The organism is Curtobacterium sp. MCBA15_009, assembly GCF_001864895.1.
In the GTDB taxonomy this organism is placed as follows: domain Bacteria; phylum Actinomycetota; class Actinomycetes; order Actinomycetales; family Microbacteriaceae; genus Curtobacterium.
In genome coordinates, this window is the sequence record NZ_MJGO01000038.1 from 91,840 (window position 1) to 147,526 (window position 55,687).

The following is a 55,687-nucleotide window of genomic DNA, read 5'->3' on the forward strand; positions in this document are numbered from 1 at the left end:
CCGGGGTCGGCTGTGCTCGATCCCGATGCCCGACCGCGGGTCCGGACGGCGGGGCCGGACCGTGGGGCCGGACCGCGGATCAGCCGTCGTCGTGCCCGGCGACGCGGCTCCAGGCGACGGCGGCTCCGGCCAGCGGGGCCCTCGTGCCGAGCGAGGCCGCCACCACCGGGCCGCCGTCGTCCGTGCGGACATCCGGCGCGATCGTGTCGCGGAGCGGGCCGCCGACGACGTCCCACGACCGGACGATCGACCCACCGACGACCACACGGTCCGCGGCGAACCGCTCGACCCACGGCCGCAGCGCGGTGCCGAGGGCACGTGCCGCGCGGTCGACGACCTCGGCGGCGAGCCGGTCGCCCTGTCGCGCGAGGGCGCAGATCTCCTCGACGGTGCGGTCACGGCCCGCTGCCGCGCGGTAGGCGTGACGGAGAGCGGGGGAGGAGAAGGTCGCCTCGAGCGGGCGTCCGTCGATCGTCAGCCGGTGCACCTCGCCCGCCTCCGGCACCCGGTCGCCGGTGCTGACCTCGACGCCGTCGTGCAGGAAGGCCGAGCCGACCCCGGTGCCGAGGGTGATGCAGACCATGCGCGGTGCCCGTGCGCCGGACCCGGCGGCCCACTCGCCGATGCCGTACGCGACGGCGTCGTTGCAGAAGCGGACGTCGTCCGGTGCCACGTCGAGCCGCTCGGCGAAGGCCCGGCGCAGGTCGACGCCCGCCAGTGAGCGGAACTTGTCGACCCCGGCGAACGTGCCGGTGCCCGCGGCGTAGTCGAACGGTCCGGGCACGGCGACGACCCAGCCCCTCGGCGGACCCGCCGAGAGCAGGGACCGGGCAGGGCCGACGAGTTGGTCGAGCAGGACGCCGAGCGGCGCGTGCGGGTCGATCGCCGCGCCGGCCTCGCGGTCGACCGCGCCCACCGCCGCCGGGTCGACGAGCGCGGCCGTGACGTGGCTCCCGCCGACGTCCATGACGCCGACGGGAGCCCCGGTCGGGAGTGCGGTGGTCAACTGACCTCGCCGAGTCGGTCGGGCGACCACGCGAGGACGGCGAAGACCTGGATCATCGCTGCCTGGTCGAGCGTCGCGGCGGGGCGCGACCAGTCCGGGTCGCCACCGCCGCTCGGCTGGAAGTGGAACAGCCCGGTCGCCGGGTCGCGGTTGTCACGCCAGGTCGCCGTCGCCCACTGCTCGGCGGCGGCGCGGTACGCGGGGTCGTGCTGCACGGAGTCGAGCAGCAGCAGGTCCTTGACGTAGAACGCGTTGAACACCGCGGGCTGCTGCTGCAGGCGGTCCTCCGCCGTCCAGTAGCGCAGCGACGCCTTGGCGGCCGCGGCTGCCTGGCGCAGGTACTTCGGGTCGTCGGTGACGCGGTACAGGATCGTGGCCGTCCCGATCATCGCGCCGGAGTTGTACGTCCACAGCGTCGGGTCGATGGTGCCGTCGGGGCCGATGCTGTTCCGGTACAGGCCGGCGGACTCCCGCAGGCAGCGGTTGTTCCACTGGTACAGCTTCGTGCTCGTGCGCAGGTACGACGCCTCGCCGGTCTCCTCGTACAGGTGCGCGGCGAGCTGTGCCGTGAGTCCGGTGACGTTGGCGGCGCGGACCGTGTTGTCCGGTCGGTCGATCCAGTCGGAGCCGCCGGGACACGGCAGCGTCGCGTCGGTGTTCCAGCTGCGCGCGGCGACGTCGAAGGCGGCTTCGGCGCGGTCGAGGTACGCCGGGTCGTCGGTGGCCTGGTACTGGCTGACGAAGGAGAGGCCGACGACCGCGTTGTCGTCGTAGTAGACGTCGCCGCCGGTGCCGAGCGGTGCGGGCAGGTACGACTCGTAGCCGGGGCGTCCTCCCGGAGCGACCGCGTGGTACCGCTCGAAGCCGTCCACCCGTGCAGCGGCGGAGTGCGCGTAGGCGGCGCCGGCACCGTCGATGCCCTGCAGGTCGAGCGCCGCCTGCGTGGCCTCGCGGTACTCCCAGAGGAACGAGTACGGGTTGCCGGTGCTCGTGTCGGTGTTCTCCCGGTACAGCCCGTGACCTGCGGAGCCGGTGTACAGGGCGTCCTGCATGGCGTCGTAGGTGGCGCTCGCGCGCTGCTGCCAGACGGCGTCCGGTGGTGCGGCAGCGGCGTCCGCAGCCTGGGGGACGCCGACGGCGGCGACGCCGAGGACGATCGCGGCGGCCGTGACCCGCACCCCACGGACGGCGGTGCTTCGTGTCGAGCTGAGCATCGTTGCTCTCCTTCCCGTTGGTATCGTTACCATACGCGGCGGGCACGAAGACGACAAGGCTGGGTCGGCGCCCGCCCGGAGGCCCGGGCGGACATCATCGACGTCGGACGACATCGATCCTGTCGTTCCGCGTCGACCTCCCGTGCCCGTGCCCGTGCCCGCCCCCGTACCCGTCACCCCGCCGTCGTGGCTGACCGCAGCGCACGCTCGGCGTCGTCGAGGTAGTGCTCGAGCAGCGCGGACGCGCCCGGGCGGTCGCCGGCGCGCAGCGCGTCGACGATCGCCTCGTTCCGCTCGACGAAGCCCGCGTGGAAGGACGCCGGGTCGTCCGTCGTCAGGAACGCCAGCCGCATCTCGGCGAGCAGTCCGTCCATCAGACCCCACAGGCGCTCGCTCGGCACGGCCCGCACGAGCGCGGCGTGGAACCGGATGTCCGCCGTGCCGACCGCACGCCAGTCCCCGGCGGCAGCGGCGGCGCGCGCCTCGGCCACCGCTGCGGCGGCGTCGGCCAGCGCCGGAGCCGACGGGTCGCACGCGTGGACGGCCGCCTGCTCGAGCACGCGCCGCGCGGCGTACAGGTCGACGACGTCGGCGGTGGACAGTCGGCGGACGAACACCCCGCGGTTGAACACGTGCTCGACGAGCCGGTCCCGCGCGAGCAGGCGGAAGGCCTCGCGCAGGGTGTTGCGCGAGACGCCGAGCTGGTCGCTCAGCCGTTCCTCGGACAGCTGGGCCCCGGGGGCGAACTCCCCGTCCGCGATCATCGTGCGCAGTCGCGCCGCGGAGGACTCGGCGCCGCCGACGGTTCGGGTCATGCCCTCGATCCTGACACGATCCGGGGCGGGCACGCGGGGGCATGCTGTGTGACCGTCGTGTTACAGAGCAGAACGCCCTCTTGCGATTGTTGAACAATGCAGTCCAGGCTGGCCCGCATGTTCGTCCTCATCGGCGTCGCCGTCGTCATCGTCGGGTTCGCGTTGCGCGTCAACGCGCTCCTCGTCGTGACCGTCGCGGGCATCGTCACCGCGGCCATCGGCGGGATCGGTCCCGTCGGCATCCTCACCGCCTTCGGCGACGGCTTCGCGTCCAGTCGCTCGGTCACGACCTTCGCGCTCGTCCTGCCGGTCATCGGCCTGATCGAGCGCTACGGCCTGCAGGACCAGGCGAAGCGCCTCATCGCGAAGCTCGACAAGCTGACCACGGGGCGCCTGCTCGCCGGGTACCTCGCCATCCGGCAGGTCACGGCAGCGGTCGGCCTGACCAGCATCGGCGGCCCGGCGCAGACCGTGCGCCCGCTCGTGCACCCGATGGCCGAGGGCGCGGCGCTCAAGAAGTACGGCCGGATCGACGAGCGCATGCGCGAGAAGATCAAGGGCTACTCGGCGTCGTCCGACACCGTCGGGGTCTTCTTCGGCGAGGACGTCTTCGTCGCGGTCGGATCGATCCTGCTCATCACGACCTTCGTCGACTCGACGTACGGGCTCGCGCTCGAACCCATCGACCTCGCACTCTGGGCCATCCCGACCGGCATCGCCGCCCTGCTCGTGCACGGCACCCGGCTGCTGCTGCTCGACCGACGGCTCGACAAGATGGCGGCCGACGTGTCGATCGCCCCCGGCACGGAGGTCCCGGCGTGATCACCAGCGAATGGCTCTACTGGCTCATCGGCGCGTTCTTCATCGCCGTCGCGGTCCTCATCGTCACGGACACCGCGCACGCGAAGCGCCTCGGCAACGCGGCGTTCTGGGGCATCCTCGGCCTGTCCTTCTTCTACGGCACCTTCGTCGCCGCGAAGACCGCGCCATCGTGGGTGCTCGGCATCGCCGTCCTCGTGATGGTCGCCCTCGCCGGTCTCGGGTTCACCGGGACCACCAGCCGCACCCGGGTCGCGAGCATCCCCGGAGCCGGCACGGGCGCCGAGACGGGGCCGGCCGAACCGACGGGCGTCGCGACGAAGCCGTCCTCCAGCACGAGCGTCCTCGCCACCACCAGCCCCGACGAGCGTGCGGCGTTCGCGACCCGCTTCGGCAACAGGCTCTTCATCCCGGCGCTGGTCGTGCCCGTGGTCGCCGTCCTCGTGGCGACGCTCGGCCCGCTGGTCCGCATCGGCGGCGATCCCCTGCTCGCCGAGGGCAGCGCGACCCTGACCGGCCTGGGCATCGGCTCGGTCCTGGCCGTGGTCGTCGCGGTGTTCGTCCTGCGCCCGCCGCGCATCGCCACCCCGATCCGCGAAGGCGGGCGCCTGCTGCAGGCGATCGGCTGGGCGGCGCTGCTGCCGCAGATGCTGTCGACGCTCGGCATCGTCTTCACCCAGGCCGGGGTCGGCGACGCCGTCGGTACGATCATCAAGTCCGTCCTGCCGGAGGGCTCGCTGCTCGCCGCCGTGGTGGTCTACTGCCTCGGCATGGCGCTCTTCACGATCATCATGGGCAACGCGTTCGCCGCCTTCCCGATCATGACCGCGGCGATCGGCTGGCCCGTCCTGGTGCAGGGCTTCGACGGCAACCCCGCCGCGATCTTCGCCATCGGCATGCTCGCCGGGTTCTGCGGCACCCTGGTCACGCCGATGGCCGCCAACTTCAACCTGGTGCCGGCCGCACTGCTCGAGATGCGGGACAAGTACGGCCCGATCAAGGCGCAGATCCCGACCGCCGCCGTCCTGCTCGTCGTCAACATGGGAGTCATGTACCTTGTCGCGTTCTGATGCCACCCCGATCGACCTGACCCGGGCCGCGTGGGCCGACCGCTTCGCGGCCGTCGCCGCCGAGAACACCACCCGCGAGTACCCGTACGCGGCGCACCACACCACGTCCGGTCCGGACGACCGTGCCCTGCCCGTCGAGCTCCACCCGGCCTTCGCGACGTCCTACGACTGGCACTCGTCCGTGCACATGCACTGGCTCGCCACGCGCCTGGTGGCGCACGGCCTGTCGGACGGTCTGGAGGCCCGGCTCACTTCGATCCTGCAGGCGCACCTCACGACGGATCACCTCGCGACCGAGGCGGCCTACCTGCGGGGGACACCGCACTACGAGCGCCCCTACGGCTGGGCCTGGCTCGCCCGGCTCGCCGCAGAGGTCTCGGCGTCCGAGGTGCCCGCGATCCGGCAGCTCGCGCCCGGCTTCGCACCCGTCGTCGACGTGCTCGAGGACCTCGTCACCCGGTGGGTCGACGGTGCCGCCCACCCGGTCCGGCACGGGGTGCACTCGAACTCGGCGTTCGGGCTGCTGCTCGTGCTCGAGGCCGCCCGGTCGCTCGGCCGGGACACCCTCGCCGCGACGGTCGAGCGTGCCACGCGCGAGTGGTTCGGCGACGATGCCGGATGGCCCTTCGCGTGGGAGCGCAGCGGTCACGACTTCCTGTCGGCCGGGCTCGCCGAGGCCGACCTGGTGCGCGCGGTCCTGCCGGCCGACGAGTTCGCGACCTGGGCGCAGTCGTTCTTCGCCGAGGTGCAGCCGGGCGACGCGATCCTGCGGTCGACGGTGGTCCGCGACGAGAACGACCCGCAGCAGGTCCACCTGTTCGGCCTCGACCTGTCCCGTGCCGGTGCGGCACGCCGGATCGCGGACGCCCTGCGCGCCGACGGATCGCCCGGGGCGGGCGCGGGGATCGCGGGGCTGCTCGACGACGCGGCCGACCGGCTGCTGGCCTCCGGGCTCGCGGCGAGCGTCGGCGAGGAGTACTACTCGACGCACTGGCTCGCCAGCTTCGCCTGGGACGCGATGGAGGCCCGCGAGGACGCTGCGCGCTGATCCCGCGCGGGCGCATGGTCGCCTCCTGACCGGTGCCCTGTCAACCCCCTGCATGTGTTGTCGAAGACACCTAGCCTCGACGCCGAGCCGAGATCCGGCGGACGCCCGGGCCAGCGGGCGTCATCGGCCACACATCAGGGAGTGACGCACACATGCACCACCACAGGATCAGGAGAACCGCTCTCGTCGCCGCGGTCGTCGGCGCCACCGTCGTGGCGTCGATGGGGACGGGGAGCGTCGCCTACGCGGGGGTCACCGCCCCGGTCGGCGACGTCGGGAAGTTCCGGCAGACCTTCGTCGAGGACTTCAGCACCGCCGCAGCCGCGAACGGCCCCTTCGCGGCGAGGTACGCGAAGGCGTGGCAGCCCTACCCGGACGGCACCGGCGGCATGTACTGGGCCGGGTCGCAGGTCAGCGCCCACGACGGCTTCATGGACGTCGCGCTCGACGGGCGCCACGGAGCGGCCGGCACGTTCGGCACACCGTCCGGGGCCTGGTCGCACGTCGGCGGGAAGTTCTCCGTCCGTGCCAAGGCCACCGGCGGCACGGGGAACGGCGCCGCGTTCATGCTGTGGCCGTCGTCCGACGTCTGGTCGGACGGTGAGATCGACTACCCGGAGAGCAACTTCGAGGGGTCGCCGATGCTGCACCAGCACTCGATGACCCCCGGGCAGGAAGCGAACGCGACGAGCATGAGCACCGGGGTGACCTGGCGCAGCTGGCACGTCTACTCGGTCGAGTGGATCCCCGGCAGGTCGGTGCGGTACCTCCTCGACGGCAAGGTCATCGAGACGGTCACGTCGAACGTGCCCACGACGGCGCACCGGTACATGTTCCAGGTCGGGAACTGGGGTGCGGCGGGGCACCTCGACATCGACTGGGTGAGCACGTACCGGTACACCGGCTGAACCTGCTCGGGGCGTCGGTCCCGCTCGGCGGCCGTCCGGTCAGTCGAGCGGGACCGTGCGGCCGAAGGTGCGGGTGACGGGTGCCTCGGCGAGCAGCGGTCCGATGGCAGCTGATCCCTCGGGGGTGGCGCGCCAGGCGACGTAGGCGTCGTGGTCAGCCGCGGTGGTCCAGGACTCGACGACGACCATGCGGGTCGGGTCGTCGTCGTCCACCAGGACCTCGAGCGACTCGTTGCCCGGGAACGACGCCGTCTGGGCGAGGGTCTGCCGGACGGCGGACTCGACGGCATCCGCGGCGGCCTCGGCCTGGAACCGGACCTCGAGCAGGACGGTGATCGACATGTGGTGCCTTTCGTCGGGGATGTCCGAGACAACTCCCGACACCGCGTGGTTGTTCCGGCCCGGCCTACTCGACGACCCGGAACCGCAGCCGGTCGCCCGGGCGCAGCTGTGCGGCGCGGTCGACGGCGGTCGGCGTCAGCACCGCCACCACCGGGTAGCCACCGGTGACCGGGTGGTCGGCGAGGAAGAGGACGGGGTGGCCCTCCGGCGGCACCTGGAGCGACCCGGTCTCGACGCCCTCGCTCGGGAGCTCCCCGGTGACCGCGCGCTCGAGCGGCCGGTCGGCGGTGGTCCGCACCCCCACGCGGTCGCTGGCCGGGGTCACGTGGTGGTCCTGCCCGGTCAGCGTCGTCCGCCACCCGGCGGTGAACCAGTCGGCACGCGGGCCCGGCACCACGTCGAGCAGGACGTGTCCGCCCGGGAGGTCCTCCGGGGGCTGCGGTACGGCGTCGACGTTCGGCCACGACACCCGCGCGTCACCGACCGGCAGCACGTCCCCGACGGCCAGGGGTGGTGGGCCGAGCCGGGCGAGGGAGTCCCACGACCGGCTGCCGAGCACCGGGTCGACCGCGACGCCGCCGAGCACCGCGACGTAGGCGCGCAGCCCGACCGTCGCGGTGCCGATGCGCAGGGTGTCACCGGGCGCCAGGAGCAGGACCTCGTGCGACGCCGCGCCCCGGACGCTCCCGTCCGCGCGCTCGACCTCGACGGGGCAGGCCGCGCCGGTGGTGGCGGCGACCACGTACGCGTCCGCACGGAGCGCGACCGAGCCGAGCAGGGCCTCCAGGACGGCCGCGTCGGGACGGTTGCCGACCAGCCGGTTCGCGAGCGCTGCGGACCCGCGGTCGGCGGCGCCCGCCGCGCCGAGCCCCATGTCGCTGAAGCCGGGCCGGCCGAGGTCCTGGGTGGTCACGCCGTAGCCGACGTGCGTGACGGTGAGGGCGCTCATGCCCGACCCGCGTCGACGAAGCGGACCCGTGTGCCGGCCGGCGCGAGGGCCGGCGGATCGCGATCGAGGGACCACATCGGCACCGTGGTGCGTCCGATCAGCTGCCAGCCACCGGGTGAGACCCGCGGGTAGACGGCGCTGAACTCACCGGCCAGCGCCACCGACCCGCTCGGCACGGCGGTGCGGGAGGAGGGACGGCGGGGGAGGTCGAGCGGGGGCTCCGAGCCGGTCAGGTAGCTGAACCCGGGGGCGAAACCGCAGAACGCGCTCGTCCAGACCTGGCTGGTGTGCCAGGCGACGAGCTCGTCGGGGGACATGCCGGTCAGGTCGGTGACGGCGTCGAGGTCCTCGCCGTCGTAGACCACCGGGACGACGAGCGGGGCGCCGTCGACCGCGGTCGCGGCGGCGACCGGGGCGACCCGCTGCAGGTCGGCCCGCAGGCGGACGGCGTCGGTCGTGGCGGGGTCGAACCGGAGCAGCAGCGTCCGGGCGCCGGACACGACCTCGGTCAGACCGGGGACCGGGACCGCTGCCAGCCCCGTGCGGAACGCGACGACGTCGGGCAGGGAGTCGAACGTCGCGAGGAGCGCGGTCCGTCCCGCGGTCCGGAGGTCGGGGGCGGTCATCGCGCGAACGGGGTGATCCGGATGCCGTGCTCGGTGAGGAGCGTGCGGACGGCCCGGGCCATCGCGACCGCGCCGGGGGAGTCGCCGTGCACGCACACCGAGTCGGCGCGGACCGGGACGTCGGAGCCGTCGACGGCGGTCGCGACCCCGGCGGTGGCCATGCGGAGCACACGCGCCGCGACCTCGTCCGGGTCGTGCAGCACCGCGCCGGGTCGACTCCGTGACACGAGCGAACCGTCGGGTTCGTAGGCGCGGTCGGCGAAGACCTCGCTCACCGCGCGGAGCCCGTGGCGCTCGGCGGCGAGCAGCAGCTCGGACCCCGGCAGCGCGAGCACCGCGAGGGACCCGTCGACGTCGGCGACCGCCCGGACCACGGCCTCGGCCTGCACCGGGTCGGCGCACGCGGTGTTGTACAGCGCGCCGTGCGGCTTGACGTAGGTGACGGCCGTGCCGGCGACCCGTGCCGCGGCGGCGAGTGCGCCGATCTGGTGCACGACGTCGGCGTGGAGTTCGTCGGGCGTGACGTGGACCGGACGGCGGCCGAAGCCCGCGAGGTCGCGGTAGGCGACGTGTGCGCCGACGGCGACCCCGCGCTCGGCGGCGGCGCGCGCCGTGGCGAGCATGATCACCGGATCACCCGCGTGGGCACCGCAGGCGACGTTCGCGCTCGACACCACGTCGAGCATCGCGGTGTCGTCGGCCGTGGTCCAGGCGCCGTAGCCCTCACCGAGGTCGCTGTTCAGGTCGATCGTCGTCACGAGGTCCCCTGTCGTCGCCGGAGTTGTTGAACAATCTACCGAACGGCGCGGTCGGTGTCACCCGGCAGCGCAGCCCCGCGGCGCCGTCGTCGGCGGATTCCGAGGCACGGGCCGTACTGTCCGAGACCTCAGCACCGCCGGTGGCAGCGCCTCCGGACCGACCCTGCACTGGAGCAGCCCATGAGCGACAACGCCAGCACCCACGACGCCCCGAAGAACGACCCGGAGGGCACCGAGAAGCCGGGCGGCCTCGGCGACGACAACACCATCCCGAACGAGCCCGACGGCCTGGCCGCCGGCCACACGGGCGACGACTCGCACTTCAACCAGGAAGAGGACGGCGACCAGTAGGCGGCGACGCCCCCTCGTCGCGCGCAGCCGCCACGGCCTGCTCGTACACGTCGACCAGGGCCGCGGTGGGCTGCGCGACGCGACCGCGGTCGGCGAGCACCGCCTCGCTCGCGCGGGTCACCGCATCCGGATCGGCGCGGAGCCGACCGACCACGGCGGCGAGGCCGGCTGCGTCCGGGGTCGGGGCGAGGAAGCCGCCGCCCTCCGGCACGACCTCGGCCAGGTCCGGGTCGCAGTAGAGCACCGGCAGCCCGGTCGCGATCGCCTCGAGCATCACCATCGGCTGGTTGTCGAAGTCGAACGAGCTCGACACCAGCAGGTGCGCCGACCGCATGGCGTCGAGCACCCCGTCGTGCGGTGTCGAGCCGTGCAGGGTCACCGGAGCGCCCGCGGCGGCGCGGGCGACGTCGGCGCGGGCCACCCCGTCGCCGTGCACGTCGACCTGCACCCCCGGCGGGAACGCGTGCGCCGCCCGGACGAGCACGTCCGGACGTTTCTCCGGTGACAGCCTGCCGACCCAGAGGATCCGCAGGGGTTCGTCGGCGCGCAGGGTCCGCGCCGGCACCGTGCCGATCGCGTCGAGCACGCTCGTCTCGATGCCGTTGGTGAGCACCGTCACCGGCGTGCGGACGCCCTGGTCGACGAGCTTCTGCGCGAAGTGCCCGGACGGCACGACGACGTGCGTGGACGCCCGGGACTGCGCGAGCATGACGCGCCACATCCGCCGGCCGGTCCGTGTCCTCGTGTACGGGCGGTCGCCGGCCACCCGGATGCCGTCGTGGCTGATCTGTCGGCCGTGCAGGGCGGCGAGCAGGACGGTGGTGACCGCGGGGAGCGGCAGCACGTTCCGCGTGTAGACGTCGATCCGCCCGTGCATGGTGTGCACGACCGGCAGCCCCAGGTCGTGGGCGGCCCGGACACCGCCGAGCGCCGCGAACATCTCGGAGTGGGTGTGCACCACCTCGACGCCGCGGGCGGCGAACTCGCGCCGGAGCAGCCGACGGAGCCGTCGCGGCGACCACGCGAAGGGGTAGCCGTCCGGGCGGAAGACGGGGGAGACCGGCAGTCCCACGACACCGGGGTCCGTCGACGGCGTGGTGAGCGGGCAGAACACCGTCACCTCGTGTCCGGCTGCGGTGAGCGTCTCTGCGAGCGCGCGCACCGCGGTCTGGACCCCGCCGAGCGTCGGCAGGTAGTAGTCGGTGACGAGGGCGATCCGCACGTGGACGAGCCTAGACGGCTGCCCGGCGGCGGGCAGCGAGCACGGGCAGCGAGCACCGAGCGGCGAGCACCCTAGGATCGGAGGATGGGGGAGAACGTGCTCGTCACGGGTGCCACCGGGTTCCTCGGCGGCCACGTCGTGCGGGACCTGCGGGCGCACGGACACCGGGTGACCGCGGCCGGTCGGCGTGCGGACGCGCTGCCCGACGGGCCGGTGTTCGTCGGGGACCTCGACGACCTCGGCCGCTCGTCCGTCCCCGCCGACGTCGTGGTGCACTGCGCGGCGCTCTCGTCGCCGTGGGGTCGGTGGTCAGAGTTCGAGCACGCGAACGTCACCGGGACCGCGCGGGTGCTGCAGTACGCGCGACGGGTCGGGGCACGCCGGATCGTGCACGTCTCCTCGCCCGGCGTCTACGCCGCGCCGCGGGACCGCCTCGGCATCCGCGAGCACGAGGTCGACCCGAGCCGGCCGATGAACCACTACATCCGGTCGAAGCTGCACGCCGAGTCGCTGCTCCGCGCGGCACGGGACGTCGAGGTCGTGGTGCTCCGCCCCCGCGGCATCATCGGGGCCGGCGACCCGGGACTGGTGCCCCGCCTGCTGCGCGTGCACGAGCGCGTCGGGGTGCCGCTGCTGCGCGGCGGCCGGGGCCTCGTCGACCTGACCGCCGTCGAGAACGTCGCACTCGCCGTCCGGCTGGCGATCGAGGTGCCCGAGGCCGCCGGGCTCGCCGTCAACGTGACGAACGGGGACCCGCGGCCGTTCGTCGACCTGCTCGACCAGCTGCTCACCGGGCTCGGGCTGCCGCTGCGGCACCGGTCGCTGCCGGCCGGGGCCGTGTACCGCGCGGCGGGCCTGCTCGAGGCGGTCTGCGGTGTGCTGCCCGGGCGGCCCGAACCCCCGGTGACGCGCTACACCGTCTCGACGATCACGCACTCGCAGACGCTCGACATCACCCGGGCGCGCGAGGTCCTGGGCTACGAGCCGACCGTCGGCCTCGACGCCGCGCTGGCCAGCTACGCGTCGGCCGACCGCACGGCGTCGACCCCGGGGAGCGCTGGTGGGTAGTCTCCGCGCGTTCGCCTGCGGGTCGACCGTCCACGGCGTGCACCAGCTCCTGCGTGGTGCCGCCCGTGAGCGCCGCGTCTTCCCGGCGAACGTGTTCCTGTACGAGGACGGCGACCGGCGGGTGCTGTTCGACACCGGGTACGCGCCGCTGCCGTGGCGGACCGGCCCGGCGGGCGCCGCCTACCGGCTCCTGCTGCCCCCGCACGTGCCGGCCGGGGCGTCGGCCGGTGCGCAGGTGTCCGACCCCGGCACGGTGACGCACGTGGTGCTGTCCCACCTGCACCCGGACCACGTCGGCGGCCTGTCCGCGTTCCCCACGGCCGCCGTCGTCGTGTCGGAACCGGTGCGCCGGACCCTGGCCGCACCGCGACTCCGCGACGGCGTCCTGGCGGGGCTGCTGCCCGACGACCTGGACCGACGGCTCCTGGTGGTGCCGGACGACGCCTTCGGCCAGGGCACCGGACCCGGCGGGCTGCGCACCGCCGACCTGTTCGGCGACGGCTCGTACCGACTGGTCGACCTGCCGGGCCACGCGCCCGGTCACCTCGGGGCGGTCATCGAGGGCCGCGTGCTCCTCGCCGCGGACGCCGCCTGGGGCCGCGACCTGCTCGGCCAGGAGCACCGCATCCGACCGGTGCCGCGCGCCGTCGCGGACGACCACCCGGCGCAGCGCACGACGGCCGCGCAGCTGCTCGACGCCGAACGCTCCGGGGTGCGGCTGCTCTTCAGCCACGACCACCACCGCACCGACGTCGACCTGCTCGGTGCTGACCTGCTCGGTGCTGACCAGCTCGGTGTCGACCAGCACCGCACCGGTGCGGACCTGCCGGCCGGGGACGACCACGAACCCGGCCGCGCGGACGCGCACCGGAGCACCGACGAAGGGGGACCACCATGAGGAGTTGCCGGATCAGCGGTTGGGGCACGTACCTGCCGGACCGGGTCGTCACGTTCGAGTCGCGTTCCGGCACCGCCACGCGCCACCGCATCGCCGACGACGTCTCGCAGCTCGACATGCTGTCGGCCGCCGCCGAGGACGCCATCCGACGTGCCGGGTTGACCCCCGACGACGTCGACTGCGTCATCGCGGCGTGCGCGGCCGGTGTGCAGCCGATCCCGTGCACGGCGTCGCTCGTCATGGAACGCGTCGCGCCCGGCGCCCGCGCGGCGGCGTTCGACGTGAACTCCACCTGCACGAGCTTCATCACCGCCGTCGACATCGCCTCGCGGTACCTGGCCGACGGCGAGTACGAGCGCATCCTGGTCGTCTCGGGGGACGTCGGCTCACGGTTCCTCGACCCGGAGCAGCGCGAGTCGTACGAGCTGTTCTCGGACGCGGCCGCCGCGGTCGTGCTCGAGCGGGGCACCGGCGAGCAGGGCGTGCTGTCGAGTCTGCAGCAGACCTGGCCCGAGCACGCGCACGACACCGAGCTGCGGGGCGGTCTGTCGCGGTACCCCGCCCAGGACTACGCCGACGGCGACCCCGCCGACTACCGCTTCGACATGCACGGCCGTCGGGCGCTCATGGGGATGCTCAAGGTCCTGCCCGGGTTCTTCGACCGGTTCTTCGAGCGCGCCGGGCTCGGCCTCGACGACGTCGACCTCGTCGTGCCGCACCAGGCGAGCGGGGCGCTCGGCATCGCGATGCGGCGGATCGGGTTCCCGCGGGACAGCTACGTCGACGCCGTCGCCGAGTACGGCAACATGGTGTCGTCCTCGGTGCCGTACACGCTCGCGAAGTGCCTGGAGGACGGTCGTCTCGGCCCCGGCGACACGGTGCTGCTGTGCGGGACCGCGGCGGGACTCACGGCGAACGCGCTGGCACTGCGGCTCTGACCACGCGCCGACCGCGGGGGCGGGGCAGCCCGACCGCGGGGGCCGCGCAGCCCGACCGCGCGAGCCGACCGCGCGAGTCGCGCAGCCCGACGCCGCGTGCCGACCGCGCGGGCCGCGCAGCCCGACGACGCCTGCCGACCGCACGGCCCGGTCGGACCCGACCCGCGGCCTGGTCAGTGCTGCAGGTGCCGTCCGTCGGGCATTGCCCGTCGTCCGGACAGCACCGCGACGAGCCGCGCGAACCACGACTCGCGGGCCGGCGGGGTCTGGACGGTCCGGGTCGGCGTGCGGAACGCCAGGTCGTGCAGCATGTTCCGCTTCGAACCGTCCCAGTTCGCGAACAGGTACGTCCCGCCGATGAAGGACATGCTCCGGACCGGCGCGCGCTTCCACGAGTCGGCTGCCACGAAGTACCCCGAGTGCCCGGACCGGATGTTCTCGATCACGACGTCGACGTCGATGACGCCGGTGGTCGTCACGACGGCGGTGATGCCCGTCCGGTCACGGGCGACGTACTCGATGAGGTGTTCGGTCACGGGGGAACTCTTCGTCACGATGGTTGAGCGTCACGGCAGGGGGCGCGGCGCGGGGAACAGGAACCGCCGTCGCTTCCGGTCCCAGGGTACGTCCGCGGTTGCCCCGCCGTCCGCCCGATGTCCGCCGTTCGCACCCGGGCAGCGCTCAGCGGACGGACCGGCCGAGCCACGCCGCGACCAGGTCGAGCGCTGCGGTCGAGTCGGGGGTGCCCGGCCGGTTGAGGAACGCGTGCCGACTGCCGGTGAGGACGTGCCGTTCGACGTCCACACCCGCTGCAGCGAGGTCCGTCGCGAAGCGCTCGCCGGAGGTCCGCATGACGTCCCGCTCGGCGTCGACGAACAGCGTGCGCGGGAAGGCGCCGAGGTGCTCGGGGGCCGGGAACGTGGACCCCGCTCCGGGCCCCGCGTACGCCCGGCTGCTCCGGTCGAGCAGGAACGGCGCGTGCGTGACGCGGCGGTGCCCGCGGACGAGTCGCTGGACGGCGGGGTCGCGGGGGATCGTCGGGTGGAAGAACCCGTAGGCGAGCACGACGCCGACCAGCGCGGGAGCGACCGCCACCGTCGCCGCCGCGAGGCACGCCCCGGCACTCGCGCCGCCGAGCACGAGTCCCGACGGCGCCTCGTCGTGCAGGCTGCGGAGCACGGCGGCGACCTCGTCGCGGGCGTGCGGCGCGCGGCGGCGGCCACGGGGTCCGCCCCGGCCGACCCAGGGCAGCCCGGGCAGCGGCCCGAGGCGGTAGTCGACGGTCACGACCGGTGTGCCGCGTGCCGCGAGGTCGCGTGCGACGGCGTCGGACTCGGGGAGCTCGAGGTCGCCGCGGAAGAAGCCGCCGCCGTGCAGCCAGACCAGGGTCGGCCGACCGTCGACGGACGCGCCGTCCGGGCGGTGGTGCCGGATCGGCACCGGCCCGTGGGGTCCGTCGACCCGGTCGTCCTCGACCACGATCGCCCCCGGCTGCATCCCCCGCACACCACCAGTGTGGCAGTACGTCCGGGCACCGGAGGGCGGTCCCTGGCACCGTGGGAGGAGTGCTGACCTCGAGAACGTCCGTGATCCTGACCGGTGCCGTCCTGGTCGCCCTGCTCACCGGCTGCTCCGGCGGCGAGGGCGGGGGAGACGGCGGCGACGCGGCCACCCCGACCGTGACCGAGACCGTGACCGCCGCACCGAGCGACGACCCGTCGACACCGGCGTCGACCCCCACGCCGACGGACAGCCCGGCGACGACCCCGACCCCGACGTGCGGCCCCGCCGACGGCGCGGCGGCTGCAGCGGACGGCATCGCCGCGCTCCCGGAGCCGGCGGGCATCGCGGGCGCCCGGTGGGACGCCGCGAACGCCGACACCTCCGGGTACGACGCCTGCGCCGCGCTGTCCTGGTCCGTCGTGGCGCCCGTCGGTGCCACCGCCGGGTCGCCGTACGCGATCCTGCTCTTCCACCAGGGCCGGTACCTCGGCACCGCCACGGCGGAGCAGTACGCCTTCGAACCGATCGTCGAACGACGCAGCGACGACGCGATCGTGGTGACCTACCGCTACCCGAGGGCCGGCGAACCGAACGCCGCGCCGTCCGGCCGCACCACCGCGACGTTCACCTGGGACGCGGACACCGACCGCGTCGACATGACGGGCGACACCCCGCCCACTCAGTGACCGGCGGGGGTGTCCCGTGCGGACCCGAGCTCGCGCTGCAGCGTGCGCAGGACCCGCACGAGGGTGTTGAGCTCCGCCGGACCGGCCTCGTCCCCCCGGCCGAGTGCGGTTCGCGGCTGCACGACGACGTCCGAGCCGTCGGTCGTCGTGATCCAGATCCCGAACGCGACGCGCTGCCTGCGGACGGCCTTCGTCGCGACGGCGAACCGCCGGACGCGGGCCCACGGCAGGTCGAGGACCGGGGTGTCCCGCGACGGCGCCCACGCGTGCAGGCCGGACTCGTCGACGGTCCAGATCGCGGGTCGGGGTCCGGCGAGGTCGTCGGTGGTCCGCAGCCCCGACGTCAGCACGGGCAGGTGGAACCGCGGGGCCCTGCCCGCCCGGATGCGCGCCAGCGTGCGCCGGTCGGACCGGCCGGACGACAGGGTGGACACGGCCAGCACGATCCCGGACGCGGTGACCAGCAGGGGGACGAGGACGAGTGTCGCCTGCATCCTGCCGGTGCCGATGCTGCGCAGGAAGTCGGGGAACGCGAACTCGGCGACGGATGCGGCGACACCGACCACCGTGGTGATCGCCGCCGCGATCAGCACCGGGCCCCGCCGCGGCACGGTCCCGTCGCGCAACCGCTGCGCCCACGGTCCGTCCGTCGGTGTCACCGGTCCGCCGGCGTCCGACCGGGGCGGGCGGTGCCCCGGTGCGACCCGAGCTCGCGCTGCAGCGACCGGAGCACCTCCATCGTGATGTGGAGCTTCGTCGCGCTCGCGCCGAACGGGCGCCCGATCGTGGGCCGCGGTCGCAGCACGAGGGCGCTGCCCGCGACCCGACCGACCAGGATCCCGACGTCCGCCCGTTGCCCGCGGACGTCCTGCGACGCCAGGTCGATCGACGCGACGTCGTCCCACACGAGGTCGAACACCGGGTCGGGCCACTCCGGCGACCAGGCGTGCAGGCCCACACTGTCGACGGTCCACATCTCCGGCGGATCGTCGAGGGCGTGCAGTCCGGACCGCAGCACGGGCAGGTGGAACGCCGGCGCCGGACCGTGGGCGCGGATCCGGGCCAGGACCCGTCGGTCGCGCCGTCCGCGCAGCCACGAGAGCACCGCGGCGACCGGCCCGAACGCGAACAGGAGGGCCGACAGCAGCGGCCCGGACCACGGCCGTCGGGCCTCCGATCGCACGATGTCGTCGAGGTGCAGGACCGTCAGCCACAGGCCGACCGCGCCGACCAGCGTGACGACGACCAGTCCGACCAGGAACGGCCACCGCTTCGGTGGCACCCCGTCACGGAGCCGCTGCACCCACCGTTCCCCCGCGTACTGCACGGACCCATCCTGCCCGTCGGAGCAGCAGGGTGTCCGCGGGCGCGAGATGCTGGACGCATGCAGTCCGCCCGCACCGCCGCCCCCGGTGTCGCCCTCGCCGTCGCGATCGGCATCGTCGCCACCCTCGTCGGTCGCGAACTCCCCGTCGTCGGCGGGCCCGTCCCCGCCGTGGTCATCGGCGCCGTGGTCGGTTGGCTCGTCCGTCGTCGCACCGGAGGCACGCTCGCCGCACTGGCACCCGGCGTGAAGTTCTCGTCGAGCCGGGTCCTGCAGGCCGCGGTCGTGCTGCTCGGCGCGCAGCTGTCGATCGGCGAGGTCCTGCGCATCGGCGGCGAGACCCTGCCGGTGATGCTCGCGACGCTCGTCGTCTGCCTGGTCGCAGCGTGGGGGATCGGCAGGGCGCTGCGGGTGTCGAGCGCCCTCCGGACCCTGATCGGCGTCGGCACGGGCATCTGCGGTGCGTCGGCGATCGCCGCCGTCACCCCCGTCATCGGTGCCGTCAGCGCCGACGTCGCCTACGCCATGTCGACGATCTTCCTCTGCAACATCGCGGCGGTCTTCGCGTTCCCGCTGCTCGGGCACGCGCTCGGACTGAGCCAGCACGCCTTCGGCGTCTTCGCCGGCACCGCCGTCAACGACACGTCGTCGGTCGTCGCCACCGCGACCGTCTACGGCCGCCAGGCGACCGACACCGCGGTCGTCGTGAAGCTGGTGCGCACGCTCATGATCATCCCGATCGTCATCGGGCTGGCCGGACTGGAGGCCCGCCGCGCCTCCCGCGAGCAGCCCGCCCCCGCCCCGGGGCCGGGTCGCGGGTTCCGCGTGCTCCGGTTGGTGCCGTGGTTCCTCGTCGGGTTCCTCGTGGTGGTGCTGCTCCGGACCGTCGGGGTCCTGCCCGAGGCGGCGGCCCCGGGGTTCGCGACGGTCGCGTCGTTCCTGATCACGGTGGCGCTCGCCGCGATCGGCTGCTCGACGGACTTCGCGGCCCTGCGGCGCGCGGGCTTCCGTCCGATGCTGCTCGGCATCGCGCTCTGGGTCCTGGTGGCGGGCACGAGCCTGGGGATGCAGGCCGCCTTCGGCCTGCTCTGAACTGGTCCGGTCGGTCCGGTCCGGACGGGCCGCCGCCGCGACGGGAGGCCCGGATCACGTGAGCCGACCTGCTCACGTGATCCGGGCCTCCTGTCCGTCAGCCGCGCAGCGCCTCCGACAGCTTCACGCGGCTGCCGGTGCGCAGCAGCGCGTTCTCGTAGACCCGGGCGCCGACGGCGACCACGACGACGACCGACGCGACGACGACCAGGAGCGCCAGGACCGGCTCCCACCACGCGGCCGAGCCGAGGAAGATCCGCATCGGCATCCCGATCGCGGCGCTGAAGGGCACGTAGGACATGACCCCGAGCACGAGCGGGTTGTCGTACGCGACGATGATGAGGAAGTACGGGATCATCACGAGCATCATCACCGGGGTGGTGACGCTGCCCACGTCCTCCTGGCGGGAGACGAGCACCGCGGCCGCCGCGAACAGCGACGCGATGAGCACGAACCCGACGGCGAAGAACCCGACGAACCACAGGATGCTCGGGCCGAGCATCGCGAACACGTTGTCCTGCCCGGTCAGGGCCAGTGCGACGATCGCGGCGACGGCCACCGCGACGATCTGGGCGAACGCCATGACGCTGTTGCCGAGCACCTTGCCCGCGAGCAGCGCCCTGGCCGGGATCGCGGACATGAGGATCTCGACCACCCGTGTCGACTTCTCCTCGACGACGCTCTGCGCGATCGACTGGCCGAACGTCACCGCCGAGGCGAAGTAGACGACCCCGAACGCGATGGCGATGAGGTACACCAGACCGCCGGGCAGGGCGTCCGGGTCGAGCAGTTCGATCCGGGGCGAGACGCTCAGCGCCGAGACGACCTCGGACGGTGCGTCGTCGAGGCCGACGACCGTGTAGCCGAGCGGGTCGTCGGACGGCACGATCGCCGCGTCGACGTCGCCGTCCCGCACGAGTCGTTCGGCCGCGTCGACGGAGGCCGCGTCGGTGACGTCGAGCCCGCTCGTCGAGGGCAGCGAGACACCGTCGACGACGGCGACCGGGGTCGTGTCGTCGGCGGTGGCCTTGCCCACGATCCCGCCGACGACGATCGAGGCCACGACCATGCCGATGAGGATGAGCGCCGACACCACGAAGGCCTTGCTGCGGATGCGCGCCTGGATCTCGCGTCCGGCGACCAGCCGCACGGCCTGCACGAAGGAGCTGTTCACCGCACGACCTCCCGGAAGACCTCGCTGAGCCGCGGCACCCGCGGCGCGAACGACCCGACGGTGCCGTGCTGCACGGCACGCTGCAGGACACGCTGGGCGGTGGCGGCGTCGGCCTCGAAGACCGCGTAGCCGCCGTCGAACTCCCGGACGGCCACCCCCGGCTCGTCGCGGAGCCAGGCGACGTCGCCGTCGACCAGCAGCTCCCACGCGGCGGGGCCGGCCTGCTTCCGGAGCTCCTCCTGCGGCCCGGCGGCGCGGATGGTGCCGCCGGCGATCACGACGACGTCGTCGCAGAGCCGCTCGACCACGTCGAGCTGGTGGCTCGAGAACAGGACCGGGACCCCCCGCGCCGCGGCCTCGCGCAGCACGCCGAGCACCGTGTCGACGGCCATCGGGTCGAGGCCGGAGAACGGCTCGTCGAGCACGAGCACCTCGGGGTCGTGCGCCAGCGCGGCCGCGATCTGCACGCGCTGCTGGTTGCCGAGCGACAGCTTCTCGACGGGGTCGGTGGCGTGCGCGGTCAGTTCGAGGCGTTCGAGCAGGCCACTCGTGCGCGAGGTCGCCGTGCGCTTGTCGACCCCGTGCAGCCGGGCCATGTACGCGACCTGCTCGGCCACCGGCATCTTCGGGTACAGGCCGCGTTCCTCGGGCATGTAGCCGAAGCGGCGCCGGTCCGCCGGCCGGACCTCGGTGCCGTCGATCGACACCGTTCCGGCGTCGGCGCGGAGCACCCCGAGCATGATCCGCATGGTGGTCGTCTTGCCGGCGCCGTTGCCGCCGACGAACCCGGTGAGCCGGCCGCTGCCGACCGTGAACCCGACGTCGTCGAGCACCCGGCGGTCGCCGAACTGCTTGGTCACCCCGTCGATGGTGAGCATGTCGTCCCTTCGTGGCACTGTCCGCGACGGTCGTCGTCGCTGCGTCCGACGCTATTGCGCGGGGTGTGCCCGACGCCTCCCACGCGGGGCGGGGATCGGTGCGGTGTCTGCTCCGTCTGCTCCGTCGCGCGGGGGAGGGCGGGGCGGCGGGCCGCGGGCGGCGGGGCGGCGGCGCGGGCGGCGGTGCGGTGCGGCGGTGCGGCGCCGGTGCGTGCGCATGTTGCGACGATGCACGCGTCGATCGTCACGCGTCCTGTCGAACGATGCGCATGCACCCGGTGCGTGTGCACGTTGCGACGATGCACGCGTCGACCGTCACGTGTCCCGTCGGTGCATGCGCGCGCACCGGACCGCGGTCAGCGGGCGACGCCGTGCTCGAACGCCCACACGACCGCCTGGATGCGGTCCCGGAGCCCGAGCTTCTGCAGCACGTTCGAGACGTGGGTCTTCACGGTGGCGTCGCCGACGTACAGCTCGGCGGCGATCTCGGCGTTGCTCAGGCCCCGGGCGAGCAGGCGCAGCACCTCGCACTCGCGCTCGGTGAGCCCGACCTCGGCGAGCACGACCGTCGGAGCCGGCGCGGGCGGTGCGGCCCGGGGGACGGCGTGCGCCGCGGTCGCCCGGCTGATCACCCGTCGCGTGACGTCGGGGGCCAGCAGGGCGTCCCCGCCCGCGACGGTGCGCACGGCGTCGATCAGCCGTTCGGGGGAGGCGTTCTTCAACAGGAAGCCGCTCGCCCCGGCCTCGAGCGCCTGGAAGAGCGCGTCGTCGCTGTCGAACGTGGTGAGCACGAGCACGGCGGGGGGATCCGGCAGCGTCGCGATCCGCCGAGCGGCCTCGAGGCCGTCCACCCCGGGCATCTGCACGTCCAGGCAGACCACGTCGGGGCGCAGCGCGCGGACCGCCTCGACGGCCTGTGCACCGTCGCCGGCTTCGCCGACCACGCGGAAGCCCGGTTCGGACTCCAGGATCACGCGGAAGCCGGCCCGGACGAGCTCCTGGTCGTCGGCCAGCACGATCGTCAGGTCGTCGGGAGCCATGCGCGCACCAGGTAACCTCCGCGGGCACGGGGCCCGATCTCGATCTGACCGTCCACGGCCGCGACGCGTTCACGCATCCCGACGTGTCCGAGTCGGCTGCCCGCGGTGCTCCGCGCGGCACGGGCACCGTGGCCGTCGTCGGCCACCTCGACCTCGACGCCGTCGTCGAGGTAGCGCAGCCGGACGTCCGCCCGGGCGGTCGGCCCGGCGTGCTTGAGGACGTTCGTCACGGCCTCCTGCGCGATCCGGTACGCCACCGCCGCCACGGTCGGCGGCACCGGCCGTTCCACGCCGACGACGACGTACTCCGCCGGGTGGCCGGCGGCACGCGCCGACTCCGCCAGCGCGGCGATCCGGGCGATGCCCTCGGTGCTCGGGGCGTCGGCGACGGCCGTTGCGGCCCCGGTGTCGTCGTCCTCGGAGCGCAACGTGCCGAGCATCCGCCGGAGTTCCTCCACCGCGGTGCGGGCGCTCTCCTCGACCACGCCGAGCGACACCGTCGCCTGCACCGGGTCCCGGTCGATGACCCGGCGCGCGGCTCCGGCCTGCACGCCCATGAGCGCGACGTGGTGCGCGACGACGTCGTGCAGCTCGCGCGCGATGCGGACCCGCTCGATCGTGACGGCCTGTGCCGCCGACCGCTCCCGCTCGGCGGCGAGTTCGCCGGTGCGCTCGTCGAGCTCGTGCCGCGCGACGGCCGCGGCCCAGGCCCGGTTGCCGGCGTACCAGGCGGCCCCGAAGTAGATGACGTTGATGAGGATGTTCACGAGCGAGATCGCGACGTAGGGCGCCACCGGCGACTCCGTGTCGTTCGGCAGTGCGTTCGGCGACGCCCAGCCGAACGAGATCGCGATGAACAGCCAGGCGAACATGCCGCCGATGACGACCCACCGGACGACCTCGGCCCGGAGCCGGTCGGAGCACCACGCCCCCACCGTGTACAGGGGGATGAAGAGCGTGAAGTTGATGAGGAGGACTTCGGGCACGTGCAACAGCTGCGTCGCGGCGAACGCGACGCCCGCCACGAGCACCACCGTCATCGGGAAGCGCCGACGGAACGCAACGGGCGCCGCGTTCGCGACGATCATCAGCCCGGAGACCCACCACGCTGCCTGGTCGTCACCGTAGGTGCCGGCCGAGCTGTACAGGAACGTCGTGACGACGAGCCCGCCGGCGAGCACGGCGGCGAGCACGGCGTCCTGCCGGTACTCGCGCCGTCCCACCGGCAGTCGTGACCATTCCCCCGTCGCCCCCATGCAGGAGACGCTACCGGGTCGTGTCCACCCGCAGGGCGTCGACGGCCTCGAGCACGGTCGCCACCTCGGTCCGCGTCGTGTAGTCGACGTGCACGTCGGCGAACCGGACCGTTCCGTCCTCGTCGATGACGAAGACCGACGGGAACGGGATCGCCGCGGTGCCGTCGGCGTTGCTGTCCGCGACGTCGAAGCCGAGCTGCATGTGGGCTGCGCGGGCCTCGGCGTTCGGTGCCGTGACGACCCCGAACCGTCCGGCGAGGACGTTCTCCGGGTCGGACAGCACCGGGAACGCGAGCTCGCCGTTCGCGATCGCCTGCTCGGTGCCCTCCGGCGTCTGCGGCGACACCGCGACGAGCCGCACACCCCGCTCCTGCAGCGCCGGCAGCAGCTCCTGCTGGTAGGTGCGGAGCGTGAGGTTGCAGTACGGGCACCAGGCCCCGCGGTAGAACACGAGGACCGTCGGCGCGTCACCGCGGACCTCGCGCAGCGTCGTGTCGCCGCCGGTCGCGTCGAGCAGGGCCGCGTCGGGCACGGCGTCGCCGGTCCCGAGCACCGTGTCGGGCAGACCGGCGGCGCGCAGGTCCGCCTGCTCCCGGTCGAAGACACCGCTCAGCTCGGGGCCGATCTGCGCGGTGAAGCCGGTGTTGAACTCGTCGACGCGGCGAGCGATGGTGTCCTGGGGCATCGGGTCCTCCGTGGTCGTGGTCGGCGGGGTCGCCGTCCGCAGGGAGCGTAGGCACGGGGTGCGCCGTTCCGGTGCCCGGAGCGTCACGGATCGTCACACGTGGTCATCCCTCGGCATCCTGCGCCGTCGCGGTCCGGACCCGCTCCGGCAGGCCCGCGACAGCAGCCCTCCACGCCCACGCGGCGCCCGAGAAGACGACCGCCGTCAGCAGCCACAGCAGCCACGGGGCGTCGGAGTCGAGCAGTCCGAGGCTGAGCGGGAAGAGCGCCATGCCGACCGAGCCCGCGGTCTGGAAGACGCCGATCGCCCGCCCACGGACCCGTGGGTGCGGGGCCTCGGCCATCACGGCGTTCGACGCTGGCATCGCGACCATGTCCGCCACCGCGAGGACCACCCCCACGGCGACCACGTACGACCACGCCCCGGCGCCGGCGAGCGGCGGGAGCACGATGAGCGGCACCGTCGTCAGGGCGGTGAGACCGGCACCGACGGCCACGAGGACGCCGCGGTCGCACCCGGCGACCCACCGGGTGACGGAGGTCTGCAGGAGGGCCGCGAGGCCGGTGGCGATCGCGAACTGCACGGGTGCGACCGCGGCGGGCAGGTGCCACCGCTCGACGAACAGCACGCTCAGCGCGACGTTCGGCAGCACCATCGCCGGCCCGAGCAGGAACTGGCCGAGCGTCACGAGCCGCATCGACCGGTCCGTGGCGAACGCCCGCAGGGAACCCGCACGGCCCTCCGACAGGTCGCGGGCAGTCGCGGGCGGTCGTGCGCTCCCGGTGCGCTGGGTGGCGAACACGACCGCGGCGACGACGCTCGACACGACGTTCGCGACGACGAGCCACCGCAGTCCGTCGGAGCCGCCCCCGGCGAGGACGACCGCGGCGACGACGGCGCCGGCCCCGAGCGCCGCGGCCTTCGTCGCCTCGAGGAACGCGAACCACCGCTCGAACGGTCGCCCCGCCGCCAGGTCGTGCACGTAGGCGGTCCACGCCGTCCAGTACAGGCGCTCCGACGCGGTCGCCAGGAACACCGCCGCGAGCACGGTGACCGGTTCGTGGGCGACCAGGTACAGGGCGAAGCCGGCGGCGGAGAGCAGGTTGTTCGTGACCATGGACGCGCGCGCACCGAAGCGGTCGGTGAGCACGCCGCCGAGCAGGCCGACCGGCAGTGCGAGCAGCGACGCGACGGTCGACAGGGCGCCGATCACGCCGAGCGACAGGTCGGTGGTCAGGGTGAAGTAGACGATCGTCAGCGGCAGCGTGAGGCCGGCGCCGACGGTGTCGACGAGGACGGCAGCGGTGACGGAGCGGTGCTCGGTGAGCGAGGACGAAGCGGCCCGGAGCCGGGCGCGGATGGAGAACACGGGGAATCCCTCGGAGTCGTCGCGCGGCGTCGGTGCCGCGCGGGCGTACTGGAAGCGCGCGGACCGGTGGTCCGCGGTGAGGGGGAGCCGGCTCTGGTGCCGGCTCAGCGCTTCGTTGCCATGACTCCGCTGTCGTGTCGTCGTCCCGGGGAGGCCCCGGCGAGGGTGTTCGCCGTCACGCTACCGCGCGGTCGGCTCCCGGGCAACGCTCCGGTCGTGGGCGCCGGAGGCGGCGCGGCGGCCGACCACCGCGAGCACGGCGCTCGCCGCGGTGACGGCCGCCCCGGCGACGAACGTGCCCCCGGGACCGACCGCCGCGAGCACCGCGCCCGCCGTCGCAGCTCCGGCCGCCTGCCCGAGCACGAGCGCCACGAACAGCACCGACGTCCCGGCGGAGGACCGGTCGGCGTCGATCTCGGTGGTCCACGCGATCAGCGCCCCGGTCGCCGCCGTGTAGCCCCAGCCGAAGACGGCGCACGCCGCGATCGCCACCGGGGTGGACTGCGGGGCGGTCCCGAGCGTCACGACGGCGACCGCGGCCGCGCCGGCGGTGACCGCCCAGAGCACCCGGGCCCGGAGGCCGCTCGTCCACCGTGCGGTGACGACGACCGCGGCCCCGCCGGCACCGAGCGCGACCCACGCCGAGACCGACACGACGTCCGGGGCACCGGCGTCCACCAGCACCGAGCGGCCGTAGGTCCAGACGACCGCGGACCCCGCGCCGAAGAGCAGTGCCAGCGCCAGGACCCGGCGGTGCTGCGCGAACCAGGTGCGACCCGGCGCCGGGGCCCGGTCGCCGGACCCCGGCCCGCGGGACGCGGCGAGCAGCGCGACGCCGACGATGAGTGCGACGACCCCGGACCAGGCCCACGCGGTGCGCCAGTCGGGCAGCAGGACGAGTGCGAGCGCCCCGGCCGCGACGAGGCCCGGCCCCGTGCCCGAGTTCACGACGGCCTGGGCGGTGTCCTGCGCCCGCTCGGGCACCGCCCGCGCGACGAGCTGCACGAGTGCCGGGGACGCCAGCCCCGCGCCTGCCGACGCGAACACGGCGGCCACCCCGAACGACACCGGTCCGGTCGCCCACGCCATCGCGACCGCGCCGCCGCCCGCGACGAGGGCGGCCAGGGCCACGAGCGTCCGGGGAGCGCGCGCTGCGAACAGGAACCCGGCGACCGCGCCGACGCAGTACAGCGCCGACGCCCCCGACGAGACCCACCCTGCGGCGTCCGAGCGCAGCCCGAGGTCGCGCTGCACGTCGGGCAGGAAGAGTCCGTACGCCAGACGCACCAGCCCGTAGGTCACGGCGACGAGGGCGAGCCCGCTCCCGACCAGGAACAGCTGGCCGAACGAAAACGATCGTTTCACTTTGCAGAGCCTAGGGTGCTTTCATGCCGATGCGTCCAGGAACCGAACAGAAGCTGCTGGACGCGGCCGAGGAACTCTTCTTCACCCGCGGCATCGCGGCGACCCCGATCGACGCGGTGCTCGAGCGCGCCGGCGTCTCGGCGGCCACCCTCTACCGCGGGTACCCGAGCAAGGAGGCACTCGTCGCCGCCGCACTCCGTCGGCGCCACGACGACTGGCTCGCCACCTGGGACCGTGCGGTCGCCGCGGCCCCCGACGACCGCGGGCGGCTGCTCGCCGTGTTCGACGCCCTCGACGACTACCGGTCGACGCCTGCGGGGTCGCGGTGGTGCGCGTTCCTCGGCACCGCGGCGGAGTACGTGGACGCACCCGCCGAGGTGCACGCGGTCCTCGACCAGGAGACCGGCACGCTCCGCCGGCGCCTCGCCGCCACGGCCGAGCCGGTCGTCGGCGACCGCGCCGGCGTGCTCGCCGAGCAGCTGCTCCTCGTCGTGTCCGGCTCCCTCGCCATGCGTCTGCGCGACCCGGGGCTCGACTCCGACACCGCGAGGACCGTCGCCGCGGCGCTGGTCGACGCCGTGGTCTGACCTGCGGCCTCCCCACCGTTGCTGCACGTCCTCACACGCACCGGTCCGGCGCGTCGGGGTGTCCCCGCCGGCGGACTCGCTACCGTGCGGAGGATGCGACCGACCCGCACCTGCGTCACGACGCCCGTGACCCACGACGACGACGTGTCCGCCGGATGACCCGGTCACGCGCCGCGACCGTCACCCGCCGCTCCCTGCTCATCGGCGGAGCGGCCGTCGCCGTGGGCGGTGCCGCCACCGCCGGGGCGGTCGACCGCGGCCTGCTGCCCGGTCGCACCAGCATGTACCGGGTCCTCGGCCTGAACGGCTCGGCCGGCAGCATCCCCGACGTCGCACCCGTCCCGACGACCTCCGGCACGTTCACCTCGCGGGCGCGGGGCGGCCGCACCGTCGGCTGGACCATCGCCGCTCCCGAGTCGGACGCACCGCTGCCCGTCGCGGTCGCCCTGCACGGCTACGGCGACGACCACCGGAGCTTCTTCGGCAGGGCGCTCGGCTGGGACCGGTTCCTCGCCGCGCACGTCGCCGGCGGGGGAGCGCCCTTCGCGATCGCCGCGGTCGACGGCGGCAACCGCTACTGGCACCGCCGGTCGGACGGCGACGACCCCGCCGTGATGATCCTCGACGAGTTCCTGCCCCTGATCGCCCGGCGGGGCGCCGACCTCGACCGGCTCGCCCTGACCGGGTACTCGATGGGGGGCTACGGCGCCCTCCGGCTCGCCGGGGCCCTCGGCGCCGACCGCGTCCGCGCCGTCTCGGCGATCAGCCCCGCGCTCTGGACCGCCGCCGGGGACACCGCCCGCGGCGCCTTCGACGACGCGGCCGACTTCCGCGCGAACACCGTCCTCGGCCGGCAGCGCGAGCTCGCCGGGGTCGCGGTCCGCGTCGACTGCGGCAACGGCGACGGGTTCGCACCTGCGGTGCACGCCTACGTCGACGGCTTCACGACCCCTCCCGCCGGCGGCTTCGAGCCGGGCGCGCACACGCACGGCTACTGGCGTCGCATGGCGCCGCAGCAGCTCGCCTTCCTCGGCGAGCACCTCGGCCGCTGACCCGTCCAGCTCCGGCCCGTCCACCCCGCCGAAGCGACAGATCCCGCCCGCCCGGTCCCGACCCTGTCGCCGAAGCGACAGATCCGCGCGGAACAGTTGCGGCGTTCTGTCGCTTTGGTGGGCGGCGGCGGACGGGAGGCGCGTTGCCGGACGCGAGTCGAGCCTCCCGTCCGGTGCGTGGACCGTCCACCCCGCCGAAGCGACAGATCCCGCCCGCCCGGTCCGGACCCTGTCGGCGAAGCGACAGATCCGCGCGGAACAGTTGCGGCGTTCTGTCGCTTTCGGAGGCGGCGGCGGACGGGAGGCGCGTTGCCGGACGCAAGTCGAGCCTCCCGTCCGGTGCGTGGCCCGTCCACCCCGCCGAAGCGACAGATCCCGCCCGTCCGGTCCAGACCCTGTCGCCGAAGCGACAGATCCGCGCGGAACAGTCGCGGCAGTCTGTCGCTTTCGCGAACAGGCGACCGCACCGCGACCCCGCCCGCAGTCCCCCGCCCGCCCCCGGTCAGGCGCGACCGCGGTTGCGCCGCCGGATCTCCTTTGGGGCACGGCCGGCCATGAACGAGCGGGCCGGGTCGACGAGGAAGCCCTGGCGCAGGGCCTCGCGGCCGATGAGCATCCGGAAGCCCATCTGGTCGCGGTTGCTCAGGGTGACCTCGGACTCGACGACCCGCCCGGCCAGCGTGATGCTGGTGCGCACGACGATGCGTTCCTGCGTGTGACCGGTCGAGCTCCGCACGGTCCGCCGGTCGTGCACGGCGCACTCGACGGTGGACGCGTCGGCGTCGGTGTCCTGCCAGGGGTGGAGTGAGAAGCGGACCCGGTCGTCGGGCAGTTCCTCGAGGTCGAAGGCGTGCAGCGCAGAGGTGCGCGCACCGGTGTCGAGCTTCACCTTGATCCACGGGACGCCGAGGTCGGGGAGTCCCGCCCACTCGCGCCAGCCGGCGACCACGAGCCCGCCGTCGGGGGACCTCGGGGTGCGGGACATGACCCCATCCTGTCGCATGCTTGGATGGAGCGTCGCCGTCGAACCCCTCCCGCGGAGCACTCCCCGATGAAACTCGCCATCCTGTCGCGCGCACCCCAGGCCTACTCGACCCAGCGCCTGCGCGCCGCGGCGCTCGACCGCGGTCACGAGGTCAAGGTCCTCAACACGCTGCGCTTCGCGATCGACCTGTCCGGCGAGGACCCGGACCTGCTCTACCGCGGCAAGCTCCTGAGCGACTACGACGCCGTGCTGCCCCGGATCGGCAACTCGATCACGTACTACGGCACGGCGGTGGTGCGGCAGTTCGAGCAGATGGACGTCTACACGCCGAACACGGCGAACGGCATCACGAACTCCCGCGACAAGCTCCGGGCGAACCAGATCCTGTCCCGGCACGACATCGGCATGCCGGCGACGACCTTCGTGGCCGGTCGCACCGACGTCCGAGGAGCGATCGAGCGCGTCGGGGGAGCACCCGTCGTCATCAAGCTGCTCGAGGGCACGCAGGGCATCGGCGTGATCCTGGCCCCCGAGGCGAAGGTCGCCGAGTCGATCGTCGAGACCCTGCACTCGACGAAGCAGAACGTCCTCATCCAGTCGTTCATCTCGGAGAGCCGCGGCCGCGACATCCGGGCCCTCGTCGTCGGCGACCGGGTCGTGGCGGCGATGCGCCGGACCGCCTCCGGTGACGAGTTCCGGTCGAACGTGCACCGCGGCGGCACCGTCGAGAAGGTCACGCTGTCGCCGGAGTACGAGGCCGTCGCGGTCCGGTCGGCGCAGATCATGGGCCTGAAGGTCGCCGGCGTCGACATGCTCGAGGGCAACGACGGGCCGCTCGTCATGGAGGTCAACTCCTCACCGGGCCTCGAGGGCGTCGAACGCGCCACCGGCCTCGACATCGCCGGCGCCATCGTCGACTACATCGCGAACCAGGTCGCGTTCCCCGAGATCGACGTGCGGCAGCGCCTCTCCGTGTCGACCGGGTACGGCGTCGCCGAGCTCCTCGTGCACACCAACGCGGACCTCGTCGGCAAGACGATCAAGGAGTCCGGGCTCTGGGACCGGGACATCACGGTCCTGACGCTGCACCGTGGCTCGAACGTCATCCCGAACCCGCGCAGCGGCGTCGCGCTCGAGTCCGGCGACCGCCTGCTCTGCTTCGGCAAGCTCGAGGAGATGCGCTCCATGATCCCGGAGCGCCGCAAGCGGCGCGCGAAGGTGCGGAAGCTCCCGAAGGAGCCGCTGCAGACGGACAGCTGAGACGGACGGACGGGAGGCCCGACCCGCGTCCCCGGGTCGGGGAACGCGAGCCGGGCCTGCCGTCCGACGTCCGTGGTTCAGTGCTGCACGTCGTCGCGCCGGCGACGGCCGAGCAGGCGCAGGAACGCGCCGAGCCCAAGCGCCGTCAGTGCTGCGGCGAGCCAGCCGCCGAGCTCGACGCCGGTGAAGGCGAGCTCGTCCGCCGTAGCGGAAGTGGCGTGTCCGGTGCTCCGCGCCGGACGCTGGTCGGACGTGCCGGTGGCCGCGACGCTGCCGGTGCCCACCGGCGGTGCGACGGTGCCGGGCAGGGTCACCACGGGCGTGGTGATCTCGGGCAGGGTGTCCCCGCCGTCCCCGCCGTCCCCGCCGTCCTGTTCGGGCACGAGCGTGACGAGCATGCTCGATCCCGGCGACTCGTTGCCGACGCGGTCGATCGCGACCACCGAGAGCAGGTGCGCTCCCGGTTCCAGCGGCACGGTCGTGCGGAAGGCGAAGTGCCCCTCCGCATCGGCGGTGCCCCGGCCGATTTCCCGACCGTCGGCGTCACGGATGACGACCGTCGAGCCCGGCTCAGCCGTCCCGCGCACCACGCCGGTGCCGTCGACGATGTCGTCGAAGGCCTTGAGCACGGGAGCGCCGGGGGCTTCGGTGTCGATGTCGACGGTGGTCTCGGTCGGGTCGGACACGTTGCCGATCTTGTCCTGGGCGATGACCTCGAGTTTGTGGTCGCCTTCGGCGAGCGGCCGTTCGAGGACGACCGTCCAGTCGCCGTTCTCGTCGGCGGTGCCGCGGCCGAGTTCGGTGCCGTCTTCGTCGCGGACGATGACGGTGGCGCCGGCCTCTGCGGTGCCGGTGATCGGACCCGTGCCGTCGGCGAGGTCCGTGGGGCTGGTGACGACCGGCTTGTCGGGTGCCTTCGTGTCGATGTCGACGGTGGTCTCGGTCGGCTTCGAGGTGTTGCCGACCTTGTCTTCGGCGACGAGCTCGAGGTTGTGTTCGCCCTCGGTGAGGGGTTCGTCGAGGACGATGGTGAAGTCGCCGTTCTCGTCGGCGGTGCCGCGGCCGAGTTCGGTGCCGTCTTCATCGCGGACGATGACGGTCGAGCCAGCCTCTGCGGTGCCGGTGATCGGACCCGTGCCGTCGGCGAGGTCGGCGGGGCTGGTGACGACCGGCTTTTCAGGGGCTTCGGTGTCGATGTCGACGGTGGTCTCGGTCGGCTTGGAGGTGTTGCCGACCTTGTCCTCGGCGACGACCTCGAGGTTGTGTTCGCCTTCGGGGAGGGGTTCGTCGAGGACGATCTCGAAGTCGCCGTTGTCGTTCGCGGTGCCGCGGCCGAGTTCGGTGCCGTCTTCGTCGCGGACGATGACGGTCGAGCCAGCCTCTGCGGTGCCGGTGATGGGTCCGGTTCCGTCGGCGAGGTCGGCGGGGCTGGTGACGACCGGCTTTTCAGGGGCTTCGGTGTCGACGTCGACGGTGACCGGGGTGACGGTCGAGGTGTTCCCGACCTTGTCCTCGGCGACGAGCTCCAACTCGTGCTCGCCCTCGGGGAGGGGTTCGTCGAGGACGATCTCGAAGTCGCCGTTGTCGTCTGCGGTGCCGCGGCCGAGTTCCTTCCCGTTCTCGTCGCGGACGATGACGGTGCTGCCGGCCTCGGCGGTTCCGGTGATCGGACCCGTGCCGTCCGCGAGGTCCGTCGGACCGGTGACGACCGGCGGGTTCGGGGCGTCCTCGTCCACGTCCACTGTGATGGGGGTGGCGACCGAGACGTTGCCGGAGGCGTCCTCGGCGACGATCTCGAGTGCATGGGCGCCGTCGGACAGTTTCTCGTCGAGCACGACCGTGAACTGGCCGTTCTCGTCGGCTTCTGCTCGGCCGAGCTCCTTGCCGTCGAGGTCCCGCACGATCACTGTCGAGCCGGCCTCCGCGGTGCCGGTGAACGGACCGGTGCCGTCGGCGAGGTACTCCGGGGTCGTGCTGATCGGTGCGTCCGGAGGGGTGACGTCCGGAGCGGTGACGGTCACCGGCGTCGGGTCGGAGGTGTTGCCCTCGTCGTCCTGGGCGACGACCTCGACGTCGTGGTCGCCTTCGACGAGGGGACTGTCGAGCTCGACGGCGAAGTCGCCGTTCTCGTCGGCCTCGCCTCGGCCGAGCTCGGTGCCGTCCTCGGCCCGGACGATGACGGTGGAGCCAGCCTCCGCCTTCCCGCGCACCGGACCGGTCGGGGTCGCGAGGTCCTGCCGCGCGACCGTCGGTGCGTTCGGCGCGGTCGTGTCCGGGACGACCGCGGTCGCCGGGGTGCTGTCGGACTCGTTGCCGACGCGGTCGGCCGCCACGACCTCGAGGTCGTGCGACCCCTCGGCAAGGGGTTCGTCGAGGGTGACCGAGAAGTCCCCGTCGAGGTCGGTCTCACCGCGGCCGAGCTCGGTGCCGTCGGCGTCGCGCACGATGATCGTCGTGCCGGGCTCGGCGCGGCCGGTGATCGGGCCGGTCGGGTCGGTGAGGGTGCCGGGGTCGTCGACGGTCGGTGCCTCGGGTGCGATGGCGTCGACGTCGAGGGTGGCGGTTGCCGGCTCGGCGGTGAAGCCGTTGCGGTGCTGGACGGCCGTCACGGTGACGGGGCCGTGCGGCAGCGCCTCGGCGACGGGGAGGGACCACGTCCCGTCGTCGCTGACCGGTACCTCGACCGGCGACCGGTCGCCGACGGTGACGTCGACCGTGCCGCCGGGGACACCCGTGCCGATCACCGTGGGCGTCGGGCCGACCGGGGCCTCCGGTGCGTCGATGACGGCGGCGGTCAAGGGGATCGTGATCTTCCACGTCGACGACGTCAGCGGGTTCGAGTTGACGTAGTCGGTCGCGGCGTTCGGCTCGAAGTACCCGTGGACGCTGACGACGTCGCCGGGGAGTGCGGTGTCATCGACGCGGACCGGGACCCGGATGTGGTTGAAGTTCGCCCCACCGGTGCCCATCGACTGGGGGTTCGCGCCGATGCAGTCGGTCTGCTTCGGTGAGGTGAACGTGCAGTTCGCGACGTTCGCCGTGCCCGAGTTCGCCACCGAGTACGGCCGGGGTGAGGTGGGGAACGTCGCCGGCCCGTCGATGGTCCAGTGGATGTCGAGGGTGCGGGAGGGGATGGTGAAGCCGCTCTCGTTCTTGATGTTGAAGATCGAGCTCTGGAACAGGTCGCCCGCCTTGCCGGTCGCGTCTGCGAGTCCCTCGACGTGGACGTCGATGGTCGTCTCGTTCGGGGTGACCGCGTCCGGCGTGGCGGTGGCGCTCGGTGTGCGCGGAGCCGCGGCCTCCGCCGACGGGGTGGCCGTGGGCGTCGGTGCCGGCTCGACCTCAGGAGCCGCGGGGGTCTCCACGACCTCCGGCGGCGCGGTCTCCTCGGGGGCGGCCGGGACGAGCGAGCCGGAGGGCTCGTCCGTCGGCTGCTCGGGGGACTCGACGTCGACCTCGTCGGGGCGCTCGTCGCTCGACGGTGCGTCGACCGTGGCGCTGGTCGCGGCTGCCATGTCAGGGACGGCGAGGGGCGCGAGGGCCAGGAGCAGGGCGGCGGCTGCGGTGGACGTGGTGCGCGAGGGCATGCGGGCTCCGATCAGAAGTGGACGGAGCCATCGTATGCAATATGTATTTCAGATGCAATGCATCATGAGGAGTTCTTGCGCCGAACCGCATCCGGATCGCGCACACAGCCCGGATGGGGAAGTATGTATCGGTGACGATCATGACGGAACGGCCGGTCGACCAGGCAGTGAGCGGTGGACGAGCGCCGCGCAACGAACCCGAGCAGCCCGGCAACGCCACGGCGAAGCACCACAACGTGTCGCTGCTCTCCGTTGCGACGACCACCGCCGAACGCGTGACGACCTCTGCGGACATCGAGCAGCGCCTGCGCGGGGTGCTCCGTCGTCTGCGTCTGCCGATGGGGCTGCTCGAGCGCGTGGCCGGGGTCATCGAGCGTCGCAACTGGGGCGAGGACCAGACCTTCCAGGACGCCGCGATCGACGCCGGACGTCGCGCGATGGCCGAGGCCGGTGTCCGTCCCGACGAGATCGGGCTGCTCATCAACACGTCGGTGACGCGCCCGCACCTGGAGCCGAGCGTCGCCGTGCGGTTGCACCACGGGCTCGGCCTGCCGTCGTCGGCGATCAACTTCGACATCGCGAACGCCTGCCTCGGGTTCGTCAACGCGATGAGCGTCGCCGCCGGCATGATCGACTCCGGGCAGATCAAGTACGCGCTGGTGGTCGACGGCGAGGACGCCGACCAGGTGCAGCTCAACACGATCGACCGCCTCAACCAGGGCGGCCGGAACCGCAAGGACTTCATGAGCGAGTTCGCGAGCCTGACCCTCGGGTCCGGTGCCGCGGCCGCCGTGCTCGGCCCGGCCGACCTGCACCCCGAGGGACACCGGATCATCGGCGGGGTCACCCGTGCGGCGACCCAGTGGTACGACCTGTGCGTCGGCAGCGTCGACGGCATGTTCACGGACGCGAAGATGCTGCTCAAGGGCGGCATGGAGCTCGTCGTCGCCGCCTGGACCGAGGCCCGCGCCCACTTCGACTGGGCGAACATGGACCGCTACGTGCTGCACCAGGTCTCCGACGTGCACACGAACGCGTTCGTCGAGGCCATCGGCATCCCGCGCGACAAGGTCCCCACCACGTACCAGCGGTTCGGCAACGTCGGGCCCGCGTCGATCCCGATCACCCTGGCCGACGAGGTCGCCTCGGGTGGCATCCGTCGCGGTGACCGGGTGTTCCTCGGCGGCGTCGGCTCGGGCATCAACACGGCGATGATGGAACTGCACTGGTGACGTCGCGGCTGCCCCGCGTCGCCGCGAGCACCGCTCCGGCGACGCAGCCGCCCTCCCTGCCCGGACTCGACCCCGCCTGGTCGCGTCTGGTCACGGTCCCCGAGTGGTCCGAAGAGCGGACTGGGCCCACGCCGCCGGTTCCGGAGCGGCGCGCCAGCGGCGCGCCGGCCGTGCCGGTGGGGAGAGGCACGGATCGCGCCGCGCGCACCTGGCACCTCCTCGACACGGCCGGGTCCCTGGCCGCGCTCGGCGTGGAGCCGGTCGGCACGATCCTCTGCGTGCACGGCAACCCGACGTGGTCGTACCTGTGGCGGTCGGTGCTCCGCGCCTCGCTCGAGACCGCCCGCGCGGGTGGGCCGGCTTGGCGCGTGGTCGCCGTCGACCAGCTCGACATGGGCTTCTCGGAGCGCACCGGCGTCGAGCGCGGGCTCGCGCAGCGCGTCGCGGACCTCGGCGCCCTGACCGACGAACTCGGGCTGACCGGCCCCGTCGTCACGCTCGGCCACGACTGGGGCGGCGTCGTGTCGCTCGGCTGGGCCGTCGACCACCCCGAGGTCCTCGCGGCAGCGATCACGTGCAACACGGCCGTGCACCAGCCCGACGACGCGCCGATCCCGGCGCCCCTCCGCCTCGCACTCGGGCCGGGCATGCTCGGCCGCGCCACGGTCGTGACGCCGGCGTTCCTCGAGACGACCCTCGCCATCGCGCACCCGAAGCTCGAGCGCGCCGTGGCCGACGCGTACCGAGCGCCCTACAGCGGAGCTGCCCGCCGCGGCGGCATCGGCGGCTTCGTCGCCGACATCCCCGTCGACGCGGACCACCGGAGCGCCGCCGAGCTCGACCGGATCGCCGCGGGCGTCGCCGCGCTCGAGGTCCCGGCGCTGCTGCTCTGGGGACCCCGCGACCCGGTGTTCCTCGAGCGCTACCTCGACGACCTCACCGCCCGGCTGCCGCACGCCGACGTGCACCGCTTCGAGGGCGCCGGCCACCTGCTGCCCGACGACGCCGACGTCGCCGGCACGGTGCTCGACTGGCTGGGTGACCGCCTGCCGGACGGGAGCGTCCCCGACGACGCCACCCCGGGCCTCCCGTCCGCCCCCGACCAGCACGCGGACGCGAGCCGCCCGCTGTGGAGCCGTCTCGACGAGCTGCGCGACAGCGACGACGCAGCCCTGGTCGAGATGGCCGCCGCCGGCGGGCCCCGCACGGTCTCGTGGCGGCTGCTCGCCCGCCGCGTCGACGAGATCGCGGCCGGCCTCGCGGACCTGGGCGTCCGCAGCGGCGACCGTGTCTCGCTGCTCGTGACACCGGGTGCCGACCTGACCGCGGTGCTCTACGCCTGCGTCCGCATCGGAGCGGTCGTCGTCGTCGCCGACGCCGGGCTCGGACTGCGCGGACTGACCCGTGCGGTGCGCGGCGCCCGGCCGGCGTGGATCATCGGCGCGCTGCCCGGACTCGGAGCGGCCCGTGCGCTCGGGTGGCCGGGGCGGCGCATCGCGACCGTCGCGCTGCCGGCCTCCGCACGCCGCGCACTGCGCGTCGAGCACACCCTCGTCGACGTGGCGCGACGCGGCGCCCGTCGGCTCGCGAGCGGGGCGACGCTGCCGGCCGCACCGGACGCCGGAGCCCCCGCCGCGGTGCTCTTCACCTCGGGGTCGACCGGCCCCGCGAAGGGCGTCGTGTACACGCACGGGCAGCTCGGCGCGGTGCGGGACGTCCTGGCGGCGCAGTACGACATCGGGGTCGGCACCGGACTCGTCGCGGGGTTCGCCCCCTTCGCGCTGCTCGGCCCCGCCCTCGGCGCGCGCTCGGTCGCCCCGGACATGGACGTCACCGCTCCCCGGACCCTGACGGCCCGGGCCGTCGCCGACTCGGTGGCCGCTGCGGACGCGACCGTGGTGTTCCTGTCGCCGGCCGCGCTGGCGAACGTCGTCGCGACGGCCCCGGCGCTCACCGACGACGACCACCGCGCGCTCGGACGGGTCCGGCTGTTCCTGTCCGCCGGCGCACCGGTGTCCGAGCCGCTGCTCGCCGCGGCGACGGCGCTCATGCCGAACGCGAGCGCGCACACGCCCTACGGCATGACCGAGGGCCTGCTCATGACCGACGTCGACCTGGACGGGGTGCGGTCCGCCGCCGCCTCGGCGCAGGAGGGCATCTGCGTCGGCGTCCCCGCGGCGAACGTGCGCGTCCGGATCGCGCCGCTCGACGCCGACGGCCTGCCGACCGGTGCGCTGACCGACGAGCCCGGCGTCACCGGCGAGATCGTCGTCGCGGCGCCCCACGTCCGCGACCGGTACGACCGGTTGTGGCGGACGAACCGGACCGCACGGCTCGGCGTCGCGGACCCGCGCGGGCACCGCACCGGCGACGTCGGACACCTCGACGGGTCGGGCCGGCTCTGGGTCGAGGGACGACTGCAGCACGTGCTCAGCACGGCCGACGGTGTCGTGACGCCGGTCGGGCCGGAGCAGCGCATCGAGTCCGTCAGCGGTGTCGGGCGCGCCGGCGTCGCCGGCATCGGGCCGCGCGGCACTCAGCAGGTCGTGGCCGTGGTCGAGCGCTCCGGCGCCGGCCGCCGGTCCCGCCGCCCCGCGCTCGCCGACCCCGCGCTGGCCGCGGCGGTGCGTGCCGCCGCCGGTGTGCCGCTCGCCGCGGTGCTGACGGTCCCGGTGCTGCCGACGGACATCCGGCACAACTCCAAGGTCGACCGGGCACGGCTGTCGCGGTGGGCGGAGCGGGTCCTCGCCGGCGGGCGGATGGTCCGACCGTGAGGGTGCTCGTCACCGGGGCGAGCGGGTTCCTCGGCCGGGCGACCGCCGCGGCGGTGCGGGACGCCGGGCACGAGGTCCGGACCTTCCAGCGCCGTCCGTCCGGCGTCGCCGGCGTGCAGGACGTCGCCGGCACGATGACGGACGCCGCGGCCCTGTCGCGCGCCGTCGTCGGCGTGGACGCCGTGGTGCACCTCGCCGCGAAGGTGTCGCTCGCGGGCGACCCGGCCGAGTTCGGACGGGTCAACGTCGACGGCACCCGGCTGCTGCTCGACGCCGCACGCGACGCCGGGGCCGAGCGCTTCGTCTTCGTGTCGTCGCCGTCGGTCGCGCACACCGGCAGCTCGCTCACCGGCGCCGGTGCGGGTCCCGCGGAACCGACCCGGGCCAGGGGCGACTACGCCCGGACCAAGGCCGCCGCGGAACTGCTCGCACTCGGGGCCGACGCGGCGGGGTTCGCAGTGGTCGCGGTCCGGCCGCACCTGGTGTGGGGGCCGGGGGACACCCAGCTCGTCGGGCGCATCGTCGAACGGGCCCGGGCCGGTCGGCTGCCGCTGCTCGACTCCGGTGCAGCGCTCATCGACACCCTCTACGTCGACAACGCGGCGTCCGCGATGGTCGCCGCGCTCGACCGCGCGGCGGACGAGCGGGTGCACGGGAACGCCTACGTCGTCACGAACGGCGAACCGCGCCCCGTCGCGGACCTGCTCGCCGGGATCTGCACCGCCTCGGGCGTGCCGGCACCGCGGTGGCACGTGCCGGCCGCGGTGGCACGGGCCGCCGGCTCGCTCGTCGAGGCCGTCTGGCGGGTCCGACCCGGGCAGGACGAACCGCCGATGACCCGGTTCCTGGCCGAGCAGCTGTCGACGGCGCACTGGTTCGACCAGCGTCGGACCCGCGCCGACCTGCGGTGGACGCCGTCGGTGACGATCGACGAGGGCCTGGCGCGTCTCGCGGCGGCTCGCTGACGCGGGGGCGGTCCGGGCGCGGGCCGGGCGGGCGCGGGCGGGCCGGGCGGGCGCGGGCCGGGCGCGGCGCTGGCCGGGGTGGGCCGTGGGGCGTCGCGACGTCGTGCGACGAGGTCGACGTCGTGCGACGTCGACGATGTCGTCGGGGGTCAGCGCGCCCGGCGCAGCGACGTCCGACGCAGCGCCGCCCGACGCAGCGCCGCCCGACGTAGCGCCGCCCGGCTCAGCGACGCCCGACGCGACGCCGCCCGACGGAGCGCCGCCTGACGCGACAAGACCGACGTCGTGCGACACCGACGATGTCGCACGCCCCGCACACCCCGAGCGTCAGACCTGGTCGGCGGCGACGTACACCCACGCGGTCGTCCCCGAGGCGAGCGTCACCTCGATCCGCCGGTAGTCCGCCACCTCGTAGGCGTCGACGGCCTCGAGCTGCCAGGCGAAGCCGAGCACCAGGACGGCGCCGTCGACGCGGTCCTCGGCGGTGCCGCGGCGCAGGATCGGGTGGCGGTCCGACCCGCTCGTGCGGACCACCTCGGGATCGGTGATCGTGACGTGGTCGATCCGCCACCCGGGCAGCGAGTCCGGCTCGGTGCGGACCACCCCGTCGAACAGGGCGTCCTGCACGGCGGACTGCTGCAGCGTGCCGTAGGAGAAGACCCGGTGCGGGCCGTCGGGCTCGATGCGCGGCCGGCGAGCGGGACGCGGCGCGATGGTCGGCGTCGTCGACCACACGACGGCCCCGGCGAGTCCGGTGAGACCGAGGTGGAGAAGCCCGAGCACGGCGAGCACGCCGCCCCAGAGGACACCGGACGTGTCGCCGGGACAGGGGACCGTGTACTCGTCGTCGCCGCAGACGGCGGAGGCGTGCACGACACCGACGACGATGCCGACCAGGCCGACGACGAGCAGGAGGACGGCGAACCCGCCGAGGGCGACGACCCAGCGCTGACCGGGGGAGAGGCGTGACACACGCTCACCGTAGCGGAGCAGGGGGACGGTGGTGGTGCCGCGTCCGGGTCAGCCGGTGAAGCGCTGCCAGAGCTCGGTGACGATCGGCCAGACGTCCCCGGCCCGGTCGGCCGAACCGACGGCCACCAGCACCACCGGGACGACGGTCACGGCGACGGACACCAGGACCGCCAGCACGACCGCGATGGTCGCGGTGGTGGTGTGCCGTCGCGTCACCGCGAGGGCGAGCAGGGCGAGCACGACGACGGCCCCGAGCAGCGCGACGACGGTGACGCGCACGAACGGGAACGGCACGAGCCCCGCGGTGGTGGCGGTGACGCCGCCGAGGAAGCCGACCAGGGGCAGGAACGCCCCGAACAGCACCCCGGCGACGAGCACGATGCCGATGCCGCTCGCGATCCAGACGCCGCGGGGCCGGGGCCGGCGGGCACGAGGCCGCCGGCCGCCGGACCAGGCGGTGGTCACGGCCGGGTCCGGCCGGTGGCGTCTCCCGTGTCGGGGGGCGTCGCCGCGTGTGCTGCCGAACTCGCGTCGGCGGCCGCTGCGGCTGCTGCTGCGGCGTCCTCCGCTGCCTCGTCGGCCGCTTCGGCGGCACGGGCTGCGGCAGCGGCGGCGGCGGTGGCGTCGGCCTCCCCGTCCGCAGCGTCCGCGGCTACGGCGTCGTCGGCTCCGGCCGCCCGCGCGCGGTCGGCGGCGTCGCGGGCGTCGGCGGCAGCGTCCTCGGCGCCTCGGGACGCCTGGTCGAGCGCGTCCGAGGCCGCGTCCTGCACCCGGCCGGCGGTCGTGCTCGCGGCGTCGACGGCGTGCCCGGCGGCGTCGCGGGTGGCGTCGGCCGCCTGCTTCGCCGCGGCGGCGGTCGCGTCCGCCGCCCGCTTGCCGTCCTCGGCGGTCGCGTCGGCGGCACGCTTGCTGGTGGCGGCGGTGGCATCGGCGGCGCGCTTCGTGGCGTCGGCAGTGGCGTCCGCCGCACGCTTCGTCGCGTCGACCGTCGCGGCAGCGGCGTCCTTCGTGGCGTCTGCGGTGGCCGCGGCTGCGCGCTTCGTGGCGTCGGAGGCCGTGGTCGCGGCGTCCTTCGTGGCCTCGAGGGCGGACGACGCGGCGCGTTCCACGGGCGAGGGCTCGTCGTCGAACGGACCGTGCACGTCGAGGACGCGGACGTCCACCTCGGTCGGCAGCGTCGAGAGCTGTCGCACCGCGGCCGTGACCTGCCGACGGACCTCGTCGGCCACGGTCAGGACGGGCTGCGGGTAGCGGACGATGACGGAGACCTGCACGGCGAGTGCGTCGTCCTGTTCGTCGACCTGCACCCCGGCCGTCCCCGCCGAGCGGCCGAGCCGCTTGCGGAACTCGTCGGCGGCCCGGGACGCGATCCCGCCGAGGTGGTGCACGCCGGGCACGGCCAGCGCCGTCTCCGCCGCGGTGCGTGCGACGAGGGCCACGGTGCCCGCGTCGTCGGGCAGCGGCTCCGTGAGCTCTGCGGGCAGGGGCACCGCGGTGACCTGCGTGTGCGCGTCGGTGTCGTGCTGCATGGTTCCTCCTCGTTCGGGTCTGCGGGAACGCCACGGGGCACCCGTCTGCGCGGGTGCCCCGTGGTGGTCGTGCGACTCAGTGCTTGAAGACGTCCTTGACGTCCTCACCGGTCTGCTTCGCGCTCGCAGCCGTCTGGTCCTTCTTGCCCTCGGCGACCTTCGAGTCGTCGTTGGTCGCGTTCCCGAGGGCCTCCTTCGCCTTGCCGGCGAGGTCCTGGGCGGCGTTCTTGATCTTGTCGTCGAGTCCCATGAGGGTTCCTTCCTTCGGTCGGGCGCATGGCCCGGGGTGGTGGGTGGTGCTGGTGGGCCGGGAGGCCCGTGGTGCGTCGTCCGGTCGGCGTCAGTGGACGCGGGTCGGCTTCGCGAGCGCGGAGCGGGTGCCGCCGGTCAGGTGCACCAGGACGGGCACCTCGCGGCCGAGGGTGCGGTCGAGCACCGCGACGGCCCGGTCGACGGCGTCGAGCACCGTGACGGCGTCGCCGCCGCGGCGGACCGCTACCCGGATCCGGGCGGCGCGCTGCCGGCGGACGAGGTAGGTGTCGACGCGGGAGCCGACGACGTCGCGGACGCCGGACAGCTCGTGCTCGACGACGTCGCGGACGAGGGCGACGTTGACCGTGACGGCGTCGTCGCCCGAACGCTCGCGGACGGCGACGGCGGTGCCGCCCCCGCCGCGGGTGAACGCGTAGAGGAGTGCGAGCACGATCACGACGGCGCACACGGCGGCGACGATCCAGAGCGACGACGCGGGGACCGTCAGGCTGCTCGGCAGGTCGACGTACGGCGAGATCGCGTCCTGCACAGCCGGCAGCACGCCGGCGCCCATCGCCAGCCCGACGACCACGGCGACCAGGCCGAGGACGAACAGGATGATGCGGTTGAGGGTGCGGTTGCTCTTGGTCATGCGAGTGTGCCCTTCTCCTCGACACGGACGCGGACGTTGCGGCCGAAGCGCTCGTCCAGACCCGACAGGCGGTCCCGGACGGCGTCGTGCACGGCCTGCTCGTCGACCGGGATGCCGGTGACGGGCACGATGCGGACGTCGGTGCGTCGGCCGCGGGCGGTGGCGGAGGCGTTGCCCTCCGGTACGCCCGCCGCGGTCCCGGCGGCGTTCGCCGCGGTCGAGGCCACGATGCGGGTGTCGATGACGACGGCGCCGCGGTCGTGCTCGACGACCGAGCGGTGCTGTCGCCCCGGCTTGAGGGCCAGGACGATCAGCACGATGCCGAGGACCACGAGCACCACGGCGACGACCTCGATGATCGTGACGAAGGCGGTGTCCGGCTGCAGCGCGGTGTCGACGGCGGTCTGCGGGTCGGCGAGGAGCGGAGCCCGGCCGAGGGCGCGGAGCACCGACTCGGTGCCGATCCAGGCGGCCACCAGGGCGAGCACCACGAGCGACACCGCCACGGCGGTGGAGCGCGAACGGTGCACGCTCCGGCGACGGATGCGTCGTTCGACGGAACCGTTGCTCATGATGGCCTCCTAGTTGACCCGGGTCTCGTGCTCGCGCACGATCCCGGTCAGTTCGATGTGGGCACTGCCGACCCGACGGCCGGTGAGTTCGCTCACGCGGCTCTTGACCTCGTCGGCGACCCGGACGGCACGCGTGACGAGGTCGTCACCCGCGGCGACCGGACCGGTGATGTCGAGCGCGATCGCGCCCTCGGCATCGCCGAGTCCGACCCGCACCCGCTTGGCGGGCGCGCCGAGCCGTTCGGCTGCGACGGCCCGGGCCAGCGAGGTCAGCGCGCGCGCTGTGATCTCGACGCGGCCCGGGACGTCCGGGCCGGCGGTCACCGGGAGCTCCGGCGCCCGGTGAGCACGTCGGTCAGGGCACCGCGGTCGATCTTGCCGGTGACGAGTGCCGCGACGAGCGCGCCCACGAGACCGAAGACCACGACGAGGACGAAGCCCCAGAACCCGAACTGCAGTGCGACGACTGCGAGGACGGCGCCGATGAGGGCGCCCATCAGTGTGTTGCTCATGCGACTCGTGCTTCCTTCTTCTCGTCGTCCTTGTTGTCGTCGTCGTCGCCCGGGATGAAGACGTCCTGGACGGTGACGTTGACCTCGGCGACCTCCATGCCGACGATCTGCTCGAGCGCGCGGGACACACCCTGGCGGACGCCGTCGGCGACCTGCTGCAGGGCCACCGGGTACTCGGCGACGATGATGATGTCCGCGGCGACCTGCTTCTCGCCGACCTCGACCTTGACGCCCTGGCCGAAGTCACGCTGGCCGATCGCGTCGCGGAGGGCACCGATCGCGCGGGCTGCGCCGCCACCGAGCGAGTGCACGCCGTTGACCTCGCGGGCGGCGATGCCGGCGACCTTCGAGACGACCGCGTCGTCGATGACGGTCTTGCCGGTGACACCGGAGCCGTTGGGCACGGTGCGGGCGGTCGTGGCCGCCGCCGAGGTGGTCGCGGGGGTGGGCGTCGTGGTGTCTGCCATGGTCGTTCCTTCCGTCGGTCCCGCCGGTCGTTCCAGCGGTTGCTGTTCACGGATGAGACGGGGTGCGACCGAGCGTCGTCACATCGGGTCACGCAATCCCAGGGAACTGCCAGACAACGGCCCGTGCGGGTGACGAACCGCCCCTCGGGCGGGGGCAGACGTCAGCGGTCTCGGCGCGAACCGGCTGCCGCGCTGCGCGTCCGAGCCGCTCGGACCGCCCGGACGTGGGCCATCGGCGTCTCGCCGCGTTCGTCACGGAAGAGCTGCTGGAGACGGCGGGGGAGCACCCCGGCCGCTGCCGCGACGTCGGCCAGCGAGACGTCGTCGTCGGCGTGCTGCTCGATGTACGCGAGGGCGCGGCGCACCCGCCACGAGGACCGTCCCAGGCGGGCGGCCAAGGCGCTCCGCAGGGTCGTCGCCGGGTCCTCGCCGAACCGTGCCCGGTAGGCCTCGGCGAAGCGACCCGGGTTCGTGAAGCCCCAGCGGCGTGCGACGGCGGTCACCCCGTCGGTGGCCGCCGTGTGCTCGGCCGTCGGCGACTCGTCGGCGCGCAGGAGCTCGGCGCGCACCTGGTCGAGCCGGTGGTCGCGCAGGAAGCGGTTCGGTGTCGAGCCGAGGGTGCGCGCGAAGACGTCCTGCAGCCCGCGCTGGCTGAGGCCGCACGCCGCCGCGATCTCCGGGACGGACGGACGCGCGGCCGCGTGCGCCTCGATGAAGCGGATCGCGTCGCGGAGCCGGTTCGCCACCGGCACGTCGTCGCCGCGGTTCCGGATCGGGAAGGTGTCGAGGACGACCACGGCCAGTCGACGGTTGAGCGCGGTGCGCATCGGACCGAGCACGCGGTCGTCGACCAGGGCCGGGCCGATCTCGCCGATGAGGTGCCGGAGCGGCTCGCGTCGGGCGACGGTCTCGTCCTGCTGGTCGAAGAGCAGGGGGCCGGGCGGCAGACGGTAGCCGAGGTCGCGGCCGACGGACCGCAGGAACCGGTCGGCGATGTGCACCCCGTTGTAGACGGTCTCGGAGGACTCGAACCGGTACTCCTCCGACGCCGAGGCGATGTAGGGGTTCCCGGGCAGGACGACGCGCGTGTGGTCGGCGAAGTGCATCTCGAGCCGACCCCTCGTCAGCCAGAACACGACGTGGTCGCCCCGTGGGCCGATCCGCCCGCCGCGCCGACCACCCTCGGCGCGCATGGTGCGCAGGGTGACGTCGTCGTCTCCGACGACCGTGTACTCGTACCGGGCGTCGTGCGTCGCGAAGGTGCCGGTGGCGAACTCGGTGCCGTGGTACTCGGCCTCGAAGATCGCGGAGTAGTCCGACCCCTCGCCGTCGGCGAACCGCAGTCTGCGGAAGCCGTTCGTCGACGGGTCGGTCATGCGCCGATCATGCCAGGGGTTGCGGACCGTGGTGATCGAGATACCCTAGGGGGGTACCGTGCTGGTCCGATCAGCACGACGAGCGGCGGAGGACACCGTGCACGATCACGTCGGGTACATCGGCGACAAGGACGACCTGCTGAAGCGGCTCCGTCGCGCCGAGGGGCAGGTGCGCGGCATCGCCCGGATGGTCGAGGACGAGACGTACTGCATCGACGTCCTCACCCAGATCTCGGCGGCGAACCGCGCACTCGAACGGGTCGCGCTGTCCCTGCTCGAGGACCACCTCAAGCACTGCGTCGCCGAGGCCGTCGCCGAGGGCGGCGACGCCGCCGACGCGAAGGTGCGCGAGGCGAGCGACGCGATCGCCCGGCTCGTCCGCTCGTGACCACCCCGGATCCAGGAGGAGACACCATGACCACCGAGACCCTGCTCGTCGAGGGCATGACCTGCGAGCACTGCGTGATGAGCGTGACCGAGGAACTCACCGAACTCGACGGGGTGTCCGGCGTCGACGTCCGGCTCGTCGTGGGCGGCTCCTCCGAGGTCACCGTCACCTCGTCCGCCCCGATCGACGCGGACGCCCTCGACAGCGCCGTCACCGAGGCGGGGTACCAGGTCGTGCGGTCGTGACCGACCGCGTCGTCGAGCTCGACATCACGGGGATGACCTGCGCCTCGTGCGCGAACCGCATCGAACGGAAGCTCGGCAAGCTGCCGGGCGTCACCGCCACGGTGAACTACGCCACCGAGAAGGCGCAGGTGCAGGTGGCCGACGACGGTGCGGCCGGTGCCTACGTGCTCATCGCCGCCGTGCAGGCCGCCGGCTACGGTGCCGCCGTCCCCGCACCACCGGCCACCGTCGACGCTCCCCGCGACGACGACGACGCGACCGACCCGCTGCGCCGACGCCTGGTCGTGTCGGCCGTGCTCGCCGTGCCCGTCGTGGTGCTCTCGATGGTGCCGGCCCTGCAGTTCCCGGACTGGCAGTGGCTCGCGCTGACGCTGGCAGCTCCCGTCGCGGTCTGGGGCGCGCTGCCGTTCCACCGCGCCGCGTGGGTCAACGCGCGGCACGGTGCCGCCACCATGGACACCCTGGTGAGCGTCGGCGTCCTCGCCGCCTTCGGGTGGTCGCTGTACGCCCTGTTCCTCGGCGACGCCGGCACGACCGGCATGCACATGACGTTCTCGTGGTTCGCCACGGACCCCGAGGCCACCGACCTGTACCTCGAGGTCGCGACGGCCGTGACGGTGTTCGTCCTCGCCGGCCGGTACATGGAGGCCCGCGCGAAGACGCAGTCCGGTGCCGCCCTCCGCGCCCTGCTCGAACTCGGGGCGAAGGACGCCTCGCTCCTGCGCGACGGGGTGGAGCACCGCGTGCCCGCGTCGTCGCTCGTCGTCGGCGACGTCGTCGTGGTGCGACCCGGCGAACGGATCCCGAGCGACGGGCTCGTGCAGGACGGCTCCTCCGCCGTCGACCGCAGCATGCTCACCGGCGAGTCCGTGCCGATCGAGGTCGGCTCGGGCGACCGGGTCACGGGCGCGACGATCAACGTCGGCGGTCGCCTCGTGGTCGAGGTCACGCGCGTCGGCGCCGACACCGAGCTCGCCCGGATGGGGCGGCTCGTCGAGGACGCACAGACCGGCAAGGCCGAGGTGCAGCGCCTGGCCGACCGGGTCTCCGGGGTCTTCGTGCCGATCGTCATCGCGCTCGCCGTGCTGGCCTTCGTCGGCTGGCTCGTCTCCGGCGGCTCGGTCACCGCGGCCTTCACCGCTGCCGTCGCCACCCTGATCATCGCCTGCCCGTGCGCCCTCGGGCTCGCGACGCCGACCGCGCTGCTCGTCGGCACCGGCCGGGGGTCGCAGCTCGGCATCCTCATCGGCGGGCCGCAGGTGCTCGAGCGCACCCGCGGGGTCGACACCGTCGTGCTCGACAAGACCGGCACCGTCACCACGGGGGCGACGACCCTGCGGTCGGTGACCACGACCGGCGGACCAGAGGACGCCGTCCTCCGGCTCGCCGCCGCCGTCGAGGACGGCTCCGAGCACCCCGTCGCCCGGGCGGTCCTCGACGCCGCCCGGACCCGGGGCATCGCGCTGCCCGAGGCCGAGCAGTTCACCGCGACCGCCGGTGCCGGCGTGCAGGCCGTCGTCGACGGCTCCGTGGTCCTCGTCGGCACGAGCCGCTGGCTCGCCGACTCGTGGTCGGTCACCCTGCCGCCGGTGCTGTCCGACACCGTCGAGCGCGCCGAGGCCGACGGCGCCACCGCGGTCGTCGTCGCCCGGGACGGCAGCGCCCTGGGCGTCGTCGTCGTCGGCGACACCGTGAAGCCCGAGGCGGTCGACGCGGTCGCACGGTTCCGGGCGCTCGGGCTGCACCCGGTCCTGCTGACCGGCGACAACGACGGCGCGGCCCGTGCCGTCGCTGCCGCGGTCGGCATCGACGACGTGCACGCACGCGCCACCCCGGCGACGAAGCTCGAGACCGTGCGTCGGCTGCAGGCCCAGGGCCGCACCGTCGCCATGGTCGGCGACGGCGTGAACGACGCCGCGGCGCTCGCCGCGGCCGACCTCGGCATCGCGATGGGTGCCGGCACCGACACCGCCATCGCGGCGAGCGACATCACGGTGGTCAGCGGTCGGCTCACGGTGGTGGCGGACGCGGTCCGGTTGTCCCGCGCGACGCTCGGCGTCATCAAGGGCAACCTGTTCTGGGCGTTCGCGTACAACGTGGCGGCCATCCCGCTCGCGATGGCCGGCCTGCTCAACCCCGTCCTCGCCGGTGCGGCCATGGCGTTCTCGTCCGTGTTCGTCGTGACGAACAGCCTGCGGCTGCGTCGCTTCGCACCGCGGCCCTGAGACCGGCCACCTGCGTCCGGTGACGCGCGCAGCGAACGCGAGCCGCGCCTCCCGTCCAGCGGTGCGCACCCGCAGGCCAACAGCACTACGCTCGGAGACGGTCCGCGACGCAGCGCTGCGGTGACCCGCGGGCTTGTACGTCTTCAAGGTTCAGGAGGACCGAAGTGACCGAATCCGCTCCCGTCGACCCCACATCGACCGACGGCTGGAAGAAGCTGGTCGGCATCGCCGCCGGCTTCACCCCGGACCTGCGAGGGTGGTTCGACAGCGACCCCGGTCGTGCCGAGCAGTACACGTTCCAGGCGGCCGACCTGACCGTCGACCTGTCGAAGGGCCTGGTGACCGACGAGATCCTCGCCGCGCTCCTGCAGGTCGCGAAGGACACCGGCGTCGCCGAGCGCTTCCAGGCGATGCTCGCCGGTGAGCACATCAACGTCACCGAGGACCGCGCCGTGCTGCACACCGCACTCCGCCGCCCGAAGGGTGCGACCCCGGCGCTCGTCGTCGACGGCCAGGACGTCGACGCCGACGTGCACGCCACGCTCGACAAGGTCTACGGCTTCGCCGAGCAGGTCCGCAGCGGCGCCTGGACCGGCGTCACCGGCAAGCGCATCGAGACCGTCGTCAACATCGGCATCGGTGGCTCCGACCTCGGCCCGGTCATGGTCTACGAAGCCCTGAAGCCGTACGTGCAGCCCGGGCTCGAGGCCCGCTTCGTCTCGAACATCGACCCGGCGGACATCTACGAGAAGACCGCGGACCTCGACCCCGAGACGACGCTCTTCATCGTGGCGTCGAAGACCTTCGGCACGCTCGAGACCCTGACGAACGCGCGCCTCGCCCGCCAGTGGCTGTGGGAGCGGCTCGGCCTGACCGACGCCTCCGACGACGACAAGAAGAACGCCGTCGCGAAGCACTTCGTCGCCGTGTCCACCGCGCTCGACAAGGTCGAGGCGTTCGGCATCGACCCCGCGAACGCCTTCGGCTTCTGGGACTGGGTGGGCGGCCGCTACTCGGTCGACTCGGCCATCGGCACGAGCGTCGTCATCGCGATCGGCAAGGAGAACTGGGAGCAGTTCCTCGCCGGCTTCCACGCCATCGACGAGCACGTCCGCACCACGCCGCTCGAGCAGAACGTCCCCGTCCTGATGGGCCTGCTCAACGTCTGGTACACGAACTTCCTCGGCGCGCAGACCCACGCGGTCCTGCCGTACACGCAGTACCTGCACCGCTTCGCCGCGTACCTGCAGCAGCTCACGATGGAGTCGAACGGCAAGCGCGTCCGTTGGGACGGCTCGCCCGTCACCACCGAGACCGGCGAGGTCTTCTGGGGTGAGCCCGGCACGAACGGCCAGCACGCGTTCTACCAGCTCATCCACCAGGGCACCCGCCTGATCCCGGCCGACTTCATCACGGTCGCCAACCCGGCCCGTCCGCTGAAGGACGAGACCGGCGACGGCAAGGGCGTCGCGCCCGGCACCGACGTGCACACGCTGTTCCTGGCGAACTTCTTCGCGCAGACCAAGGCGCTCGCGTTCGGCAAGAGCGCCGACGAGGTCCGTGCCGAGGGCACCACCGACGAAGGCATCGTCGCGGCGCGCACGTTCCCGGGCAACAAGCCGACGACGTCGATCATCGCGCCGGAGCTCACCCCGAGCGTGCTCGGCCAGCTCATCGCCCTGTACGAGCACATCGTGTTCACCGAGGGCACGATCTGGGGCATCGACTCGTTCGACCAGTGGGGTGTGGAGCTCGGCAAGCAGCTGGCGCTGCAGGTCACGCCGGCCGTCGAGGGCGACCAGACCGCGCTCGACGCGCAGGACCCGTCGACCAAGGCGCTCATCGCGAAGTACCTGGAGCTGCGCGGGTAGCGCACGACCCACCTGACGGACGGGAGGCCCGTGGCGGATCCGCCACGGGCCTCCCGTCCGTCCTGCGGTCGCGCTGGTCGCGGCGCGGACGCGGCCTGGTCCCGCGCCGCGCGCTCAGCGGCCGAGCGGGTCCAGGTTGAGGGCGGTGCCCTCGTACAGGTGCTGGTCCTCGCCGAACACCTGCACGCCCTCGTTCAGCCAGACGAGCGCGCGGACGCTGATCCCGAAGCGGCGCGCGACGTCGCCGATGAGGTCGTCCGGCGCCACGGTGTAGGACCCCGGGGCCCCCGCGGCGGTCGTCCCGGCGACGGTGCCGGTCGCGTTCGGCCGCGACCCGGCGTCCACCGGGTGCACGTTCGTCTGCCGGGCGGGCACGGACCAGCGCACCGTGGTGACCGCGAGCACCTTGTCCGCGGCGATCTCCACCGGGACGTCCTGGCCGGGCTCCGCCGCCGAGTACGTGACGAGCGTGCCGAGGTGCGACGGGTCGACGCCGGAGCCGTCGAGCGGGACGTCCACCGAGACCGGCGTCGTCGTCGCACCGCCGAGGGTCCGGTCGCCGACGCCGTGGTAGGTCAGGCCGTCGCCGACCGCGCGGGGCAGGTCGAACAGGCCGACCCCGACCGGCACCGGCAGCGTCGAGGTGAAGCCGGAGTACTGCGCGGTGAAGGTGTCCTCACCCGTCGCGACGATCCGGAAGCGGAAGTGGACGCTGCCCTTCGGCGAGGCCACGTCGCCCTGCGCGAGCACGGTGCCCGCGGGGATCGGGGTCAGGGTCGGGGCGGGGGCCGCTCGTTCCGTGGGCTCCGGAGTCGGGGTCCGCGGGTGTGCCGACGACTCGAGGAGCTCGCCGTCGGTCTCGCCGTCCGGGGTGGGGGTCGGTGTCGCCTCGGCGGAGCGGCTCGGCGCGGTCGCCGGTCCGGACGGCGCGGGCAGTGCTCCGTCCGGTCCCCGCAGCAGCGAGCACCCCGCCAGGCCGGCCGTCGCCAGCAGCACGACCCCGATCGTCAGGCTCCGCTTCATGATCACCCCTCACGTCGATGCTAGACGGGCTCGAGTGCTCGAGCGGGGCGGTCGCCTGCCGCTGTGTCCCGGGACCCAGCGGTGGGCGTCCGGTGTCGGCCGGAGCGGCTACCGTCGAGGCATGGACCGTTCGGACATCCTCGCCGCCGCCTCTGCCGCCCACGCCGCCCGCATCGCCGAGGCCGGTGGCGACGACACCGCCGCCCGCGAGCGTGCCGCCGCCGTGCACGACCGCGACTCCCTGACCGACGAGGCGGTCCGTGCGGTCGACCGCCGGCGCGCCGGCGAGGCGGACCGTGCCGCCTCGCGCACCGAGGGCGCGCTGTCGGACTGGCACCGCATGGGCACCCGTCGCGGGGTGACACCCGATGCCCAGGTCCGCTCGGCGTGGTCCGTCGCCGGGGTGCCGGAACGTGGCGACGCCCGCGCGCTCGCGAACGTGCTGCTCTCCGCCGCCGGGCACGCCGGTCGCGTGGCCGATGCCGCACGCCGGAACCCGGCGCTGTCCGGTGCGGCCGGTGCGGCCGCCCGACGGACCGTGCGGCGCTCGATCGACCACGGCGCGGGCATGGCCTCGCTGGGGGACGTCCTCGGCGACGGCTCCGCCGACGACGAGCGTCGATGACGGGCGCCGATGACGAGCGTCCATGACGGGCGCCGACGACGAGCACTGACGACGAGCACTGACGACCGGGCCGGCGACGAGCGCTGCGCGGTCACACCCGTCCTCACCAGGTCTTCTGTGGATCGGTCCAACACTGCAAAAGTAAGAATGTCCAATTGACAGGACATGGAATCGGGCTACGATCGGTCCACGCACTGAGGCGCGATCACCGACGAAGGAGTCACCGAATGGTCGACATCGAACCGACGGCCCGGGCCGTCGCACTGCCCCCGATCGGGACCGGTCCGCACCGCCGACGACTCGGCGTGCTGGCACTCGTCGCCACGTTCGGCGGCCTGCTGTTCGGCTACGACACCGGCGTCATCAACGGCGCCCTGAACCCGATGAAGACCGAGCTCGGCCTCACCACCTTCACCGAGGGCGTGGTCACGAGCTCGCTGCTGTTCGGTGCCGCGATCGGTGCCATGCTCGGCGGCCGCATCGCCGACGGCTGGGGGCGTCGCAGGACGATCATCGCCCTCGCCGTCACGTTCTTCGTCGGCACGCTCATCTGCGTCGTCGCGCCGACGTTCGGCGTGATCGTCGTGGGCCGCGTGCTCCTCGGCCTCGCGGTGGGCGGCGCGTCGACGGTGGTGCCGGTGTTCCTCGCCGAGCTCGCGCCCTACGAGATCCGCGGGTCGCTGTCGGGCCGCAACGAGCTCATGATCGTGATCGGGCAGCTCGCCGCCTACGTGGTCAACGCCGTCATCGGCAACCTGTGGGGCGAGGGCGACGGTGTCTGGCGCGTCATGCTGGCCGTCTGTGCGCTCCCCGCGATCGCGCTGTTCGTCGGGATGCTGCGGGTGCCGGAGTCGCCGCGCTGGCTCGCGTCGAAGGGCCGCTCCGCCGAGGCGCTCTCGGTCCTCGAGCAGGTCCGGACGACCGAACGGGCCCGCGCCGAGCTCGACGACATCACGCGGAGCAACGAGCTCGAGGCGAAGGCCGAGCGCGTCAGCGGGTGGCAGACGCTGCGTGGCAACAAGTGGCTCGTCCGCATCGTGCTCATCGGTGCCGGACTCGGGGTCGCGCAGCAGCTCACCGGCATCAACTCGATCATGTACTACGGCCAGACCGTGCTCATCGAGTCCGGGTTCCAGGCGTCGGCCGCCCTCATCGCGAACATCGCCCCCGGCGTGATCGCCGTGGTCGGCGGCGTCATCGCGCTGTACAACATGGAGAAGATCAACCGCCGGACGACGTTGCTCCTCGGGTTCACGCTGACGACGGTCTGCCACTTCCTCATCGGCATCGCCTCGGTCGCCCTGCCGGAGGGCAACCCCGCCCGTCCGTGGGTCATCCTGTTCCTGGTCGTCGCGTTCGTCGGCTCGATGCAGACCTTCCTCAACATCGCGGTGTGGGTCGTGCTGTCCGAGATCTTCCCCACGCAGATCCGCGCGCTCGGCATGGGCATCTCGGTGTTCTGCCTCTGGATCGCGAACGCGTTCATCGGGCTGTACTTCCCGACGGTGGTCGCCGCCACCGGCATCACCGGGACCTTCTTCGGCTTCGGGGTCGTCGGGCTGCTCGCCCTGCTCTTCATCTGGAAGTTCGTGCCGGAGAGCCGCGGCCGCACCTTGGAAGAGGTCGAGGAGGGCGTCACCACCGGCAACATCTTCACCGTCCCGGTCAAGGAGTCGCGCCGCTAGGTCACACCACGCTGCACCGAGTGAGCAGAAGACGTCGGGTCGCTCCGGGGCACCCGACGTCTTCTGCTCACCATGGGCACGCAATGCGTGTCCGGGCGACCTTGGTGCCCACCCACCACCCGGTTCCTACACTCGACGCGTGCATCCCCTCCTCCTGGCGTCCGGGGCCGGTCTCGCGTCCGGTCTCGCCCTCGTCGTCGGCGCCGCGATCGCCTGGTTCGTCCGCGTGCCGCGCACCGTCGTCGCCACCATCACCGCCTTCGGCGCCGGTGTCCTCATCTCCGCGCTCTCCTTCGACCTGGTCGCCGAGGCCACCCGGTCCGGCACGTTCTGGACGGCGATGGCCGGATTCCTCGGGGGTGCGGTGGTCTACGTCGGGCTCGACGTCCTGCTCGAACGCCGCGGGGCGCGCAGGAAACGCAGCGGAACGGGCTCGACGGGGTCCGGCACGGGGCTCGGCATCGCCCTCGGCGCACTGCTCGACGGGATCCCCGAGACGGCGGTGCAGGGCGTCGGACTCGCCGCCGGCGGGTCGCTGTCCATCGCGGTCGTCGCGGCCGTCATCATCTCGAACCTGCCGGAGGGGCTGTCGAGCACCTCGGACATGAAGGCGAACGGCCGCGGCGCCCGCTACGTCTTCACGGTGTGGGGCGCCATCGCCCTCGCCTGCGCCCTGTCGGCACTCGGCGGGTACGCGATCCTCGGACAGGCCCCGGCCGGCGTGCAGAGCGCGGTGACGGCCGTCGCCGCCGGGGCGATCCTCGCGATGCTCGCCGACACGATGCTGCCGGAGGCGTTCCGGAAGACCGGACCCTGGACGGGCCTCATCGCCGTCCTCGGCTTCTTCGCCGCCTACGGCATCCACGTGATCGGCGGCTGACGCCGACGGACGCACCCAGGAACGGACGGGAGGCCCGTGGCGGATCCGCCACGGGCCTCCCGTCCGTCTGCTGGTCGCGCTACGGGCGCAGGAGCACCTTGCCGACGCGGCCGGCGGTGTCGCTGGCACGGACGGCGTCCCGGACGTCCTCGAACGCGAAGGTCTCCGCGACGGGGAGCGTCAGTGAGCCGTCGAGCACGCGGGTGATGAGCTCACCGAAGAGCTGCCCCTTCGTCTCGGCCGGCATGGTCTTGCTGACGACCGAACCCCAGAAGCCCTTCACGGTGAGCTGGCCGAAGATGACCTTGCCCGACGGGATCTCGAGCGTCGGCGACGCCATCGCGCCGAAGACGACGAGGGTGGCGTCCTCGCCGAGCACCGATGCGATGTCGCCGGCGGCCTTGCCGCCCACCGACTCGACACCGGCGACGATCGGAGCGCCTCCGGTGATCGCGGCGACCTGGTCCTTCCAGTCGTCCGCGTCGGTGGCGACGATGCGCTCGATGCCCTGCTCGCGGAGCTCGTCGACGCCGGCTGCGCGGCGGACGAGTCCGATGACGTTGACGCCGCGGGCGGCGCCGAGCTGGGCGACCATGCGACCGACCGCGCCGTTGGCGGCGTTCTGGATGATCCAGTCGCCCTCGTGCAGGTCGAGCGAGTGCAGCAGGCTGATCGCGCTGAACGGCATCGACACGAGCTGGGCGGCGGCCTCGTCGGTCATCGCGTCCGGCACGGGGACGAGCCCGGCGGCGTTCGCGGTGTAGTACTCGGCCCAGACGCCGAAGGCGCCGCCGGCGACGCGCTGGCCGACCTGCAGGTTCGTGACGCCCTCGCCGAGGGCCTCGACGACGCCGAGCGCCTCGGTGCCGGACGCTGCGGGCAGCTCCGGCTTGAAGCCGTACGTGCCGCGGACGGTCCACAGGTCGTGGTTGTGGATGGGGGAGAGGACCGTGCGCACGAGGACCTCGCCGGCGGCCGGGGTCGGCACGGGGCGCTGCTCGACGTGCAGCACGTCGGCGGGCTCGGCGAAGGTGTCGTGGACGACGGTGCGCATGGTGGTGGGGGTGGTGTCGGTCATGCTCAGTCCTCCGAGACGGTGATGGTGACCTCGATGTTGCCGCGGGTCGCGTTCGAGTACGGGCACACCTGGTGGGCGGCGTCCGCGAGGGCCTGGGCCTGGTCGTGCTCCATGCCGGGGATGACGACCTCGAGCATGACGGCGAGCTGGTAGCCGCCGTCGCCGTTCGGGCCGATCTGCACGCGGCCGCCGACGGACGAGTCGGTGATCTTGACCTTCTGGCTGCGGGCGACGCCCTGCAGCGCGGAGTGGAAGCACGCGGCGTAGCCGGCGGCGAACAGCTGCTCGGGGTTCGCGCCGTTGCCGGAGCCGCCCATCTCCTTCGGGATGGCGAGGTCGAATTCGACGGTGCCGTCGCTCGTGGCGACGTGGCCGTTGCGGCCTTCGCCGGTGGCGAGGGCCTCTGCGGTGTAGAGGACGTCCATGGTGTTCCTTCCTTCGTGGGGCGGTGGCCGAGCCCCGTCCCGGGGACCGGGTGGGGCGACGGGG

57 protein-coding genes are annotated in these 55,687 nt (G+C 73.7%); 23 read left to right on the forward strand and 34 right to left on the reverse strand.

From position 1 onward, the window contains the following. Window positions 1-79: 79 nt before the first annotated feature. From BIU97_RS12195 to BIU97_RS12205, 3 genes are all read right to left on the reverse strand, one after another. A complete protein-coding gene (locus BIU97_RS12195; RefSeq protein WP_083420915.1) occupies window positions 80-1,006 on the reverse strand; it encodes an ROK family protein in 927 nt (308 codons plus the stop codon). Continuing rightward, complete coding sequence (locus BIU97_RS12200; RefSeq protein WP_083420916.1) at window positions 1,003-2,220, reverse strand: glycoside hydrolase family 76 protein; 1,218 nt, start codon at window positions 2,218-2,220, stop codon at window positions 1,003-1,005. The genes BIU97_RS12195 and BIU97_RS12200 overlap by 4 nt, the downstream gene beginning before the upstream one ends. A 173-nt stretch (window positions 2,221-2,393) precedes the next feature. After that, window positions 2,394-3,035 (reverse strand): GntR family transcriptional regulator, encoded by a 642-nt coding sequence (locus BIU97_RS12205; RefSeq protein WP_071262720.1) that lies wholly within the window; start codon window positions 3,033-3,035, stop codon window positions 2,394-2,396. A gap of 117 nt (window positions 3,036-3,152) precedes the next feature. Between BIU97_RS12205 and BIU97_RS12210 the strand changes: the two genes are divergently transcribed. From BIU97_RS12210 to BIU97_RS12225, 4 genes are all read left to right on the forward strand, one after another. Beyond that, a complete protein-coding gene (locus BIU97_RS12210; protein ID WP_071262719.1) occupies window positions 3,153-3,857 on the forward strand; it encodes a DUF969 domain-containing protein in 705 nt (234 codons plus the stop codon). Further along, window positions 3,854-4,924 carry a DUF979 domain-containing protein gene (locus BIU97_RS12215; RefSeq protein WP_071297796.1) on the forward strand — a complete coding sequence of 357 codons (1,071 nt, stop codon included), beginning with the start codon at window positions 3,854-3,856 and terminating at the stop codon, window positions 4,922-4,924. Before BIU97_RS12210 ends, BIU97_RS12215 begins: the two co-directional genes overlap by 4 nt. After that, entirely contained in the window at window positions 4,911-5,972 is a 1,062-nt protein-coding gene (locus tag BIU97_RS12220; RefSeq protein ID WP_254782985.1) for a DUF2891 family protein, read from the forward strand. The genes BIU97_RS12215 and BIU97_RS12220 overlap by 14 nt, the downstream gene beginning before the upstream one ends. 152 nt (window positions 5,973-6,124) lie before the next feature. Beyond that, window positions 6,125-6,880 (forward strand): glycoside hydrolase family 16 protein, encoded by a 756-nt coding sequence (locus BIU97_RS12225; RefSeq protein ID WP_083420917.1) that lies wholly within the window; start codon window positions 6,125-6,127, stop codon window positions 6,878-6,880. Between the two features lie 39 nt (window positions 6,881-6,919). Here BIU97_RS12225 and BIU97_RS12230 read toward each other — a convergent pair whose 3' ends face one another. The 4 genes from BIU97_RS12230 to BIU97_RS12245 form a co-directional block, all read right to left on the reverse strand. Further along, a complete protein-coding gene (locus BIU97_RS12230) occupies window positions 6,920-7,222 on the reverse strand; it encodes a putative quinol monooxygenase (protein ID WP_071262716.1) in 303 nt (100 codons plus the stop codon). Between the two features lie 64 nt (window positions 7,223-7,286). Continuing rightward, window positions 7,287-8,171, reverse strand: a complete 885-nt coding sequence (locus tag BIU97_RS12235) for a biotin-dependent carboxyltransferase family protein (RefSeq protein ID WP_071297798.1) — start codon at window positions 8,169-8,171, stop codon at window positions 7,287-7,289. Beyond that, entirely contained in the window at window positions 8,168-8,797 is a 630-nt protein-coding gene (locus tag BIU97_RS12240; RefSeq protein WP_071297799.1) for a 5-oxoprolinase subunit B family protein, read from the reverse strand. Before BIU97_RS12240 ends, BIU97_RS12235 begins: the two co-directional genes overlap by 4 nt. Next, window positions 8,794-9,555: a LamB/YcsF family protein gene (locus tag BIU97_RS12245; RefSeq protein WP_071297800.1), complete on the reverse strand. Its 762-nt coding sequence runs from the start codon at window positions 9,553-9,555 to the stop codon at window positions 8,794-8,796. Before BIU97_RS12245 ends, BIU97_RS12240 begins: the two co-directional genes overlap by 4 nt. Before the next feature lie 180 nt (window positions 9,556-9,735). On the opposite strand from BIU97_RS12245, the gene BIU97_RS18130 reads away from it, so the two are divergent. Beyond that, a complete protein-coding gene (locus BIU97_RS18130; protein ID WP_175472446.1) occupies window positions 9,736-9,906 on the forward strand; it encodes a hypothetical protein in 171 nt (56 codons plus the stop codon). Here BIU97_RS18130 and BIU97_RS12250 read toward each other — a convergent pair. After that, a complete protein-coding gene (locus BIU97_RS12250; protein ID WP_071297801.1) occupies window positions 9,878-11,128 on the reverse strand; it encodes a glycosyltransferase in 1,251 nt (416 codons plus the stop codon). The genes BIU97_RS18130 and BIU97_RS12250 overlap by 29 nt on opposite strands. Before the next feature lie 84 nt (window positions 11,129-11,212). Here BIU97_RS12250 and BIU97_RS12255 point away from each other — a divergent pair, with 84 nt between their 5' ends. Genes BIU97_RS12255 through BIU97_RS12265 form a run of 3 tightly spaced genes read left to right on the forward strand, consistent with a single transcriptional unit; the run spans window position 11,213 to window position 14,032 of the window. Further along, the gene (locus tag BIU97_RS12255; protein WP_071297802.1) at window positions 11,213-12,196 is read left to right on the forward strand and encodes an NAD-dependent epimerase/dehydratase family protein; all 984 of its coding nucleotides are present in this window, start codon (window positions 11,213-11,215) and stop codon (window positions 12,194-12,196) included. Between the two features lie 37 nt (window positions 12,197-12,233). Next, a complete protein-coding gene (locus BIU97_RS12260) occupies window positions 12,234-13,094 on the forward strand; it encodes an MBL fold metallo-hydrolase (protein WP_175472447.1) in 861 nt (286 codons plus the stop codon). Next, window positions 13,091-14,032: a 3-oxoacyl-ACP synthase III family protein gene (locus tag BIU97_RS12265; RefSeq protein WP_071297804.1), complete on the forward strand. Its 942-nt coding sequence runs from the start codon at window positions 13,091-13,093 to the stop codon at window positions 14,030-14,032. Before BIU97_RS12260 ends, BIU97_RS12265 begins: the two co-directional genes overlap by 4 nt. Before the next feature lie 173 nt (window positions 14,033-14,205). On the opposite strand, the gene BIU97_RS12270 is transcribed toward BIU97_RS12265, so the two are convergent. After that, entirely contained in the window at window positions 14,206-14,568 is a 363-nt protein-coding gene (locus BIU97_RS12270) for a hypothetical protein (RefSeq protein WP_071297805.1), read from the reverse strand. Window positions 14,569-14,713: 145 nt separating this feature from the next. Next, window positions 14,714-15,529 carry an alpha/beta hydrolase gene (locus BIU97_RS12275; protein WP_071297806.1) on the reverse strand — a complete coding sequence of 272 codons (816 nt, stop codon included), beginning with the start codon at window positions 15,527-15,529 and terminating at the stop codon, window positions 14,714-14,716. An 89-nt stretch (window positions 15,530-15,618) separates the two neighbouring features. On the opposite strand from BIU97_RS12275, the gene BIU97_RS12280 reads away from it, so the two are divergent. Further along, a complete protein-coding gene (locus BIU97_RS12280; RefSeq protein WP_217640110.1) occupies window positions 15,619-16,221 on the forward strand; it encodes an LppP/LprE family lipoprotein in 603 nt (200 codons plus the stop codon). Here BIU97_RS12280 and BIU97_RS12285 read toward each other — a convergent pair. Beyond that, the gene (locus BIU97_RS12285; RefSeq protein ID WP_139196025.1) at window positions 16,215-16,847 is read right to left on the reverse strand and encodes a hypothetical protein; all 633 of its coding nucleotides are present in this window, start codon (window positions 16,845-16,847) and stop codon (window positions 16,215-16,217) included. The genes BIU97_RS12280 and BIU97_RS12285 overlap by 7 nt on opposite strands. 29 nt (window positions 16,848-16,876) lie before the next feature. Continuing rightward, a complete protein-coding gene (locus tag BIU97_RS12290) occupies window positions 16,877-17,548 on the reverse strand; it encodes a hypothetical protein (protein ID WP_071297808.1) in 672 nt (223 codons plus the stop codon). Window positions 17,549-17,605: 57 nt separating this feature from the next. On the opposite strand from BIU97_RS12290, the gene BIU97_RS12295 reads away from it, so the two are divergent. Further along, window positions 17,606-18,637: a YeiH family protein gene (locus BIU97_RS12295; protein ID WP_071297809.1), complete on the forward strand. Its 1,032-nt coding sequence runs from the start codon at window positions 17,606-17,608 to the stop codon at window positions 18,635-18,637. A 97-nt stretch (window positions 18,638-18,734) separates the two neighbouring features. Here BIU97_RS12295 and BIU97_RS12300 read toward each other — a convergent pair whose 3' ends face one another. The 7 genes from BIU97_RS12300 to BIU97_RS12330 all read right to left on the reverse strand — a co-directional run bounded on the left by BIU97_RS12300 (window position 18,735) and on the right by BIU97_RS12330 (window position 26,404). Further along, entirely contained in the window at window positions 18,735-19,811 is a 1,077-nt protein-coding gene (locus BIU97_RS12300; RefSeq protein WP_071297810.1) for an ABC transporter permease, read from the reverse strand. Beyond that, window positions 19,808-20,689, reverse strand: coding sequence for an ABC transporter ATP-binding protein (locus BIU97_RS12305; protein WP_071297811.1), 882 nt, complete (start codon window positions 20,687-20,689; stop codon window positions 19,808-19,810). The genes BIU97_RS12300 and BIU97_RS12305 overlap by 4 nt, the downstream gene beginning before the upstream one ends. A 356-nt stretch (window positions 20,690-21,045) precedes the next feature. Further along, window positions 21,046-21,729 (reverse strand): response regulator, encoded by a 684-nt coding sequence (locus tag BIU97_RS12310; RefSeq protein WP_071297812.1) that lies wholly within the window; start codon window positions 21,727-21,729, stop codon window positions 21,046-21,048. Next, on the reverse strand, window positions 21,711-22,985 hold the full coding sequence (locus BIU97_RS12315) for a sensor histidine kinase (RefSeq protein WP_071297813.1): 1,275 nt from the start codon (window positions 22,983-22,985) through the stop codon (window positions 21,711-21,713). The genes BIU97_RS12310 and BIU97_RS12315 overlap by 19 nt, the downstream gene beginning before the upstream one ends. Window positions 22,986-22,995: 10 nt before the next feature. Beyond that, the gene (locus BIU97_RS12320; protein ID WP_071297918.1) at window positions 22,996-23,670 is read right to left on the reverse strand and encodes a peroxiredoxin-like family protein; all 675 of its coding nucleotides are present in this window, start codon (window positions 23,668-23,670) and stop codon (window positions 22,996-22,998) included. A 103-nt stretch (window positions 23,671-23,773) separates the two neighbouring features. After that, window positions 23,774-25,039: an MFS transporter gene (locus BIU97_RS12325; RefSeq protein ID WP_071297814.1), complete on the reverse strand. Its 1,266-nt coding sequence runs from the start codon at window positions 25,037-25,039 to the stop codon at window positions 23,774-23,776. Window positions 25,040-25,219: 180 nt separating this feature from the next. Then, on the reverse strand, window positions 25,220-26,404 hold the full coding sequence (locus BIU97_RS12330) for an MFS transporter (RefSeq protein ID WP_071297815.1): 1,185 nt from the start codon (window positions 26,402-26,404) through the stop codon (window positions 25,220-25,222). Window positions 26,405-26,427: 23 nt separating this feature from the next. Between BIU97_RS12330 and BIU97_RS12335 the strand changes: the two genes are divergently transcribed. Together BIU97_RS12335 and BIU97_RS12340 are read left to right on the forward strand one after the other, a co-directional pair. Beyond that, entirely contained in the window at window positions 26,428-26,991 is a 564-nt protein-coding gene (locus BIU97_RS12335; protein WP_071297816.1) for a TetR/AcrR family transcriptional regulator, read from the forward strand. 155 nt (window positions 26,992-27,146) lie between these two features. Continuing rightward, entirely contained in the window at window positions 27,147-28,043 is an 897-nt protein-coding gene (locus tag BIU97_RS12340; RefSeq protein ID WP_071297817.1) for an alpha/beta hydrolase, read from the forward strand. A 502-nt stretch (window positions 28,044-28,545) separates the two neighbouring features. Here the strand turns inward: BIU97_RS12340 and BIU97_RS12345 are convergent. Further along, complete coding sequence (locus BIU97_RS12345; RefSeq protein ID WP_071262694.1) at window positions 28,546-29,028, reverse strand: ATP-dependent zinc protease family protein; 483 nt, start codon at window positions 29,026-29,028, stop codon at window positions 28,546-28,548. A gap of 66 nt (window positions 29,029-29,094) precedes the next feature. Between BIU97_RS12345 and BIU97_RS12350 the strand changes: the two genes are divergently transcribed. Continuing rightward, window positions 29,095-30,288: a RimK family alpha-L-glutamate ligase gene (locus BIU97_RS12350; RefSeq protein ID WP_071297818.1), complete on the forward strand. Its 1,194-nt coding sequence runs from the start codon at window positions 29,095-29,097 to the stop codon at window positions 30,286-30,288. A gap of 77 nt (window positions 30,289-30,365) precedes the next feature. Here BIU97_RS12350 and BIU97_RS12355 read toward each other — a convergent pair whose 3' ends face one another. Further along, entirely contained in the window at window positions 30,366-33,875 is a 3,510-nt protein-coding gene (locus tag BIU97_RS12355) for an Ig-like domain-containing protein (RefSeq protein WP_071297819.1), read from the reverse strand. A gap of 140 nt (window positions 33,876-34,015) precedes the next feature. Between BIU97_RS12355 and BIU97_RS12360 the strand changes: the two genes are divergently transcribed. Genes BIU97_RS12360 through BIU97_RS12370 form a run of 3 tightly spaced genes read left to right on the forward strand, consistent with a single transcriptional unit; the run spans window position 34,016 to window position 38,846 of the window. Then, window positions 34,016-35,107, forward strand: a complete 1,092-nt coding sequence (locus tag BIU97_RS12360) for a 3-oxoacyl-ACP synthase III (protein ID WP_254782996.1) — start codon at window positions 34,016-34,018, stop codon at window positions 35,105-35,107. A gap of 8 nt (window positions 35,108-35,115) precedes the next feature. Next, window positions 35,116-37,881: an alpha/beta fold hydrolase gene (locus tag BIU97_RS12365; RefSeq protein WP_071297920.1), complete on the forward strand. Its 2,766-nt coding sequence runs from the start codon at window positions 35,116-35,118 to the stop codon at window positions 37,879-37,881. Further along, on the forward strand, window positions 37,878-38,846 hold the full coding sequence (locus tag BIU97_RS12370) for an NAD-dependent epimerase/dehydratase family protein (protein WP_071297820.1): 969 nt from the start codon (window positions 37,878-37,880) through the stop codon (window positions 38,844-38,846). Before BIU97_RS12365 ends, BIU97_RS12370 begins: the two co-directional genes overlap by 4 nt. 327 nt (window positions 38,847-39,173) lie before the next feature. Here the strand turns inward: BIU97_RS12370 and BIU97_RS18380 are convergent, their stop codons facing one another. The 10 genes from BIU97_RS18380 to BIU97_RS12420 form a co-directional block, all read right to left on the reverse strand. After that, window positions 39,174-39,818, reverse strand: a complete 645-nt coding sequence (locus BIU97_RS18380) for a gamma-glutamylcyclotransferase family protein (protein ID WP_254782986.1) — start codon at window positions 39,816-39,818, stop codon at window positions 39,174-39,176. Between the two features lie 48 nt (window positions 39,819-39,866). Then, window positions 39,867-40,283 (reverse strand): MFS transporter permease, encoded by a 417-nt coding sequence (locus BIU97_RS12380; RefSeq protein ID WP_071262690.1) that lies wholly within the window; start codon window positions 40,281-40,283, stop codon window positions 39,867-39,869. After that, the gene (locus BIU97_RS12385; protein WP_071297821.1) at window positions 40,280-41,347 is read right to left on the reverse strand and encodes an Asp23/Gls24 family envelope stress response protein; all 1,068 of its coding nucleotides are present in this window, start codon (window positions 41,345-41,347) and stop codon (window positions 40,280-40,282) included. The genes BIU97_RS12380 and BIU97_RS12385 overlap by 4 nt, the downstream gene beginning before the upstream one ends. A 76-nt stretch (window positions 41,348-41,423) precedes the next feature. Then, on the reverse strand, window positions 41,424-41,597 hold the full coding sequence (locus tag BIU97_RS12390) for a CsbD family protein (RefSeq protein WP_071262688.1): 174 nt from the start codon (window positions 41,595-41,597) through the stop codon (window positions 41,424-41,426). A gap of 90 nt (window positions 41,598-41,687) precedes the next feature. Further along, window positions 41,688-42,251: a hypothetical protein gene (locus BIU97_RS12395; RefSeq protein ID WP_071262687.1), complete on the reverse strand. Its 564-nt coding sequence runs from the start codon at window positions 42,249-42,251 to the stop codon at window positions 41,688-41,690. After that, window positions 42,248-42,823 (reverse strand): DUF6286 domain-containing protein, encoded by a 576-nt coding sequence (locus tag BIU97_RS12400; RefSeq protein ID WP_071297822.1) that lies wholly within the window; start codon window positions 42,821-42,823, stop codon window positions 42,248-42,250. The genes BIU97_RS12395 and BIU97_RS12400 overlap by 4 nt, the downstream gene beginning before the upstream one ends. A gap of 9 nt (window positions 42,824-42,832) precedes the next feature. Then, a complete protein-coding gene (locus tag BIU97_RS12405) occupies window positions 42,833-43,147 on the reverse strand; it encodes a hypothetical protein (protein WP_071297823.1) in 315 nt (104 codons plus the stop codon). Continuing rightward, window positions 43,144-43,335, reverse strand: a complete 192-nt coding sequence (locus tag BIU97_RS12410) for a DUF2273 domain-containing protein (protein ID WP_071297824.1) — start codon at window positions 43,333-43,335, stop codon at window positions 43,144-43,146. The genes BIU97_RS12405 and BIU97_RS12410 overlap by 4 nt, the downstream gene beginning before the upstream one ends. Then, on the reverse strand, window positions 43,332-43,802 hold the full coding sequence (locus tag BIU97_RS12415) for an Asp23/Gls24 family envelope stress response protein (RefSeq protein WP_071262683.1): 471 nt from the start codon (window positions 43,800-43,802) through the stop codon (window positions 43,332-43,334). The genes BIU97_RS12410 and BIU97_RS12415 overlap by 4 nt, the downstream gene beginning before the upstream one ends. A 161-nt stretch (window positions 43,803-43,963) precedes the next feature. Continuing rightward, a complete protein-coding gene (locus BIU97_RS12420) occupies window positions 43,964-45,178 on the reverse strand; it encodes a helix-turn-helix domain-containing protein (protein ID WP_071297825.1) in 1,215 nt (404 codons plus the stop codon). Between the two features lie 97 nt (window positions 45,179-45,275). Here BIU97_RS12420 and BIU97_RS12425 point away from each other — a divergent pair, with 97 nt between their 5' ends. The 4 genes from BIU97_RS12425 to pgi all read left to right on the forward strand — a co-directional run bounded on the left by BIU97_RS12425 (window position 45,276) and on the right by pgi (window position 49,907). Then, entirely contained in the window at window positions 45,276-45,566 is a 291-nt protein-coding gene (locus tag BIU97_RS12425) for a metal-sensitive transcriptional regulator (protein WP_071262681.1), read from the forward strand. A gap of 26 nt (window positions 45,567-45,592) precedes the next feature. Beyond that, entirely contained in the window at window positions 45,593-45,811 is a 219-nt protein-coding gene (locus tag BIU97_RS12430; RefSeq protein ID WP_071297826.1) for a heavy-metal-associated domain-containing protein, read from the forward strand. Continuing rightward, window positions 45,808-48,036, forward strand: a complete 2,229-nt coding sequence (locus tag BIU97_RS12435; RefSeq protein ID WP_071297827.1) for a heavy metal translocating P-type ATPase — start codon at window positions 45,808-45,810, stop codon at window positions 48,034-48,036. The genes BIU97_RS12430 and BIU97_RS12435 overlap by 4 nt, the downstream gene beginning before the upstream one ends. 164 nt (window positions 48,037-48,200) lie before the next feature. Then, window positions 48,201-49,907 carry a glucose-6-phosphate isomerase gene (pgi, locus tag BIU97_RS12440; protein WP_071297828.1) on the forward strand — a complete coding sequence of 569 codons (1,707 nt, stop codon included), beginning with the start codon at window positions 48,201-48,203 and terminating at the stop codon, window positions 49,905-49,907. A gap of 114 nt (window positions 49,908-50,021) precedes the next feature. Here pgi and BIU97_RS12445 read toward each other — a convergent pair whose 3' ends face one another. After that, the gene (locus tag BIU97_RS12445; protein ID WP_254782987.1) at window positions 50,022-50,930 is read right to left on the reverse strand and encodes a LysM peptidoglycan-binding domain-containing protein; all 909 of its coding nucleotides are present in this window, start codon (window positions 50,928-50,930) and stop codon (window positions 50,022-50,024) included. 121 nt (window positions 50,931-51,051) lie between these two features. Here BIU97_RS12445 and BIU97_RS12450 point away from each other — a divergent pair, with 121 nt between their 5' ends. The 3 genes from BIU97_RS12450 (at window position 51,052) to BIU97_RS12460 (ending at window position 54,120) form a co-directional block, all read left to right on the forward strand. Beyond that, window positions 51,052-51,555, forward strand: a complete 504-nt coding sequence (locus BIU97_RS12450; protein WP_071297830.1) for a hypothetical protein — start codon at window positions 51,052-51,054, stop codon at window positions 51,553-51,555. A gap of 227 nt (window positions 51,556-51,782) precedes the next feature. Continuing rightward, a complete protein-coding gene (locus BIU97_RS12455) occupies window positions 51,783-53,240 on the forward strand; it encodes a sugar porter family MFS transporter (protein WP_071297831.1) in 1,458 nt (485 codons plus the stop codon). A gap of 139 nt (window positions 53,241-53,379) precedes the next feature. After that, entirely contained in the window at window positions 53,380-54,120 is a 741-nt protein-coding gene (locus BIU97_RS12460; protein ID WP_071262675.1) for a ZIP family metal transporter, read from the forward strand. A 79-nt stretch (window positions 54,121-54,199) separates the two neighbouring features. On the opposite strand, the gene BIU97_RS12465 is transcribed toward BIU97_RS12460, so the two are convergent. Next, complete coding sequence (locus BIU97_RS12465) at window positions 54,200-55,174, reverse strand: zinc-binding dehydrogenase (RefSeq protein ID WP_071297922.1); 975 nt, start codon at window positions 55,172-55,174, stop codon at window positions 54,200-54,202. Between the two features lie 26 nt (window positions 55,175-55,200). Then, window positions 55,201-55,623 (reverse strand): organic hydroperoxide resistance protein, encoded by a 423-nt coding sequence (locus tag BIU97_RS12470; RefSeq protein ID WP_071297832.1) that lies wholly within the window; start codon window positions 55,621-55,623, stop codon window positions 55,201-55,203. Between the last annotated feature and the right edge of the window lie 64 nt (window positions 55,624-55,687).

Bases quoted from the DNA above. Each gene is read 5' to 3' on its own strand.
- BIU97_RS12390 (WP_071262688.1), bottom strand. From the start codon at position 41,597: ATGGGACTCGACGACAAGATCAAGAACGCCGCCCAGGACCTCGCCGGC.
- BIU97_RS12305 (WP_071297811.1), bottom strand. From the start codon at position 20,689: ATGCTCACCATCGACGGGGTGACCAAGCAGTTCGGCGACCGCCGGGTG.
- BIU97_RS12315 (WP_071297813.1), bottom strand. From the start codon at position 22,985: ATGGGGGCGACGGGGGAATGGTCACGACTGCCGGTGGGACGGCGCGAG.
- BIU97_RS12450 (WP_071297830.1), top strand. From the start codon at position 51,052: ATGGACCGTTCGGACATCCTCGCCGCCGCCTCTGCCGCCCACGCCGCC.
- BIU97_RS12430 (WP_071297826.1), top strand. From the start codon at position 45,593: ATGACCACCGAGACCCTGCTCGTCGAGGGCATGACCTGCGAGCACTGC.
- BIU97_RS12345 (WP_071262694.1), bottom strand. From the start codon at position 29,028: ATGTCCCGCACCCCGAGGTCCCCCGACGGCGGGCTCGTGGTCGCCGGC.
- BIU97_RS12225 (WP_083420917.1), top strand. From the start codon at position 6,125: ATGCACCACCACAGGATCAGGAGAACCGCTCTCGTCGCCGCGGTCGTC.
- BIU97_RS12410 (WP_071297824.1), bottom strand. From the start codon at position 43,335: ATGAGCAACACACTGATGGGCGCCCTCATCGGCGCCGTCCTCGCAGTC.
- BIU97_RS12265 (WP_071297804.1), top strand. From the start codon at position 13,091: ATGAGGAGTTGCCGGATCAGCGGTTGGGGCACGTACCTGCCGGACCGG.
- BIU97_RS12400 (WP_071297822.1), bottom strand. From the start codon at position 42,823: ATGAGCAACGGTTCCGTCGAACGACGCATCCGTCGCCGGAGCGTGCAC.
- BIU97_RS12320 (WP_071297918.1), bottom strand. From the start codon at position 23,670: ATGCCCCAGGACACCATCGCTCGCCGCGTCGACGAGTTCAACACCGGC.
- BIU97_RS12420 (WP_071297825.1), bottom strand. From the start codon at position 45,178: ATGACCGACCCGTCGACGAACGGCTTCCGCAGACTGCGGTTCGCCGAC.
- BIU97_RS12230 (WP_071262716.1), bottom strand. From the start codon at position 7,222: ATGTCGATCACCGTCCTGCTCGAGGTCCGGTTCCAGGCCGAGGCCGCC.
- BIU97_RS12275 (WP_071297806.1), bottom strand. From the start codon at position 15,529: ATGCAGCCGGGGGCGATCGTGGTCGAGGACGACCGGGTCGACGGACCC.
- BIU97_RS12465 (WP_071297922.1), bottom strand. From the start codon at position 55,174: ATGCGCACCGTCGTCCACGACACCTTCGCCGAGCCCGCCGACGTGCTG.
- BIU97_RS12295 (WP_071297809.1), top strand. From the start codon at position 17,606: ATGCAGTCCGCCCGCACCGCCGCCCCCGGTGTCGCCCTCGCCGTCGCG.
- BIU97_RS12310 (WP_071297812.1), bottom strand. From the start codon at position 21,729: ATGGCTCCCGACGACCTGACGATCGTGCTGGCCGACGACCAGGAGCTC.
- BIU97_RS12200 (WP_083420916.1), bottom strand. From the start codon at position 2,220: ATGCTCAGCTCGACACGAAGCACCGCCGTCCGTGGGGTGCGGGTCACG.
- BIU97_RS18130 (WP_175472446.1), top strand. From the start codon at position 9,736: ATGAGCGACAACGCCAGCACCCACGACGCCCCGAAGAACGACCCGGAG.
- BIU97_RS12240 (WP_071297799.1), bottom strand. From the start codon at position 8,797: ATGACCGCCCCCGACCTCCGGACCGCGGGACGGACCGCGCTCCTCGCG.
- BIU97_RS12415 (WP_071262683.1), bottom strand. From the start codon at position 43,802: ATGGCAGACACCACGACGCCCACCCCCGCGACCACCTCGGCGGCGGCC.
- BIU97_RS12385 (WP_071297821.1), bottom strand. From the start codon at position 41,347: ATGCAGCACGACACCGACGCGCACACGCAGGTCACCGCGGTGCCCCTG.
- BIU97_RS12255 (WP_071297802.1), top strand. From the start codon at position 11,213: ATGGGGGAGAACGTGCTCGTCACGGGTGCCACCGGGTTCCTCGGCGGC.
- BIU97_RS12360 (WP_254782996.1), top strand. From the start codon at position 34,016: ATGACGGAACGGCCGGTCGACCAGGCAGTGAGCGGTGGACGAGCGCCG.
- BIU97_RS12235 (WP_071297798.1), bottom strand. From the start codon at position 8,171: ATGAGCGCCCTCACCGTCACGCACGTCGGCTACGGCGTGACCACCCAG.
- BIU97_RS12210 (WP_071262719.1), top strand. From the start codon at position 3,153: ATGTTCGTCCTCATCGGCGTCGCCGTCGTCATCGTCGGGTTCGCGTTG.
- BIU97_RS12335 (WP_071297816.1), top strand. From the start codon at position 26,428: ATGCCGATGCGTCCAGGAACCGAACAGAAGCTGCTGGACGCGGCCGAG.
- BIU97_RS12395 (WP_071262687.1), bottom strand. From the start codon at position 42,251: ATGACCAAGAGCAACCGCACCCTCAACCGCATCATCCTGTTCGTCCTC.
- BIU97_RS12340 (WP_071297817.1), top strand. From the start codon at position 27,147: ATGACCCGGTCACGCGCCGCGACCGTCACCCGCCGCTCCCTGCTCATC.
- BIU97_RS12205 (WP_071262720.1), bottom strand. From the start codon at position 3,035: ATGACCCGAACCGTCGGCGGCGCCGAGTCCTCCGCGGCGCGACTGCGC.
- BIU97_RS12470 (WP_071297832.1), bottom strand. From the start codon at position 55,623: ATGGACGTCCTCTACACCGCAGAGGCCCTCGCCACCGGCGAAGGCCGC.
- BIU97_RS12455 (WP_071297831.1), top strand. From the start codon at position 51,783: ATGGTCGACATCGAACCGACGGCCCGGGCCGTCGCACTGCCCCCGATC.
- BIU97_RS12350 (WP_071297818.1), top strand. From the start codon at position 29,095: ATGAAACTCGCCATCCTGTCGCGCGCACCCCAGGCCTACTCGACCCAG.
- BIU97_RS12445 (WP_254782987.1), bottom strand. From the start codon at position 50,930: ATGAAGCGGAGCCTGACGATCGGGGTCGTGCTGCTGGCGACGGCCGGC.
- BIU97_RS12355 (WP_071297819.1), bottom strand. From the start codon at position 33,875: ATGCCCTCGCGCACCACGTCCACCGCAGCCGCCGCCCTGCTCCTGGCC.